Source organism: Streptomyces sp. NPDC002845 (assembly GCF_053591955.1).
This window is the reverse complement of the sequence record NZ_JBSFUU010000003.1, coordinates 1-57671: the sequence shown is the minus strand read 5'-3', so window position 1 is coordinate 57671 and position 57671 is coordinate 1. Positions and strand designations below refer to the sequence as shown.

Genomic DNA, 57671 nt, shown 5'->3' with positions numbered 1-57671 from the left:
ACTTCTTCGGCGGCCCGCACGGCACGGCCTTCAACGACGCGGACGACCTGCCGTCCACCGTGTCGCCCCGCACACTGACCCTGCGCGGAGGCTCCCGCCTCGACGCGGTGTCGCTGACGCACGACGGCGGTACGAGGCTGAGCCACGGCGGCACGGGCGGCACGGCGACGTCGCTGACCCTCGCATCGGGCGAGCACCTCACCTCGGTCAAGCTGACGCAGGGGAAGAAGGACGGCCACACAAGGATCTTCTCGGCGGCCTTCACCACGGACAAGGGCCGCACCCTCTCCTCCGGCACGGCGACGTCCGACACGAGGACCTTCACGGCCCCCTCCGGCTGGCAGATCGTCGGGTTCACGGGGCGGTCGGGCGACGAGGTCGACAAGCTGGGCGTGCTGTACGCGCCGATCGGCTGAGCCTCCCCCGTGTGCGCACGGCGGTCGTGGCCGCTCCCACGACCGCCGCCTTCCGCCGTCTCAGGGCCGGTTCTCGTAGACCACGTTGAACGGGGTCTGTGCCGCCCGCCGGAACCGGGTGAAGCCCGCCTCGTGACCACCGCGCGGACGGCCGCCTCTCCTGCCTGTGCGCCCAGCGAGTGGCCGCCGAGCTGGGAGAGGCTGTTGGGCACGCTGAGGAACGTGGAACCGCTGTAGTAGAGCCGCCCCACGGGGTTGAAGTTCTCCTCGACCTTGTCAGAGGCGTTCGGCTCGGCCAACAGCCATGTGACGTCGGCGGCCAGCGCCTCCCGTACCCACCTGGCCGCCCCGACCTGGTGGTATTTGGATAGTGTCTGGCCACCCTGGGTTTCTCTGGAGGTGGCCGCCGTGGCTCGCGCAGGAATCACCGCCGACAGGCTTACGGCGGCGGCCGCCGACCTCGCCGACGAGGTCGGCTTCGAGAACGTCACCCTGTCCGCGCTGGCGCGGCACTTCGGCGTGAAGGACGCGAGCCTCTACTCCCACGTCAGGAACCTCCAGGACCTGCGGACGCGGATCGCGCTGCTCGTGGGCGGAGAGATGATCGACCGGATCGCCGCCGCGGTCGCGGGCCGGTCCGGAAAGGACGCGCTGTCCGCGTTCGCCGACGCCTATCGAGAGTACGCACTGGAGCACCCGGGCCGCTACGCGGCCACCCAGATCCGCGTCGACCAGGCCCTCGTCGCCGAGGCTCCCGCCTTTCGGCGTACCGCTGAGATCACGTACGGGATGCTTCGCGCGTACGGGCTCGACGAGCCGGATCTCACGGATGCGGTGCGGTTGTTGCGCAGCACGTTCCACGGGTACTGCGTGCTGGAGGCGAGCGGCGGGTTCGGGGCGGCGCGTGATGTGCGGGTGTCGTGGGAGCGGGGAGTCGAAGCGCTGCATGCGGCGTTGGAGCATTGGCCGCAGGCGGGGAGCAGAGACGGGGAGTGACCCGCCCTTTCGGCTACAAGGCATCCCTGGCTTCGCTGAGCGCCTGCACTTCGCCGTAGGTGGGTGTCGGTCCCTCCGGGGGACGGCCGACCCGGATGTCCGCGACCGTCTCCAGGGCCGCGCCCAAGGCCCGCCGGTACAGCAGCGAACCGAGGCTGACGCGGCGGACGCCGAGGTCGGTGAGGTGAGTGAGGGTGGGGCCTGTGGGTGAGTAGAGGATGTTGAGGGGGACGTCGACGGCCTCGACCAGGGCGGCGATCCCGGTCGGATCGGTCACGCCGGGGACGAAGACGCCGTCCGCTCCCGCCTGTTGGTAGGCGTCGAGGCGGCACAGGGTTTCCCGGTCGTCGCCGTCGCCCAGCCAGTACGTGTCGGTGCGGGCGTTGACGAAGAGGCCGGGCGCGGCGGACTTCACGGCGGCGATCTTCGCGGCGTGCAGCGATACGTCACCGAGCCCGTCCTCCAGGTTGATCCCGACCACGCCCACGGCGGACAGCTCACGCGCCAACTCGCCCACCTCGTCCGGGCCTTCGCTGAAACCGCCCTCCGCGTCGACCGACAGCAGGAAGGGCCCCGAGCCGAGGCTCAGGGCCAGCCGCAGCGTCTCCTCGCGGGTCGCGGACGTACCGTCGGGGAGGCCGACGGACGCGGCCACGGCGAGGCTGGTCGTGCCGATCGCGCGGAAGCCCCGGGCTGCGAGGGCCGAGGCAGAGGCGTGGTCCCAGGCGTTGGGGAGGAGGAGGGGTTCGTCGGTGTGGTGGAGATCGGCGAAGGCGGTCATGGCCGAACGGTAGAGGGGTGACGCTTCGGCGCCGGCCGAACCGTTCCCGCACAACTCACGTCACTCAGGCAACCTCTTCCCCACCGGCGGCGACTTCCGGGCATGACATCCGCAAGACCCACTTCCGCCCACCGTCGTCGGCGGCTCGCCCGCAAGCCCCTCGTGGGCTCCCTCGCCGCCGCCTGCCTCCTCGCGGGTGCCTGGTACGCGACCGCCACGGCGACGACCACCACCTCCAACGCGGCGACCGGCCTCACCGTCACCAGTGCCAAGGTCAAGCTGCCCGCCAAGTTCCCGTACCTCTCGGCCGGTTACAACAACACCCGCGAGTGGACCCGGACGGCGACCGCGGCGGCCCCCGACGGCACCCTCCGCGTCGCCTGGCCCGCCTCGAACGGCATCCACGTCACCCCGCTGACGGCGGCCGGCAAGCGAGCGGGCGCCGACACGGTCGTCAAGGGCGCCAAGGAGGTCGGCGGACTCGTCGCGCACAACGACGGCTTCGCGCTCCTGACCCGCGTCGCCGACAGCAACAAGTGGAAGGAGACGGCGGCCGCGCTCGTCCGCTACAAGAACGGCAAGCAGGCCTGGCGGACGAAGCTCACCGGAACCGCCTCGCACGACACGGCCCCGCTGCTCGACGGCCAACTCGCCTGGAACGGCAAGAAGTACGGGGCGTACTTCGTCGTCCACGGCGCGGGCGGCTTCGCGGACGGCCACTTCGGCGACAAGCTGGCGTACGTCGGGAACCGGGGCAAGAAGCTCGGCGGCGGCTGGGGCTGGGGCTGCTCCCACAACGAGGGCATCGCCCTGCACGCCGAGCGCACCGGCGCCTTCGCCTCCCTCTGCTTCGACGACTGGCGCTCGGGCCTGTTCGTGTCGACGGGCATCGGCGCCCCCGACAACGCACCCGTCGTCCAGCGCGAGCAGTGCTGGGCGGGCTACTGCGGCGGCACCTTCGCCGGCCGCACGGGCGACCTCGTCAAGTCCCCGGCCGGCCGCTACGCCACCGCCTTCGCCTCCCGCGGCGCCGCCTCCGCCGCCAAGAACCCGGACGACGCGAGCGGCCGTGGCTGGACCGTGAAGCCGAGGACCGGCACGCACCAGGTCGCGATCGCCTTCCTCAAGAACCGCAAGACCCCTGCGGGCAAGCCGGTCTACCTCACCAGTGCCAAGCGCACCGAACACGTCAACGTCCGTGTCGCCCCGTACGGCAAGAACCGGCTCCTCGTCTCCTGGGAGACCCTGAAGAACGCCAAGTGCGCCGACGGCACCTGCACGGGCACGTTCACGGGCACCCACTTCCGCCTCGTCGACTGGAACGGCAAACTCCAGGGCGCCGACAAGGTCGTCAAGGCCCGGATCTCCGGTGACATCGCGGTCCTGAAGGACGGCACGCTGACGTGGGCGTACGCGCCGGTGACTCCGTCGTACTCGACGCCGCTCAACGGGGCGTCCCCGACGACGAAGACGCTGAGGATCGCCCGGCTGAAGCCCTGACTTGCTCGGACACGACGATGGGGGCCCGGCATGTGCCGGGCCCCCATGGGGTGTGGCCCAGTCGCACCTGCGCGGCCGGGTCACGAGTCAACGAAGTATTCGCAGCACCCGGCACGCTCAGTTCGACGCCGCGCCGCGCCTTCCTTTGCACCGAACGGCCCCACCGACCGCTCAAAAGGCTAGACGCAGTCAAACCATCGGTCCGCCCGGCTCCACCCGAACCGCCGTCTCGGAGCCGTCTTCCCAGGTCACACGCAGTTCCGTGCCATCCACGACGACCGACGCCAGGTCCGCGAGCGGGCGAGGATCCGGGTCGGCGGTGAGCCTGGCAAGGGCCACGAAGAGGCCGTCGCCGTCGCCGGTGACGCCCGTGAGGGACTCGCTCAGCCCGAGCACCGGGACCATCTCCGCGCGCACACCGTCCCGCGCCGCCCACCCGGTGAGCCGCACCGGCGTCCCCGGCGCGGCCCCCGACACCAGATGCGCCCGCACCTCCACGGCCCCGTGCGCCAGCACGACGTTGGTCACCCTCGTTCCCCCGCCCACCGTGTGCCGCGAGGCCACCCAGTCGTCGCCGACTCCCAGCGGCTCGATACCGGCCCGGCTCGCGTCACCGTCGACGATCACGCTGTTGTCGTATGACTCGGCGGGCTCCGCCAGAGGCACGGGCGCCGTCACCGTCGAGTACGCGAGCCGCGTGTAGAACGGGTCGTAGCGGACGTCCTCGCTGCCGTGGTTGTGGAGACGCACGATGCCATCCGAGCTCGTCGACTGCAGCAGCCAGTTGGGCGGCCCCACCGGCCGCAGCTCATCCCCCCGCTCCACCGGCCCCGCCTCCTCCGTCGCCGTCCACACCTCGTGGTCCGGTGGCAGCAGCAGCCCGAGGAAGCCCTTGCTGGCCCAGTAGGGGGATGCAGGTCCCGAATACCCCTGCAGTACAGCCGGGTCGGGGCCGTGCCAGCCCAGCGAGAGCAGGCCCCGGTCGTCGACGGCGCCCCGGACGAGGAAGTACCTGAGCGCGCCGGAGGCCAGCCGCCGGGTCTCGCCCGGGGGCAGAGGGGTATGGCCGGTCAACGCGCCCAGCCACAGCGGGACCGTCGTCGCGAAGCGGTATGTCAGGGAGCGGCCCTGGTGCAGGGGGGCGCCGTCGCCACCGAACAGGCGGGCGTAGTCGTCGAGGTGGCGCGACAGCCGACCACCGTACAGGTCCAGCAGACGCTCGTCGTTCGCGAGCCAGGCGTGCAGCACCGGGTAGAGGTGCATCGCCCAGCCGTTGTAGTAGTCGAACTTGCGGCCGTCGCCGTCGGTGTACCAGCCGTCGCCCAGGTACCACTGCTCGATGCGGTCGAGTCGGTGGTCGATGACACGGCGCGCCAGTTCCGGCTCGTGGCCGATCTCTTCGAGGAAGCCACCGACCGTCACCGGGAACAGTTCCCAGTTGCAGGGCCAGGGTTCAGCCGTGAGCGCGTCCCCGAGCCAGGCCGCCGCGCGCTGTCGTACGGAGTCGTCGAGGCGGTCCCAGAGCAGCGGTCGGGTCAGGCGGAGCGCGAAGGCGATGGACGCGGCCTCCACCAGCGGCTGGCTGCGGTCCTCGATGCGTGGCCAGACGCCCGAGACGCCGGCCGCGAGGCCGTCGCCGTACCGCTCAAGTGCCTTCTCGTCCTTGCGGAAGGCGGCGAGGAGCAGCGTACGGGCGTAGCCCTCCAGCCCGTCCGAGAGACGGCCGGACCAGCTCGTGCGGTCGCCGGGGAGGTGGTACAGCGCGCCGTCGGCTGTGGCGTACGGCTCCACGGCGGCCAGCAGCGCCTCGGCGGCGGCCTCCCAGTGGGCGCGGGTGTAGCCGGTGTACGGGCTGAGGGTGCGGTCCTCGGGGGGCTCGGGAGGCATGGCGTGGTGTTCCTGTCTTGTCGTCGCCGCGTTTGGAACCTGGGGCGCCCCGGTTCCGGTCGGGGCGCCCCAGGGGTTCAACCCTCCCTTGTCTTCCCCTCGGGGAGGAGACCTTGCGCGACGAGTTCGTCGCGGACCAGGTCGGCGTAGACGGTGGCGCCGTGGACGGAGGTGTGGGTGTTGTCCCGCTTCTCGTTGTAGAGGTAGAGGGACTTGGATGCCTCCACGCCGAGGGATTCGACGAGGGCCTTCGTCTTCGCGGTGAGGTCGATCAGGGGTACGTCGTGGGCCGCCGCCACCGAGCGGGTGACCGCCGGGTGGTCGACGCCGAGGCCGTTGACGAGGAGGGCGACGTCGTTGTTCAGGGTGCCGTCGGAGTTGAACCAGCGGCGGACGATGGGGGTGACCAGGACCGGTTCGCCGCCCTTCGCGCGGACGCCCTCGACCAGGGTCTCCAGGTTCGCGCGGTAGGTCGCCTCGTCGGTCTGCTTGTCGTTGTGGGCGAGCTGGATGAGGACGAGGTCTCCGGGGCGGATCAGGGGCTGGACGGTCGGGAAGAGCCGGGAGTCGGCGAGGTAAGAGACCGTGCTCTCGCCCGAGTCGGCGTAGTTGGCGACGGACAGGCCCTTGCGGAGGTACTGCGGGAGCCGCTGGCCCCAGCCGGTGTACGGGTCACTGGCCTGGTCGCAGACGGTGGAGTCGCCGACCAGGAAGATCTGCCGGGCGTGCCGGGCGGGGGTCACGCGGATGCCGGCCAGCGCGGGCGCCGAGCCGTCGATCACCAGGTCGAGGCCGGGTGTGCCCTCGGCGGCGGTGGGCTCGCCCTCGGGGGTGCGGACGTTCACGGTGAAGGCGCGGGCCACCCGCTCGCCCGCCGCCGTGGCCGTCTCGGGCAGGATCGCCCGCCGGGCCTCACCGCTCACGCTCGTGGCGGCCGCCGTCTCCCCGCCGAGGAGGACCTTCACGTCGTACGTGCCGGGCGGGACGTCGAAGTGGCAGGTGACCGGGGCGGTGCCGGTGCAGTTCTCGACGCCGAGGGCCGGCCGGCGGTCGTACGCCTGTGCCGGAGCGGCGGACAGAGCGGTGCCCAACGTCGCCACAGCCAGCGCGGCGATGGTGAAACGTTTCATTACGACTCCCGAAGCGGATCGACAAGTCCCGGACCCTGGCGGCTGGACCGTACAACAAGAGGGCAAGCGCTTTCTAGATCGCTGCACGTTTTCACAGGATCATCAATTTCCCCGGCGACGAAAGCCCTTTCGTGAATCTGATTCGACTGTCACCCTTCCGTTTCACCCGCATCCCCCCACACCTCCGGAAGGAGACATCCCGCATGGTCACCTCTCCCGACAGACCCCTCGGCCGCCGCGGTTTCGTCCTCGGCGCGACGGCCACCGCCGCCGGCGCGGCCCTCGCCGGACCCCTCTCGGGCACCGCGCGCGCCGCGAGCTTCGGCTGGACCGACGACGGCACGAACTATGTGATCGACACCGGGGCCGACCTGGTCTTCAAGGTCAGAAAATCCAACGGCGACCTGTCCTCGCTCGTCTACCGGGGCACGGAGTACCAGGGCTACGCGGGCAGGAACTCGCACATCGAGTCGGGCCTCGGCAGCTCCACGGTGACGATCCGGCAGTCCGGTTCGACGATCCTGGTGAGCGTCACCTACGGCACGCTGAGGCACTACTACGCGGCCCGCAGCGGCGAGAACAACATCTACGTGTGGACCAACAAGGCCGACACGTCGGTCTCGGCGACCCGCTTCATCCTGCGCACCAGGCCGGGCCTGTTCCTCAACGACGAGCCCGACTCCTACACGTACGCGCCCACCGCCATCGAGGCCTCGGACGTGTTCAGGAAGTCCGACGGACAGACGCGCTCCAAGCACTACTCGAAGCTGCGGGTCATGGACTACAACTACGTCGGCTGGTCGGCGAACGGCGTCGGCCTGTGGATCGTGCGCAGCAATCACGAGAAGGCCTCCGGCGGGCCCTTCTACCGCTCCCTGCTGCGCCACCAGAGCGCCGACGGCGGCGGCCTCTACGAGATCCTGTACTACGGCCAGAACCAGACCGAGGCCCAGCGCTTCGGCCTCCAGGGCCCGTATGTCATCGCCTTCACGGACGGCGGGGCGCCATCCTCGTCGCTGTTCCCGGGCACACTGACCACCTCGTGGGCGGACTCGCTCGGCATCTCCGGGTATGTGGGCGCGAGCGGCCGGGGCCGGGTCGCGGGCGTCGGCATCACCGGGCGGAACACGTCGTACGCGTACACGGTCGGGCTCGCCAACTCGGCGGCGCAGTACTGGGGTTCGGCACGGGCGTCCGACGGCTACTTCTCCATCTCGGGGGTGCTGCCGGGGACGTACACGCTGACCGTCTTCAAGGGCGAGCTGGCCGTCTACACGACCTCGGTGACGGTCACGGCGGGCGGTACGACCGCCCTCAACACGATCGCGATCCCGTCCTCGAACGACCCGTCCAACGCATCCGCGATCTGGCGGATCAACGACTGGAACGGCACGCCGAGCGGGTTCAAGAACGCCGACCTGATGACGTACGCGCATCCGTCGGACGTCCGGGCCGCCTCCTGGACCGGCAATGTGGTGATCGGCAGCGGCAGCGAGACCTCCGCCTTCCCCTGCTACGTCTGGAAGGACGTCAACAGCGGCATCCTCGTCTACTTCCGGCTGACCGCCGCCCAGGCCGCCGCCGCGCACACCCTGAGGATCGGTGTGACGACGGCCTACGCCAACGGCCGGCCACAGATCGAGGTGAACGGCTGGACCTCGGCCATCCCCTCCCCACCCACCCAGCCGAACACCCGCTCGCTGACGAACGGGTCCTACCGGGGCAACAACCACACGTTCACCTACAGTGTGCCCGCGTCCGCCTGGCTGACGGACACGAGCCAGTACAACATCCTGAAGATCAACGTGGTGAGCGGTTCGGGGACGACCTCCTACCTCAGCGCCGGTACGGCGATCGACGCGATCGATCTACTGGCGTGAAGCGTCGGGCCTGACGTCCGATCAAGTACCGCGTGTCCACTGCTGGTTCGGGCCGCCGTTGCACGTGTACGTGATGACGGCGGCCGAGTCGGCGGCGGACGCGCCGTTCACGTCCAGGTACTCGCCGGTCGCGCGGGAGACGACGTTGATGTAGCGGCCGTTCGTCGTGACGGACCACTGCTGGTTGGTGACCGAGGACTTGCGGTTCGCCCTCGCACGCCCACGGCGTACTCGATTGTCGTCCGCGCCGAGGCCGACGACCGCTCGGTGTCGCCGTGGGTCCGCGCTGCCGAGCACGAGCTCAAGCGGGCGGCGTGACCGAAGACCACACGCCGAACCACTGCTCGGCGCCGTATGCCTCGAACCGCTCCAGCTCGGTGAACCCCAGCTTCGCCGCTAGGCGCATCGAGCGGGCGTTGGCGGTTTGGGTGTAGAGCACCACCGGCTCACCGGGAAGCTCGCCGGCGAACCAGTCGAGTGCGGCTGTGCACGCCTCGGTGGCGTACCCGCGTCCCCACGCCTCCGGCAGGAACAAGTAGCCGAGCTCGGTCCCCCCCGGCCTCCCGACGATGGCTGCTGCCCGGAAGCTCGGGGGCGTGCGGGTCGAGCTGGATCGTGCCGATCACCGCTTCGTCGAGCTCGACCACGAAGAAGCCAGGGCGCCGCCCGGGCACCTCGGGCACCGTGCGTTCGAGCTCGGCGCGCGGTCGAGGGCCACCGAGGTAGGTGCCCACCTCTGGCGAGGCGTTCAGCTCGATGACCGCCGCGCGGTCCCGGGCCTCGGACTCGCGGAGTACGAGGCGCTCGGTCTTGATCGGGGTAGGCGGCCAGCCGAGGGGGCGGAGGTCAGTCATGCCGGCCAACCTAGCCAGCGGGCTCGGAAGCGATCAAGACGCGCGGACCGATCAACCCACCGGCCCAGGGCCTCACCGTCCGAGCAGCCGGGGAACCAGCACCGAGGCCGTGATCAGGGACACCGCCAGAGGAAGCATCGTCAGACCGGCCTGAAGCGGGTCGGCCCCCCACCGGTCCTACAGGTAGTAGGTGAACAGCAGGAACGAGGTGGACAGCGCCTATCCGCGCGACCTCTTACTCAAGACCGCCGAACCGGCCCTCAGCCACAGCGGAGACGAACGCGGAGAGCTGCCCACGGTTCACCAACAGCGCTGGCCCGTGCGGCCTCTTGCTGTCCCGTACGGCCACCGTCTCGGCATCGACGATGCCGCATTCGACGCACTGCGCTCCCGTGTCACTGTACGAGGACTTCCACCACGTCAAGGGGAGGGCGGACGCGTCGCCAACATGGTTCATGTGGTCTTCCTTATTGTCGTGATCAGTTCCGCCGACGCCTCGACCGAGAGCGCGGAAGATGTCAGTCGTTGCCAGGCGTCCCGGTGAGCGGCTACCCCGTCGCCGTCCTCGACGTACAGTGCCGAGGCCAACCCCTCGGTATGGACGACGTCGAGGTCAGCATGCGGGCCGAAACCGAGAATCGTGAAGCTGCCCAACTGGCCGACGTGAAGGGGTGCGTCCGAGGGGAGCACCTGAATGTTGACGTTCGGACGCTTCGCCATGGTGAGCAACCGGCCCAGCTGCTCACTCATCAGGCCCTCAGTTTTCGAGGACGACCGTAGGGCGCCCTCGGCGATGATCGCCCACAGCGTGAGCGGGTCCTCGCGGGTGAGTACTGCCTGACGGGCGAGGCGCACCTCGACCAAGGCATCGGCCCGCGCCTCAACCGCCTCGGACATCGCCGTCGCCCGGATGATCTCGCGGGCGTACTCGGCCGTGTGCAACAGGCCGGGAATCGCCCCCAGTTGCCACGACGAGACTGATTCAGCCTCGGCCTCAAGACTGATCAGATCCTCGTACACAGGTGTGAGGACGCCCCGGTACGAGTGCCACCAACCGCGCTGCGCACCTTCTTTGGTGAGGGTGAGCAGCGCGGCCCGTAGTTCATCGCTTACCTCCCGGCCCAATCCGACGTACAGATCGAGCAGAGCGTCGATGTCCTTCTCTTTGGCCGGGCTCTTGGCCGTCTCGATCCTCGACAGCTTCGAGGACACGAACCGTCCATCGGACTTCTCCGCGACCTCTTCGAGAGTGAGTTCGCCCCGAAGTGCCTTCAACTTGGCACCGAGGCGTCGACGGCGCACAGTAGGCGCACTCACGTTCGCTCCCTCCCCTTCAGCGGTCCGCCCGACAGTCTGCCGTGACCCCATATCCGCTGTCACCTGCACACTTAACACACTGCACGCCCATCCCACCATCGTGTGCAATTTTCTATGGATTAGCGAAACGGCTTGCAGTGCAGAGAGTTGGAGGAGCAATCTGTGTATGCCGAAATGCGAGTGCACCCGCAAGCGTGCCGCGAAGGACAGGGCGCGCTGTGGCGCTTGCCCATGAGGGGACATGCATGATCGAACCACGGGCCACCGCGCCCGCCCGCCGCACACCAGCCGTCGGCCCGCCTTCCATCCTGTTACTGGACGGCGTGCCTCAATCCGCCAGACATGCCCGCGAGTTCGTACGTGAGTTCATCGCGTACCACGTTCCGGGCGCATCCGAGGACCACGTCGAGAACGCCATCCTGGCCGCATCCGAAATGGTCACCAACGCCATCCGGTACGGCACCGAACCCGGCGATTCCCTTCGGGTGGAAATTCACGCCGACGACGTCCGGACACGCATCGAGGTGCACGACCCCGTTCGCCGCCGTCCCCGCTCCCGCCCCAAGTCGGACGAACGGGATCGCGGCCGGGGCTTGATCATCCTCGACGCCCTGTGCGGCCCTCACGGCACAGGGTGGGGAGTCAAAGACATCCCACTCGGCAAAGCCGTGTGGGCGGAGGTGAAGGCGTCATGACCATGTCCATCACCACGGCGCCCCCCGGCGTCGGATTCGTCGCCGGTATCCGTCTCGCAACCGGCATCCACCAAACCGACGCGTTCACCATGGCCAACCTGCTCGCGTTCCATTCTCCGCCCCGCCTGGCACACGAGACCGACGAGAGCATCCGCGAGGGCATGCGGTCCTTCGCCTCCGCGATGCGCCTCGGTCCACACGACAATGAACCGCCGTACATCGGTCACCGTGTCCGGGTGCAGCGCGGTACGCCGTGGCTCAATTACGGCGACGACGAGTACCGCCTACGCGTACCTGCGGCGCGATCGTGGCTCGACGTGGCCGCAAATGGCGGACCGATCCGCGTCCTGGTCCTGTTCGAACCCCTCACCCCCGGAGCCAACCAGCACCAGACCGCGGAACACTTGCGCAACTGCTACCAGCACGGCGCGATGCGTTGGGGGACGACGCACCACGTCTGACCGAACAGCGAACGGGTCGCCCCGGAGTGATGAAGACCCCGGGTCGACCCGCCGGGATCGAGCCTACAGGCCACCATCCGACACCACGGAACTGATCCACGCTGCGACGCCAGACGGCCCTGATCCCTCACGGTGAGGGATCAGGGCCGCTCATTGCTGCCGGTTTGCCACGGGGGTACAGGGCCACACGGGTCCACCCGGTCGCGTCCCGCGAGGTGGTGCAAGCGATCATGCGCTCCGCCCTCCGGTACCCGGCTCGCGACGATCTCCCCGTCTGCGCGTCACGCGAAAGCGCCCGGTCAGCTGCCGGGAGGGCCCCAGCCGGTCGAAGCGCCCGGCGTGACCTGCCAGTTCCGGCCCGTTGATCGGCTGCACCACCCGGCGGGACGCCATCGTCCACCCGGGGCGACAACCACAGGTTCACCCAGGCTTGCCTCGCGATGTCCGCGCCGGTCACACTGGCCGACCTGCTTTTCTGCTGGGGGGCCGCGCGGCGGTAGCCGCACATCGAATGCAGCCCCCGGGAAAACGCACTACCTACAACGTCCCGGCGTCCGCCTGGAGGACGGACACAAGTCAGTACAACGTGCTCAGGATCGACGTGGTGAGCGGGTCGGGGATCTCCGGCTTCCTCAGTGCGGGCACCGCGATCGACGCGATCGACCTGCTGACGTGAGCTGACGGAGCATCACGTCCCACGCGTCCACTGCTGGTTCGTTCCTCCGTTGCACGTGTACGTGATGATCGCGGCGGAGTTGGCGGTGGACGCGCCATTCACGTCCAGGCACTCACCGCTCGCGCGGGACCTGATGGTGACGAAGGAGCCGGCGGTGGTGACCGACCACTGCTGGCTCGTCGCCGAGGCGTCGCAGTTCTCCTGCGTGACGTCGGTGGCGTTCTCCCGCACGCACAGCGCGCTGTTCCGGGCCATCAGCTGGAAGTAGCCACTGCCGACGGACTTGAACCAGTACCTCTGGTTGCTGCCGCCGTTGCAGTCGTACTGCTTGATCTGGGCGCCCTGCCACAGCGACCGGCTGGTCACGTCGGCGCACCGGGAGGAGTGCCGGGCGGTCAGCGTGTTGTACGTGGCACTCGTGCCGCCGACCGATCCGGTGGCCGTGTCGATGGTGACCTCCGGGGACCAGGACATGGACATCGTGGTCGAGGACGGGAAGGTCAGCGGCAGCCACACATAGCGGGAGTCGTTCACCAGCCCGCCGAAGGAGTTGCCCCAGCGGTCGCCCATGTAGAGGTACGAGGTGCCCGAACTCCCCTGCACGGGAAGGACGTACGCCGTCTGCGAGCCGTACGTCGTCGAGTCGCCGATGTTCCTCATGGCGGTCCAGGGACCGGAGAGGCTGGTGGCGGTGGCGTACTGCTGCTGGTTGGGGTTCCAGCCGGTCGCTCCCGAAGTGAGCATGAAGTAGACCCCGTTGCGCTTGAACAGCGCCGGGGCCTCGCGGTGGCCGCCGTGCCAGGGGTCGGCGACCAGGGCGGCGATGCCGGTGTAGTCGTTGGTCAGCCGGTAGATGTGCAGGTCGTAGTTCTCGCGGGCCGCGGAGACCATGTAGCCGGTGCCGTCGGTGTCGACGAAGACCGTGATGTCGCGGGACATGTGCTGGCCGAGCGGGCGGAAGCTGCCCTGCCAGGTGTAGTCGCCGTCGACGGTGTCGGAGACGGCGACGGCGGCGCGGGCCTCGCTGTAGTTGACGCCGTTCTCCTTGTGCATCCACATCACGAACTTGCCGGTGGCCGCGTTGTACATGACCTTGGGCCGCTCGATGTTGGCGACGGCGAGTTCGGAGTGGGTGGACTGGGTCAGGACGTGGCGCCGGAACTCCCAGTTCTTCAGGTCGGTGGAGCGGTAGGCGGAGACGTAGCGGAAGGTGTTGTCGGCGTTGCGGTTCTCGCCGAACCAGTAGTAGTGGCTGCCGACCTTGATGACCCCGCCGCCGTGCGCGTGCACGGGGTTGCCGCTCGTGTCGGTGAACTGTGTACCGGTGACGACGGTCTGGGGCGCCGCCTGCGCCGGTCCCGCGGTCACGAGGGCCGCGGCCAGGGCCAGACAGAGGGCGAGGAGGGTGGCGTACGCACGTCTCATCTCAGTCTCTCTCCTTGAGCGTGTCGGCCACGGGGATGCCGAAGTCGGGGGTGCCGTCGGGCTTCCAGCCGAGGCGCTGGACGCGGGTGTGGCGGTTGGGGTCGTTCAGCGGGTCGCCGGTGATCTCCTTGTACTGGCGGGCGTGGTAGACGAGGACGTCGGTGCGGCCGTCCTCGGCGACGGTGAAGCTGTTGTGGCCGGGGCCGTACTGCCTGGTCGTGTCGTTGCTGGTGAAGACGGGCGTGGGCGACTTGGACCAGTTCGCGGGGTTCATCAGGTCGGCGTCGGCGTCCACGGTGAGCAGGCCGAGGCAGTAGTTGTGGTCGGTCGCGCTGGCCGAGTACGACATGAAGAGCCGGCCGTTGCGCTTGATGACCGCCGGTCCTTCGTTGACCTTGAAGCCGATGGTCTCCCAGTCGTACTCCGGTGTGGTGAGCCGGACCTGAGGTCCCGTCAGAGTGAGCGGGTCGGCCATCTTCGACAGCCACACCGCCGTGTTGTTGTCCATGCCGGGCTCGTGCTGCGCCCAGGCGAGGTAGCGGGTGCCGCAGTGGGTGAAGGTGGTGGCGTCGAGGGAGAAGGTCTCCCAGGCGGTCTTCAGCTGCCCCCGCTCGACCCACGTGCCCTTGAAGGGGTCGGGGTGGGCGTTCTCCAGGACCCACATGCGGATCGCCCAGATGTCCTCGGCGGGCGCGGAGGCGAAGTAGATGTACCACTTGCCGTCGATGTGGTGGATCTCCGGCGCCCAGATGTGCGCGCCCATGACTCCGGTGGCGTGCTTGCGCCAGATGACGGACTCTTCGGCGCTCGCGAGTCCGCGCAGGGTGCGGGAGCGACGCAGGATGATCCGGTCGTACTCGGGTGACGTGGCCGTGAAGTAGTAACGGCGGTCGGTGTGGCGGTGGATGTGGGGGTCGGCGCGGTTGAGGACCAGGGGGTTGACATAGGGGGCGGCAGCGCCCGGGCCCGCCGCCGAACTCGCGGCGTGCGCCACGGCCGGCACGGCCGACAGGGCTCCTGCGGCCAGGGCGCCCTTCAGCAGCAGTCGTCTGGGGGTGAGTTCGGACGGGTCGTCCTCGCGGCTCGTTTCGCGGCTCATGCGGACTGCCTCTCGTGTGGTGGGGGGACACAGGAAACACAAAAGAAAACAGAAACGTTCGACATTTCGCACAAGATCAGTCATTCCGAACGCCGAAAAGGTAAGGGCGTGTTACGGCGAGGTCAACGGGTCGGGCGGGATTCGGACGGGATCGGATGGGATCAAGCGGGATCAGGCGGGATCGGACGAACAAACCCGCCCGCAGATTTCTGTTATTACTCAGGAGTCCGGCACGTCTCCCCTGACGTGCGCAGCAACACGGAGAAGACAGCAGCGGGTGTCGGCGCCCTGGTGGCCCTCGTCCTCATCGGTACGGCGCCGGTCGCGACGGCCGCGCCCGCAGGGGCCCGGGACGTCACCGCCGACGTACTCGCGGACCGGGACATCACACTCACCGGGGACACGGTCGTCACCGTGCCGTCCGGGACGACGACGTACGACGGCGTGTTCCGCGGCGAGGGCACACTCACGGTGCGCGGCAGCGGAACGCTGATCCTGACGAAGGACAGCGACTTCACCCTGCCCAAGTCCCGGCAGCGGCAGAAGGTGAGCATCCCCGGCGGCAACCACCCGTACGTCACCGTCAGCAACCCGGACCCGCCGGCCATCACCGTGGAGAAGGGAGCCACCCTCCAGTACGGCGACGGCGGTACGGCCGGGCTGATCGGCCACTTCCCGTACAACACCCCGGCGTTCCGGCTCAACCAGGACAACATCCGCGTCGACGGCACCCTGCGGCTGTCCCTGAAGAGCGCCTACAACCTGGGCACCATCAGCGGCTCCGGGCTCGTCACCCAGCCGAGGTTCCTCTGGGGCACCTGGGACCTGTCGGGCACGCACCCCTTCTCCGGGGTGATCGACAACGGTACGCAGGTGAACGGAGGGCGGCCGGAGTTCGCGACCTCGCTGCCGAACGTCCGCAAGGTCCTCAACCAGGGCACGTGGACCGTGGACACGCCGCTCGGCCAGACGGTCACCGTGAGGATGGACTTCTACCAGCGCGAGTACGGCAGCGACATCAACGTCCAGTCCCGGCCCGGCAGCAAGGTCGTGCTCACCGGCCAGTACAGCTGGTCGAACCAGGGCGGCGACACCAACCCCTCACTCAGCGACCCCGCGCTGAACTGGACGCCCGCGCACAAGAACATCAACAAGCGCGGCACCAACATCAAGGGCGCCAACGTCCAGTGGGGCGACGGCACCACCAACAAGATCTTCATGCCGGGCACCGCCGAGACCGTCTACATCAACCTGCTGGCGGCCCGCGAGCGTTCGAAGCTCACGTTCGACTACAACGGCCCGGTCACCCTGGGCGCCCCCATCGGCGGCGGCGTCTTCCACGACACGCTGTCCTCGCCCGGCGCCGGGGACATCGTCATCAAGGGGAGGAAGGGCAACGACGTCACCTTCGCCGCCATCCAGTACTACAACGGCTCGACGACCATCGAGAAGGGCGCCGTCCTGCGGCTCGGCAGCGGCAGGTCGGGCGGCGACGGCGGGCTCTACACCAAGGGCGACCTCTACAAGGTCGTCAACGACGGGTCGCTGGTCGTCCGGAATACGGCAACTCCCGTCGCGCTGTCCCGAATCAGCGGAAGCGGCTCCCTCACCCAGTCGGGCGCCGCGAAGACGACGCTGACGGGCAGCGCGGTGACGTACACCGGCAGGACGACGGTCACGCGAGGCACGCTGGCCCTGGCCGACGGGGCGACTCTCTCGCGGAGCAGGGCGATCCGGCTCACGTCGAAGGGCGCCCGCCTGGACGTGGGTACGGCGGGACTGCGGGTGACGACCACCCTGTCCGGCAAGGGCACGGTGAAGGGCTCGGTGACGAACGAGGGCAAGGTCTCCGGCCCGCTCACCGTGACCGGCGACTACCGGCAGAGCGCCAAGGGCAAACTGGTGCTGCGCGGCAAGCCGTTGAAGGTGGCCGGGGCGGTCCGTCTCGCCGGGGACGTCGACCTCTCGGCCGTAGCAGGCAGCCCGGCCCGTGCGATCACCCTCCTCGATCACACGGGCCGGGCCAGGACCAGCGGCACGTTCAGCGGTCTGCGCGAGGGCGCCAAGGTGAAGCTCGCCGGCAAGACGTACCGGATCAGCTATCGCGGGGGCGACGGCAACGACGTCGTACTGAAGAAGGCCGCCGCCAAGGCGAGCCCGTCCCCGAAGGCCAAGGCGGCCACGGAGCCGGGCACTCCGGGCGCCAATGGCTCCGCTGCCGACGAGACCGGCACGCAGAACACGAGCGCCTCGGGCAGCGACGGGCTCGGCTGGTGGCCGTACGCCCTGCTGCTGGCCCTCCTGCCCGGACTCCTGTTCCCGCTGGCGAGGCGAGGCCGGGGGCGAGGCCGGCGCCGGGCACGGCGGTGAGCGCCTGCGCTTCCTCCTGGTCCGTACGGGAATCCGCACGAGGGCTGCGCGGCGGCCTCTGACGCCTCCTCCGTGGTCTCCCGGCGTCCACGCAGCCACACGTACACGGGGCTACCCGCGAACAAGAACGGCACGCCCTGGCAGACGGCTGCGTAACCGGCGCCCGCGATCAGCCAGAAGGAGAAGGCGAAGGACAGGGCGGAGACCGTCAGGTCGCGGACCAGGCCGAGGGGGCGGACCTGCTCGCGGGTGCCGCGGGCCGGCCAGTACAGCTGGGCGGCGGCCGAGAGCAGGTAGGGGACGCAGCCGGTGAACGTGGTGATGAGGACGAGGACGCGGAAGGTGGTGTCCGGGCCCGCCGTGTGGTTGAGGCCGATGAGCAGCGTGTCGGCTTCCCGAACAGCAGCGCCGGCAGCACCGCCTCGACGGACAGCACGACTGACGCGGCGTCCCACATGGTGGGCGATCTGTTCATGTGGTGGACATGTGCAGGGTTCGGCCGCCGCTTCGATTAGCGTCGTGACATGACCAGCGACACCTCTCCCGGGCTCGCCGAGGCCCTCGCCGCCGGGGCGCTCGTCCTCGACGGCGGTATGTCCAACCAGCTCGAATCGGCCGGGCACGACCTGAGCGACGAGCTGTGGTCGGCGCGGCTGCTCGCCGAGCGGCCCGAGGCGATCACGGCGGCCCACCTCGCCTACTTCGAGGCGGGCGCGAACGTGGCGATCACCTCCAGCTACCAGGCCACCTTCGACGGGTTCGCCAAGCGCGGGATCAGCCGTGAGCGGGCCGCCGAGCTGCTCGGCCTGAGCGTGGAGCTGGCCCGGGAGGCCGCGCGCCGCGCCCGGACCCAGAAGCCTCTGTGGGTGGCCGCGTCCGTCGGGCCGTACGGGGCGATGCTCGCGGACGGCTCCGAGTACCGGGGGCGGTACGGGCGACGCGTCGCCGAGCTGGAGCGCTTCCACCGGCCCCGCCTGGAGGTCCTCGCCGCGGCCGAGCCGGACGTCCTCGCCCTGGAGACCGTCCCCGACGCGGACGAGGCCGAGGCCCTGCTCCGCGCGGTCCGCGGCCTCGGGGTCCCGGCCTGGCTGTCGTACACGGTCTCCGGCGACCGCACCCGCGCGGGCCAGCCCCTGGAGGATGCCTTCGCCCTGGCCGCCGACGCCGACGAGATCATCGCGGTCGGCGTGAACTGCTGCGCCCCCGAGGACGTCGACGGCGCCATTGCGACCGCGGTCCGCGTGGCGGGCAAGCCGGTCGTGGTGTACCCGAACAGCGGGGAGGCGTGGGACGCCGAAGCCCGGGCGTGGACCGGCAGTTCCACGTTCACCACCGAGCAGGTCACCGGCTGGGAGCGGGCCGGGGCCCGGCTGATCGGGGGGTGCTGCCGGGTGGGGCCGGGCGCGATCTCGGCGATCGAGAAGGCCCTGAGTTCCGCGTAGCTCCTGCGAAGCACGGGCTCAAGGGGCATCAAGGGGCACTTCACCGGCGGCCGGTGATGGACTCCCTGATGCCCCGGACACCGGGGCGCCGACGCGGGCTCAAGTCCTCGTCATCTCAAGGGCTTTCGTGGCATCGACGCCCGGGGCGACATCCGGGTGGGCGCCGACTGGTGTACGCGGCGGCCGGCGGACCCGGACCCGGACCCGGACCTCGGCGACAGCCCGGTTCGGAGTGGCCGAGCGGCCGAGGTTCGCGGCGGAGGAGGCGGCCCGAGCCCCGGTCCGAGAGCCGGGGCAACAGTCAGGGCCGCCGAAGGCCACCGACGCGGCGGAAACGCCGTACGACTGACAACGGGACCTTACCCCGTGCGAACTCTGTGCGTGCGGAGCCCCCGGAGACGGCCTTCACGTCGGAGGGCGGCTGCCCCACGTCCGCCTCCCAGAGCGCGAACTCGCGGTCGCGCGGTCCGAGGACAGTGTGCGGCTCCCCCGAGCCGAAGATCCGGACCGGGTGCGTGGCGTCCCAGGCCGGCCAGCCCGGGTCGCCGTCGACCGCGAACCGCACCCACGCCGCGTGCATCGCGTCGGCGAGCTCCTGCGGGGCGCCCTCGCCCGCGAGTTTCGCCGACTCGGGTACGTCGGCGGTGTCGAAGACGAAGCCGAGCTCCAGGGCGTGACAGGCGCCGAGGCCGGGCACGTGGGACGGCCAGGCGAACTCGTAGACGTACGAACGGGCTTGTCCGCTACGGGAGATACGGGAGTTGGCCAGGCGGTGGAGCGGGAGACGCAGGAGGTGGTCGGTGACCATCTGGCCGACGATCTCGGCGGTGCCGGCGTCCGGGTGGAGTTCGCGGTAGCCGCGGGGGACGGCGGGCCCGCAGTGGCAGCGGGCGCGGGCCCCGGCGAGGGCGACCGCGCCGAGGCGGTCGACGCGTTCGAGGAGGCCGCCCGGGACGAGCCAGAGCCGGTACTCCTCACTGGTCCAGCCCATGATCAGGTCGACGTCATGGGCGGCGCCACCCTCGACCAGGGCCTCCAGCGGGTCGCGCGGTACGAGGTCGCCGTCGGTGACGATGCCGAAGGCGGGCCCGCCGAGCACGGGGCTGCTGAGCCTTCCCGTCTCGGCCTGAGCCTCGGCGAGGGCCGTGCGGTCGACGGCGGCGAAGGCCTCGGCGGTCGCCGGGACCTTCAGCCGGGCGGCCATCCGGCGCACCATACGCCGTACCTTGTCGCGGTCGGACGCCTCGGGCAGCCCGCTCTGCAGGACCGCCCGCCGGAACAGGCCCTGGGCCCGTGGACTGGCCAGCAGCGCGCCGATACTGATGGCGCCGGCGGACTCGCCGAAGACGGTCACCCGGTCCGGGTCGCCGCCGAACCCGGCGATCGCGTCCCGCACCCACTCCAGCGCGGCCAGCTGGTCGCGCAGGCCGGGGTTGGGCGGGGCGTCCGGGAAGAGGCCGTAGCCCTCGACGCCCAGCCGGTAGTTGATCGAGACGAGGACGACGCCGTCGCGGGCGAAGGCCCGGCCGTCGTAGACCGGCACGGCCGAGGAACCGCGGGTCAGCGCCCCGCCGTGGATCCACACCAGCACCGGGAGCCGGGCCCCGCGGCCCGGCTCCGGCGTCCACACATTCAGGTTCAGGCAGTCGTCGCCGGGGACCACGGGGTCGGAGAGGAGCCGGGCGAACGCCTCCGAGTACGGCGGCTTCGGCGGTGTCGGCCCGAACGCGCCCGCGTCCCGCACCCCGTCCCAGGGCTCGGGCGGCACGGGCGGCCGGAACCGGCGGGGGCCGAAGGGGGGCGCCGCGTAGGGGACGCCCCGGAACACGGCGACGCCGTGGTCGTACCGGCCCCGTACAGCACCGTACGGCGTGCTCACCACGGGGTCTGCCCGGACTGCTGTCATCCGTCCACCAGCCTCCTCACCGCGCTCGTGCACCGCGAAGATCAGAGCAACTCATTGTGGCCCGATATTCCGGTGCACGAGCGGGTGTGGCGGCTATTTGGCGTACATCAGTGTGCCGAAGCCCAGCTGGTCGTAGCCGCCGCTGTTGGGGCCGTAGTCGCCGCCACCTCCCTCCGCGTAGTTCGCCCGGGCGATGCGCTGCAGGTACGGGACGGAATGGTTGCGACGCCGCCGGTAGTGGGAGTCGAGCATGGCCCACACCGGGCGGGGCTGGCTGCGCGCGATGTCGGAGATCGCCGTGTGTTCCCTGTAGTCGCAGTTGACGCCGGTGCCCCAGGTGTACCGCGTGAACGGCACGGTCTCATTGAGGTTGTACTTGGCGACGTACTGAGCGGCCTTCATGAACCGGTTGCCGTCCCAGCCGTACAGGTCGTCGCCCTGGTTCCAGGCCATCTCGCAGATCGCGCCCATCTGGCCCATGCCCATGACGGTGTGGCCCTGGTCGCGGCCGGACTCCTGCCACTGGCCGAGGTCGTGACCCTCGACGTTCGGGTGCAGGAACGGCACGGCGTTGCGGATGGCGCCGTTGCCCGCGCCGTTCTTGAAGTAGTTGACGGCCTGGTCGTACTTGGCGCCGTCGTCGCACAGAATGCCGATGGCCAGGACGGACGCGATGTTGCACAGGTCCCAGTTCGCCCAGTAGTTGGTGATGCAGGCGCCGTTGTGCTGGGTGAGGAACTGGTTGTTGAGCGCGTAGAAGACGTTGCGCATCATGTTCTGGAACCGGCCGAGGTCGAAGCCCGCGTATCCGCGCATGAGTTCGGCCGCGTTGGCGAACTGCCAGCCGTAGATCCCCGCGGCGAGGAACCGGTCGGCGTTTCCGGTGACGGTGGTGAGCCTCGCCGACCAGGCGTTGAGGATCCGCACGGCGCAGTCGGCGTTGTCGCGGGTGCCGCCCACGTGCCAGCGCAACGCGTTCTGGTAGGCGGCGGCGATGTCGTTGTAGAGGATGCCGTAGTTCTGGCCGTCACCTCCCCGGACGATGGTTTCCTGCGGGTTCGGGGTCCAGGTGGACCGCGAGTGGGAGTTGTCGGTCAGGCGTTGCCAGCCGGCACGCCACGGGTCGTCGCCCGCGGCGACCCTGACCCTGGCCCGGTTGATGTCACCGGCGTTGTGCAGCATGCCGGGGTGGGTGAAGGCGGCCGGCGCCGCGCTCGCCGTGGCGCCGGCTGTGGCGCCGATGGCGAGCGCGGCGGTGAGTCCGCCGGCGGTCCTGAGCAGACCGCGGCGGCTCGACTCGGGCGTGCGTTCGGGCGTGTGGAGGTGCTGGTGGGGGGAAGTGCGGCTCATCGCTGTGCATCTCCAATCCGTGGGGGGATCTAGGGGGTGTTTCGACAGTCCTGTGCGGTGCCCGCGGTGTCCGGTGCGTGCTCTCGGCGCGCCGGACGAAAGCCCTCGTACTGGACGTACTTGGGCTTTCGGCTGGTGCGGCGAGAGTGCGTGCCGGGCGCCGTGGGTGCTGTGCGGGACTGTCGAAACACCCCCTAGAGGGGCGTGATGCTCACCTCGTCGAACTCGGTGGTGCAGCGGGTCAGCGGGCTGCGGGAGCAGACCACGAGGCCCACGTAGTAGGGGGCGTCACCGAATCCGGGGACCTCGCCGGAGGCGAGGGTGGTCCAGGTGGCGCCGTCATCGGTGGACAGGGCCGCGGTGAAGGTGGTGCCGGTGCGCCTCAGCCGCAGCAGACCGGGCAGGGTGGCCGGTCCGTTGCCGGTGAAGGTCGACCGTCCGGCCACGGTGGTGCGCAGCATGAGCTGTGCGGTGGTCCCGCCGGTGACGATCGTTCCGGCGGCCTGGTCGAACGGCGACAGGGACTTGGCCATCAGCAGGCCCACCCGGTCGCCGGTGGTTCCGGTACGGGAGACCAGCCGGGCGGTGACCTCGCAGTCGCCGGTGACGGGGCGCCGTACGAACTGGCCCGTCATTCCCTGGTTGTTGATGGTCAGGTCGGTCCCGGCGCCGCGCACGACGAAGGTCCCGTCCTGGTATGCGGTGCTGCCGGGGGTGGCGACGTAGGCCACGCCGTAGGTGCCGAGTTCGCGCTCGTCGACGACCACGTCGCCGAGGTCGCCGTACGTCCAGGGGGCGGGCGGCGGGGTGTCGACGGTGAGGGTGAGGGTGGAGGTCGCCGTGCCCGCCGCGTTGGCCGCGGTGGTCGTGACGGTGAACTCTCCCTTCCCGGTGGGCGTTCCGGAGACCAGACCGGTGCGCGGGTCGAGGCGCAGGCCGTCGGGCAGTCCGCGCGCGGTGAACCGTACGGGGTCGTGCGAGGCCAGCAGCAGATGGCCGAACTCGACGCCCCGGTTCGCGAACGCGGTGTCCCGGGAGGTGAACTCCGGCTTCGACGGGGTCGGCATCTCGGCGTGGGCCGGCGCCGAACGCGGGCCGCGGCCGTCGCAGTTGGTCTTGACGACGGAGTAGTGGTACGTCGTGCCGGGTGTGCCGGTGGCGTCCGTGTACCGGATGCGGGTGCCGAAGCCGACCGGGGCGATGCCGTTCGCGAGCGCCGTGTACGGGCCCGCCGCGTCCGTGGCCCGCAGCACCGTGTACGTCGCCGAGAGGTCCGGGTCGGTCCAGCTGAGCTCGACGGCGTCGGCGCCGGTGGCCGCCCGCAGGTCGGTGGCCGTGTGCGCGGGGCGCGGCGTGCTCCAGACCTCGCCGGTGGCCGACGAGGTCACGCAGACGTTGTCGAAGGCGCCGGTGCCGGTCTCGGCGTACTCCTCGTCGACGCCCAGGCAGGAGGTGAGGACCAGGCCCGCGTGGGTGGCGCGCCCCAGCTCGACCTCGGTGGAGCCGACTTCGGTCCAGTGGATGCCGTCCGGGGAGATGGAGCCGGTGCAGCGCCGGCCCTTGCGCTCCACGCGCACCCAGTACGGCGCCCGCAGCCGGTAGCCGTCGCCCGCGCCCTCGACGTAGGGCGCCAGAAGCGGGGTCGCCGACTCCGGCAGCGCGCCCAGGTCGGAGATCGGGAACGCGGCCGAGCTGGTGATCGCCTGCTGCTGGGAGGGCGGCACGGGCGTGCTGCCGGTGCCGGAGACGGGTGCCCCGTCCGAGGGGCGGACGCTCCACACGCCGCTCCACGTGTGCAGCGGCAGCCCCTGGATCAGCATCGAGGCGTGCGCGGCGTCCGGGTCGAGGGAGTCGCGGACGGTGACCCCGATCTTTGAGTACTGGGAGCTGAGCGGGAACACGATCCGCGCGGTGACCGTGCCGTTTCCGTACAGCGGCAGGTGCGCCAGCCGGTAGGTGTCCGCGGTACCGCTCGCCTCCAGCACGAAGCGTTCGCCGTCGAAGGCGGCGGAGCCGGGGATCTTCACCTTCCCCAGGTCCCGGGTCGACCAGGGCCCGGGGAGACCGGCGGTGGCCGCGGTCCAGGGGGAAGCCGCGCTGGTGCCACGGGAGTTGGTGGCGGTGACCGTGTAGTAGTACGTGCGGCCGGGGCGGACGTCGTGGTCGGTGAACCGCACCGCCTCGATCCCGGACGCCAGCTTCTCGTACGGCCCCTCGGGGCCGGTGGCGCGCCGGACCGTGTAGCCGGTCGCCCACGCGGAGGGCAGCCAGGACACGGTGACCGCGTGCTTGTCGCCGACCGAGGTGATCCCGGCGGGAGCCGTCGGCGCGGCGGGTGAGGCGGTCGCCGTCCCCGCGTAGGTGAGTGTGCCGTAGCCGGGGTGGTCCTCCTGGTAGCCCTCCACCACGCGTGCTCCGTCCGTGCCCCGGAACACGGCCTTCTCGGTGTAGGGGGCGGGCTTGCCGAGGCGGCCCGCGTAGTGCGCGTACGCCATCTCCCACAACGGCCGGAACCGTCCGCGCTGCCGGTCGTTGACGGACGTCTTGATGTACTTGCCCGTGCGGTCGAGATCGGGCGTGAACGGTACGGAGTCGTCGCCGAGGTTGTAGCGGGCGAAGTACTCGAAGTTGGCGAGGATGCGGTCGTCCGCGAAGCCGTACAGGTCGACGCCCTGCTGCCAGGCGACCTCCGCCGCGTCCGAGAGGAGGCCGAGGGCGAGCTGCTCGTGGGCCTGGTCGCGGCCGGACTCCTGGCCCTGCCCGGCGGCGGTGACGACGCGGTGCAGGACCGAGCCGTTGCCGGCGCCGGCCACCGCGAAGCGCAGCGCGTCCTCGAACATCACCCGGTTGTCGCAGAACACGGCGATGGCGAGGATCGTGCGCAGTGCGCCGAGGTCCCAGTTGCCGTTGGCGTAGAGGCAGTAGCCGGACAGGGACGGGTACCAGACGTCGGTGAAGGAGCGCTCGCAGCGCCGTATCGACTCCTCGGACCAGCCGTCGTAGCCGCTGTGCCGGAGGATCTCGGCGGCGTTGACGAGCTTGAAGCCCTGGATTCCGGCCCCGAGTTGCCCGTCGGCGCCGGTGATGCCGGTGAGGGAGGCGGCCCAGACGTCCAGGATGTCGCGGGCCTTGTCGGCGTGGCGTACGTCGCCGGTGACCGCCCACATGAGGGCGTTGTGGTACGCGGCGGCCGCGTCGTCGGCGGCCTGGCGGGTCCAGTCGGTGGGGCCACGGCCCCAGGTGTCGATCTGTCCGGTGTTGCGGATGCCGTAGGTGTGCTGGGAGCGGAAGTCTGCGGCCAGCGCGGCGAAGCCGGAGGCGATCGGCTCGCGGGCGTCCGCCACGGCGGACTTCATCCGGTCCAGGTCCTCGCGGGAGTGGAGGAGGCCGGGGTGGGCGAAGGCGAACGCCTTGTCGGTGGCCTGGGCCCACGCGGGCGTGGCGAAGGCGGACAGCAGTCCGGCTCCGGCCGCGGTCGCGAGACCGGCCGCGCCGAGGAACGTCCGTCTGTTGAGGGAATGCACGGGCTACTCCTGGCTTACGGGTGCTGCACGGTGATCTTGAGGGACTTGGTCGCCGTACCCACGGTGTTCGTGGCCGAGACGGTGACCGTGTAGGTGCCGGGGACCCGCGGGGTTCCGGAGATCTGGCCCGTGCTCTTGTCGACCTTGAGGCCCGGGGGCAGCCCGTCGGCGTCGAACGACGTCGGCAGCGCGGTCGCGGTGACGAGGTGGTTGAAGACCTGGCGCGCGGTGGCCGTGGCCGCGCCCGCGCTGGTGATCTCGGGGGCGGTGGTCGACGCGGCCGTGGCGGCGTCCAGGAAGCGGAGGTCCTTCACGTGCTCGTTGACGAACATCGGCACCTGGTCCTGGGTCAGGAACCAGCGGGGCTTCTCCTTCATGTTGTCGGAGATGACCAGGCCGTTGATCGCCAGGTTCTGGAAGGTGAGGTTCTTGATGGGGCGGTCGTCGTCGTAACCGACCACAATCGCCATGTTGGCGTGCGTGCCGTCGTACGTCAGGTTCCGCACGTACACGTCCTCGATGCCCCGGCCGGGCGAGGCGTTGTAGCGGTTGGCCATGACCCGCATGTTGATCAGCTGGCCCCAGGTGAAGTCCTCGACCCGGACGTCCTGGATGCGCACGTTGCGGATGAGGTTGCTGTCGCCGGGGTTCAGGGCGAAGCAGCCCTGGTAGAGGACCTGCGGCTCGCGGTGCTGGAGGACGTCGATGTTGCTGAAGACGATGTTCTCGATGGTCTCGGGCTTCTCCGGGTTGCCGTGGGTGCCCATGTTCACCGGGTGCGCGACGTCGGCCCACAGGGTGGAGTTGCGGACGGTGACGTTGCGGGTGTCGCCGTACCAGTCCCAGCGGTGGGCGTAGATGGCGATGCAGTCGTCGCTGTTGCGCATGAAGACGCCCTCGATCAACACGTCCTCACTGCAGAACACGTCGATGCCGTCGCCCCACTGGCCACTGCTGTAGGAGTGCACGTTGCGGACGGTGACCTGCTTCGACTGGCCGATGGTGCAGGTGTAGCCGGTGCGCGGGTTGAGGACGAGGATGCCGTCGATCTCGATGTTCCTGGAGAACGACACCCGGGTCGCGGCGTCGGAGTCATGGATGATGCCGCGGCCGAGCAGCCGGGCGTTCTCGACGTTGGTGAATTCCACCCGGGCCTTGAGGACCGCACCGCCGGCCAGGTACACCGTCTTGCCGCTGGGCACCTTCACCACGCCGCCCGGGGCGGTGTGGATGCCGGGGCCGAAGTAGATGACGTCGGGGTCGCTCTCCTCGGGCCGGGTCTTCTCGATCGGGTTGGCGTGCAGCTGAAGGTTGTCGTAGAGGTCGCCGTCGATCTCGATGGAGAGGTTGCGCGGCTCGGTGAGGCTGAAGCGGATGGTGTCGCCGTCGACGTCGTGCGCGATGTCGTACGACAGCGGGCGGATGCGCGCCGAGCCGATGGTGCCCTTGGAGGAGGTGACCTGGACCTCGACGGTGCCGGTGAAGTCGAGGCTGGCGACCGAGGAGCTCCGGACGATGCCGGACCCCGTCTTCTCGTTGATGGTCTTGGTGGTGGCGCGGAGAACGGGGACGTCCTGCCACTCGCCGCCGGGCTTGCGGGCCTTGACCTTGAAGCTGGAGTTGAGCGGCACTCCGGTCGGGAGGGGGTACACCACCAGCCGGTCGGCGGCCTCCGGCCTGTCCTCCGCGCTCGCGGTGCCGGCCGCCGCGCCGATCAGGGAGTACGCGGCGGCGGTGGCGCCCGCGGCCTGGATGAGAGTGCGGCGGGTCAGGCCGGTGCCCTGGGTGTCATTCATAAGGAAGGTCCTTAAGTCGGCAAGTCAGCGGGGTCCCGGGTGCGGTAAACAGGTAGGAACCGTTTGCTACAGGCGAGTGGGCAGAGCTTGTTCCGGTATGGAATGTGCGTCAAGGGTCTTGGTCGACTTTCGAAAACTTCGCGCAACACGCACGACACGTCCGGTGGGCCTGACGGCCCGGTCTGTGGCGGCTGCCAAAGGTGCGTTGACCTGGCCTCTTGTCCAAGCTGGGCGTCGCGGAGCCCGAGTGTCGGGCAGCGGGGGAGGGAGGGCATGGAGTAGGTCCGGCGAGTGGAGGGTCCGGTGCGTCGACGGGCAGGCACGCGGCCACGGTCGACCGCACAGTGATTGACCCTCGCTCCGGCCGGGACCTACGGTAGAAGGCGCTTTCAGAAAATGTTTCCCCACGCCTCCCAGGAGAGTCATGCACAGCGCCCCCCTGCCCAGGGCCGTGTTCGCCATGGATCCGGTGCACCTCCCCCTGCTCTTCCCCGAGCCCCTCATGGCGCGCCTGCGGCGGACGGCCGAGCTCGACCCCTCATTCGTCGTACAGGACTTCGCCGACCCGGCCGCCGCCCCAGCACTGGCCCACGCCGAGGTGCTGATCACCGGCTGGGGCTGCCCCCACCTCGACGCGCACACCCTGGCCGCGGCACCCGGACTGCGCACGGTGCTGCACGCGGCGGGCTCCGTCCGCTCACTGGTCGGCGAGGCTCTGTGGAAGCAGGGAGTCACCGTCTCCAGCGCGGTCACCGGCAACGCGCTGCCGGTCGCGGAGTACACGCTCGCCATGATCCTGCTGGCCGGGAAGGACACCTTCACCTACCGCGAGCGCTACCGCGCCACGCACACCTACCCGTCCTCCGCCGAGACCACGGCCATCGGCAACGTCGGCCGCCGGATCGGCGTCATCGGGGCCTCGCGCGTGGGCCGCCGGCTCCTCGAACTGCTGCGGCCGTACGACTTCGAGGTCCTGCTCCACGACCCCTACGTGGACACCGTCGAAGCCCTGACGCTGGGCGCCGGGCTGGTGTCCCTGGAGGACCTGCTGAGCCTCAGCGACATCGTGAGCCTGCACGCCCCGGACATCCCAGAGACGCAGCGCATGCTCGACCGGGGCCGGCTCGCGCTCATCAGGGACGGCGGCGTGCTGATCAACACCTCGCGGGGCGCGCTGGTCGACCCCGACGCCCTCACCGACGAGCTGGTCTCCGGCCGGCTGAGCGCGATCCTGGACGTCACCGAACCCGAGCCGCTGCCGGCCGCCTCTCCGTTGTACCGGCTGCCCAACGTCTTTCTCACGCCGCACATCGCGGGGTCACTGGGGAACGAGCTGGAGCGGCTCGGGGAGATTGTGGTCGAGGAGCTGGAGCGGGTGGTCGCGGGGGTGCCGTTGGTGCATGAGGTGCGGCATTCGGATTTGGATCGGGTTGCGTGAGGGGGCGTTTGGTGGGGCGTTTGGCTGTGGGGCAACCTGCTTTGGTGGGCCGTTTGGCCATGAGGCAACCCGCGCGCACCTTTTTTGGCTCGTTCGCCTCCGGGGCGCCACAGCCGGTGTCGAGAGCCCGACCGTGCTCAGCCCTCCTTCGTCGGGCCTGCGCGCGCTCGGGCTCTCGACACCGGCGCGCCCCTACGGCTCTCTCGCGGCCGACGCGTTGCGAGACGTGCTGTTGCACGGCCCGCATCGTTCGTTGGTCGCGGGCCGGTCTGGCCGGAGTAACCATGGGATACGGTTTCGGCACCGTTGGGGGGCGGGAACCCGGCCTCCACGGCGATCGGGCCACAACGATGAAGGAGCCGCGAGGGTGAGTCAGCGCAAGACGCCCAGTGACGCGGGACGGGCGACCATCCGCGACGTGGCGGAACGCGCCGGCGTCTCCGTGGCGAGCGTGTCACGTGTCCTGTCCGGCAACTACCCGGTCTCGGACGAGCTGCGCCGCCGGGTGATGAAGGTCGTCCAGGACCTGGACTACGTCACCAACGCCCACGCCCGCTCCCTGGCCGGCGGCGGCACGCCGACGGTGGCCATCCTCATCAACAACATCACGGGTGCCGCCTTCGCCCACGTGGCGAAGGGGGTCGAGAGCGCCGCCACGCTGCGCGGCTGGCTGTCGCTGGTCGGCACCACCGGCGACGACCCCGAGCGGGAACTCACGCTGGTGAACCTCATGCGCCAGCAGGGCGTCGCGGCGGTGATCCTGCTCGGCGGGGCGTACGACTACGACGAGTACCAGCTGCGCATGGCCCGCTTCGCCCGCTCCCTCGACGCGGCAGGCTCCCACCTGGTCCTGGTCGGCAGACCGCCCCTGCAGGGCGACGTACCGGCGACGACGGTCGACTACGACAACGAGTCCGGCGCCTACGCGATGGCCAGCCATCTGCTGTCGGCCGGTCACCGCAAGATCCTGATCCTGCCGGGCCACGCCGAACTCACGACGGCGCAGAGCCGGCTGAGGGGCGCCCGGCGGGCCTTCGAGGCGTACGGCGTGCCCTTCGATCCGGGCATGGTGCGCCACGGCCCGTACGACTACGGGCACGGGTACGAGGCCGTCGAGACGGGGCTGCGGGAGCAGGCGGACTTCACCGCGGTGCTCGCCGGGACCGACGTGGTCGCCGCGGGGGCCATGCAGGCCCTGCGCGCGGGCGGGCTGCGCGTGCCCGAGGACGTGTCGATCGTCGGCTACGACGACATTCCGCTGGCCTCCCAGCTCACCCCCCGGCTGACCACCGTGCACGTGCCGTACGAGGAGATGGGGCGCGCCGCCCTGCGCGCCGTGGCCGACCGGCACGAGGCCGGGGGGCGGCGCAAGAGCGGCGGCGACGGGGAGCATCTGGTGCTGGGCACCCATGTGGTCGTCCGGCGCTCCGTGCTGCCGCCTCCGCCGCGCGGAGGACGGCGGGAGTGACGAGTCGATGAGAGCACGGTTGGCTGCGCACATGGTCGCGCGGGCCGTCGCATGGGTGGTCGCACGGATGGCGACGCGGGTGGCGTCTCGGGTCGCGTCTCGGGTGGCGACGCGGGCGACTGTAGGCACCGCGCAGGGCTTACGCGTAGCGATCTTTTCGTAAACGTTTTCCGGAGTTTTTTCCCAGCCGTCGAGGGACGCGTCCACTCCTCGGCGCCCCGCTCCCAGAACTCGCCGTACTGCCTGTGACCTGCATAAATGCGTCATGCCGTGCGATCAAGACCAGCACGCGCAGGCCAGCCTCTTAGAACACACAGCCGTAACAAATTTCCGCACACCTCTTGCCACGAGGAAACCGGTCACCTACGTTCCCAGCAACCGCTTACTACAGCTTCCGCTGGGCCGGTTCCCCGCAACCGCGAGCCGACAGATTCCGGCCGCCGTTCCTGGCCAGCACAGAGCCGCCGTCCTCGTTCTGAGAACGCCTGATTTTCGAAGGATCACGGTCAGATGAACTCCACCAGCTCCCGGAGAAGGTTCACCCGCACCGCCATTGCGGGCCTCGCGCTCACTGGTCTGCTCTCCGCCTGTGGCGGATCCGAGTCCGGGGACGACACGTCCTCGGAGTCCTCCGGCCCGGTCACCCTCGACTTCTGGGGCTGGGCCAACGGCCATGAGGCCGTCGTCAAGGCGTTCAACGCCGCCCATGAGGACGTCAAGCTCAAGTACACCAAGGTCACCGACCAGCTGACCATGCAGAAGCAGCTGACCAACGCCGTCAAGGCGAACAACGCGCCGTGCCTGCTGCAGAACACCGGCGAGTACGTGACGAGCTGGGTCTCGCAGGGCGCCCTCGCCGACATCACCGAGTACGTCGAGTCCAGCAAGGACAAGTTCAACCCCGGCTCGTGGGCCGTCGGCCAGGTCCAGGGCAAGGTCTACGGCGTCCCCACCAGCTCGGCGCCCGCCTTCACCATCTACCGCACCGACCTCTTCAAGAAGTACGGGCTGGACGCGCCCGAGACCTGGGACGACTTCATCGCCGCGGGCAAGGAGCTGAAGAAGCACGACATCAAGATCACCAACTACGCCGGTGAGGACCCGAGCACGCTGGAGGTGCTCGCCATGCAGGCCGGGGCGCACTGGTACAGCATCGACGGCGACTCCTGGGTGGTGAACTTCGAGGACGAGGGCAGCCTCAAGGCGGCGGAGGTGATCCAGGAGATCATCGACAACGACCTGAACTCCAAGCTCTCCTTCGCGGACTACGCGGCCGTGCAGCGCAACTACGACGAGGGCGGCACCGCGACCCGGCACATCTCCACCTGGCAGATGTCCGGCATGGTGCAGAACTTCACCGAGTCCTTCGGCCAGTGGGCGCTGGCCCCGTGGCCCACGTACAAGGGCGAGGAGCCCAAGACGCCGGCCGGGACCAACCAGAGCGGTGGGCTGACCCTGGTGACCGAGCAGTGCGGGAACAAGGAGCAGGCCGCCGAGGCGGCGCTGTGGATGTCCACCGACGCCGGTGCGGTCAAGACCATGGCGAGCCCGGAGACCGGCAGCGGTCTGATGCCCGCGGTGGCCGACACCAGCGCGTACGTCGCCGAGGCGATCCCCGAGAAGCTGCTCGGCAAGAACTACGAGCCGGCCCAGACGGTCGTCACGGACAGCATGAACACCATCACCGACGACTGGACCTTCGGCCCGAACTGGACCGCGATGTTCACGGAGATGCAGGACGAGTGGGCCAAGGTCGTCAGCAAGGAGCAGAAGGTGACCGACCTGCTCGCCCACATGCAGGAGTGGACGGTCCGGGACCTGCAGCAGCGCGGCATCAGCGTCAAGGGCTGAGGCACACTCGATGATTCGCTCCCAGCGCTGGAAGGGTGCCGCGTTCACGGTGCCCTTCCAGCTCGGCTTCGTCTTCCTCTATCTGCTTCCGATCGGCTACGCGGTCCACCAGTCGCTGTTCCTGCAGAAGCACTCCGGGCTCGGGCTCGGCGGCGCGACCACGGAGTTCGTCGGGCTGGAGAACTACCAGCAGGGCCTGACCGACTCGGCGTTCATGGGCTCCATCCTGCGGGTGGTGCTGTTCGCCTGTGTCCAGATCCCGTTCATGCTGATCGTCAGCCTGGTGCTGGCGCTCTTCCTGGACTCGGTCACCTCGAAGGTGGCCGGCCGGTTCCGGATTCTGCTGCTGGTCCCGTACATGATCCCCGGGGTGGTCGCGGCCATCGTGTGGGTGAACCTGTACAGCCCCGAGGTGGGCCCGCTGACTCCGATCGGCCAGTTGTTCGGGTTCGACTGGAACTTCTTCGCGCCCTCCATGGTGTGGCCGGCCATCGGCAACCTGCTGACCTGGCACGGCATCGGCTACAACATGGTGATCATCTACGCGGCGCTCCAGGGCGTACCCCGCGAGCTGTTCGAGGCCGCGCGGCTCGACGGCGCCTCGGAGCTGCGGATCGCGCTGAGCATCAAGATCCCGTTCGTGCGCGGCGCGCTCGTCCTCACCGCTCTGCTGTCGATCATCCAGATGCTGCAGATCTTCAACGAGCCCGCGCTGTTCCGGAACGTGACCCCCGAGACGGTCAGCGACAGCTTCACCCCGATCATGGTCATCTACAACCAGGCGTTCAACGCCGCCAACTACAACTACGCCGCCGCCCTCTCGGTGCTACTCGCCCTGATCCTCGGCGTCGCGTCCTTCCTCTTCTACCGGCTGACCTCGCGGGAGGCGGACTGATGGCGCTGACGGAAAACCGTAAGGAAAACGGCACAGGAAACGGCACGGGAAACGGCACGGACAGCGGCAAGGACAGCGGCAAGGAAAGTCCTATGGAAAACGGCGGCGAGCCGCCCCGCGGGGGCTCCGTGCGGCGGATCACCCGCCCGGACCCGGCCGCGCGCTCCCGGGGCGGCCAGCGCTTCCTCCTCGTCGGCCTGGCCCTGGCCAGCGCGTACAGCCTGTTTCCGGTGTACTGGCTGATCATCGCCGCGACCAAGGACCGCGTCGGGCTGTACCAGAGCAACGGGCTGTGGTTCTCCGACTTCCACCTCTGGGACAACCTGACCCAGGTGTTCACGTACGACGACGGCATCTTCCTGCGCTGGACCGCCAACTCGTTCCTGTACGCCGGTGTCGGCTCCCTCGGCGGCACGCTCATCGCCCTCGCCACGGGTTACGGGCTTGCCCGGTTCGACTTCCCCGGGCGGGGGCTGGTGTTCGCGTCCGTGGTCGGTTCCTTCCTCATCCCGATCGCGCTGCTCACCCTGCCGCTGTACCTGCTGTTCTCGGCGATCGGCCTGGTCGACACCCCCTGGGCGATGCTGATCCCCTGTCTGATCAACCCGTTCAGCGTGTACCTGGCCAAGGTGTACACGGAGGCGACGATCCCGTTCGAGCTGCTTGAGGCGGCCCGTATCGACGGCGCCGGTGAGCTGCGGATCTTCTTCAGCATCGTGCTGCGGATGATGACCACGGGCGGCGCCACCGTCTTCCTGCTCGCCTTCGTCAACACCTGGAACGCGTTCTTCCTCCCCCTGACCGTGCTGCGCGGCGAGGAGAACTGGACGCTCAACCTGGGTCTGTACAACTGGTCCGGCAAACGGCTGGAGTCGGGTATCGACGTGACCAGCCTCGTCCTGACCGGCGCGCTGCTGTCCATCATCCCGATGGCGATCATGATGGTCGCGATGCGCCGCTACTGGCGCTCGGGCGTGACCCTGGGAGCCCTCAAGTGACCGTCGTTCCGGGAGCCTTGACGTGACCGTGCTGCACAACCCCGTCATCCGCGGCTTCGCCCCGGACCCGTCGCTGGTCCGGGCCGGCGACTGGTACTACGTGGCGACCAGTTCGTTCGAGTGGTTCCCGACCATTCCGGTCCACCGGTCCCGGGACCTGTCCCACTGGGAGTACGCGGGCCATGTGCGCGGCGCGGTCCCCGGGGACTCACTGGCGGGGGTCCCCGACTCGGGCGGCATCTGGGCACCGTCACTGAGCTGGGACGGCGAACGGTTCTGGATGATCTACACCGTCGTACGCTCGGTCGGCACCCCGTACTTCGACCTGGACACGTACGTCTCCACGGCCACGGAGGTGAGCGGCCCGTGGTCGCCGCCGCGCCGCGTCTCCAGCCACGGCTTCGACCCCGCGCTGTTCCATGAGGAAGGCCGGCTGTGGCTACTCAACATGCAGAGCGACCACCGGCCCGGCGGGCAGCGTTTCGCCGGGATCGTCCTGACGGAGCTGGACCGCGACACCCTCCGTCCCGTCGGTGACACGCACCTTCTGCTCCAGCATGAACGGCTCATCGAGGGGCCGAAGCTGGTCAAGCGCGACGGCTGGTACTACCTCGTGCTCGCGGAGGGCGGTACGGGGTTCGAGCACGGGGTGCTGGTGGCCCGCGGCCGCGCCGTCACCGGGCCGTACGAGCTCGACAGCCGGCCCTTGCTGACGACGCGGGACGATCCGTCGGTGCCGTTGCAGAAGGCCGGGCACGCGGAGCTGGTCGAGACGCCGGGCGGCGAGTGGGTCTTGAGCCACCTCACGGCCCGTCCGCTCCAGACGCCCGACGGACCGCGCTGCCCGCTCGGCCGGGAGACCGCGATCCAGGCGCTGACCTGGGACGAGGAGGGCTGGCCCCGCCTGCGGCAGGGCGGCTGGCATCCGGCGGTCGAGGTTGAGGTCAAGGGCGAGGGCGACGTACCGACGCGTCCGGACGGGCTCCGACGGACCGGTCCGGATGAGCCGTTGGGCTGGCCGTGGAGCACTCTGCGGGGTCCCGCCGACCCGTCCTGGGCCGACACGGCCGCGCGTCCCGGCTGGATCCGGCTGCGCGGGCGGCACGGTCCCGAGTCGTGGTGGGCGCACAGTCTGCTGGCCCAGCGCGTCACCGAGCACCGCGCGGAGGCCGAGGTCACCGTCGAGGCGCGGCCGCGCACCTTCACCGAGGCCGCCGGGCTGGTGCTCTGGTACAGCGCCGAGGCGTATCTGAGCCTCGACCTGACCTGGGCGGAGCCCGAGGGCGAGGGGCAGCACGGACAGCAGTGGCAGGGCGGTGGGCGTACGGTGCTCAGCCTCGTGGAGCGCGAGGAGGGCGGCACCCGGCAGGCGGCCGCCGTCGAGGTCGACGCGGGCGGGCCGCTGACGCTGGGCGTGACGGTCGACGGTGCCGAGGCGCGGTTCTGGCACCTCCGGGACGGGGTGCGTATGCCGGTCGGCCCGCCGCTGGACTTCAGCAAGCTCTCCGACGACTACGGGTCCAAGCTGCGCTTCACGGGTGCGATGGCCGGTATTCACGCGCGGGACCTGGTCGACGCCTCCTTCACCGCCGACTTCCGCGGCTTCCGGCTGACGTGCACGCCACGGTGAGCGTTCCGCGCTGTTCGGCGTTGCGAAAGTTCAGGTCCGGGCGATCCTGCGATCGCCGGTGTCTTCTCCTCGCCTTGTGGCACATCTAGGGTATAGGAAGCGCTTTCTATCTCCGTCGGCCCCGACTGGCGGAGCACGGCGTTGGTCCGACTTTCGATGGCCCTCGGGCGGGCCGGAGGGGTGGTCTTCGATGGTCCGTTCCGCGAGCGCGAGCGCGGTTCCCACGGCAAGTCCGGTCCGTGCGGGAGGTGCGACTCGCACGGGAGGCGCGGCTGCACGGACCGGAGGCGGCGGCGCGTCGACCGGGCCGACCCTGGCGGTGGTGGCGCGTGAGGCCGGGGTGTCCGTGCCGACCGCGTCGAAGGTGGTCAACGGGCGGGAGGACGTGGCCCCGGAGACCCGGAAGCGGGTGACCGAGGCGCTGGAGCGGCTCGGCTATGTGCGCCGACCCCGCTTCGACGCCGCGAAGACGCCGGGCCTGGTGGACCTGGTCGTGCACTCCCTCGACACCTCCTGGTCGGGCGCGGTGCTGCACGGCGTGGAGGAGGCGGCGCACGACGCGGGCCTGGAGGTGGTCGTCTCGGCCGGCCTGACCCGGACCCGGGGCGGGCGCCCGGAACGCGGCTGGCTGGACAAGCTCACCACCCGCGGCTCCTCCGGAGTGCTGTTCAACCTGGCCGAGCTGACCCCGTCCCAGTACGCCTGGCTCGACCAGCACCGCATCCCGTTCGTCCTGATCGACCCGGTCCTCGAACCGCCGCCGGGCGTGGTGTCGGTCGGCGCGGCCAACTGGCAGGGCGGCGTCACCGCCACCGAGCACCTGCTCGCCCTGGGCCACGAACGCATCGCCTGCATCGGCGGTTACCGGCGCAAGATGTGCAGCAGCGCCCGGATCGCGGGCTACCGCTCGGCCCTCACCTCCGCCGGCCTCAAGTACCAGCCCGAGTACGTCCGCTACGGCAACTTCAACGAGACCATGGCCCGCCGCCGCATGCTCGAACTCCTCGACCTGCCCCAGCCGCCGACCGCCGTCTTCGTCTGCTCGGACCCGATGGCCCTCGGGGTGTACGAGGCCCTGGCTGAACGGGAGTTGAGCGTGCCGCACGACATCAGCGTCGTCGGCTTCGACGACCTCCCCGAGGCCCGCTGGGCCACCCCGGCCCTGACCACGGTCCGCCAGCCCCTCTCCGAGATGGCCGCGACCGCGCTCCGCCTGCTGGTACGGATGATGGCGGGCGACCAACCGGAGGGCACACGTACGGAACTGTCGACCCGCCTGGTGGAACGGTCGAGCACGGCACCGCCCCACCGCTGACCGGCCTCGTCGCGCTCCCCAACGGTTCCAGGCGACCGTTGGGGCCGCCACCAACAGGCGCCCACCCCAGCCGACTCCGGACCGGGGCGGCCCTCGGCGTGTCCATCACCGACCCGCGAACTCGCATCACACGCTCTTCCCCGGGTCCTGTTGCCCCACGCCCCACTTGTCCGCCAGCTCCGACACCTGGACCGCCTTCCTGGAGCTGCCCAAGTCCTCAGCCTGAGCAGGGCGGCAGGTACTTGTGCTTGGGGAAGAGTTGGCGCCACTCGGTGTGGGTGATGGTGGGGGAGGCGGTGTCGCAGATTCGGAAGGCGACGCGGTGGGGGGGCGGGGTCCCATAGCAGTGCGGTCCAGTCTTCGCCGCCGGTGGCCAGGGTACGGCGGTCGGGGCTGAACGCCACCGAGATGACATTGCCGATACGACAGGTAACGGCACTCAGCAGGCGAGAACGGTCGGATGCTCCCAAGCTCCACAGCCGCAGCGCGCCGTCGACGCTGCCGCTGGCCAGGACGCGCCTGTCCGGCCGGAAGACGACCGAGTCTGCGTTTTCCTACATGAATCGGGCGCGTTCGCCCGGGTGCGTGTCTTTGTGCGGAGGTCGGTCGTTAGGCCGATCGGGTGCGGGGGTGTGCCCGGTCCGGGGCTGTTCGAGGTGGCGTGGCAGGGGGTGGTGGGTGTGGGCCGGTTGGTGGCGACGGCGACGTGCACCGCCTTCGGTGGTGTGGCTGAGGGCAGTGGCGAACATGTCGGTCAGCGGCTGCTGCGGGAGCGGGTGTCCTTCCTGGCCTCCTTGTGCCAGGAGCTGACCCGGGCTCTAGTGGCTTGCCGGTGGGACGAGGGTTCGCTGGATGTGCTGGCCGCCGGCCTCGACGGGCGGGGTGAGAAGCTGCCGTCCAAGGGCTGGATGGCGCTGCGCCGCCTGGGCTGGGCGGGGGATGCCGCGCTGGCCGAGGGGGTGTACGTCTCGGACCGGGTGCGCCGGGCGGCCGAGGAGTACGCGGCACGCATGCTGCGCCTGGCGGTGCACCGGCGCACTCTGGTGGCGGCGGTCCTGGCCACCTGGCCCGCCGATCCCCGTCGGCGCACCGGGGCGGAGTGGGCCGCGCTGCGGGCCGTCCTGCCCGCCGGGGTCAGCAGTGCGGAGATCCGCAACCGAACCCGGCAGGTGCGCGGGTATCTGGCCGAGCACGGGAAGCTGCCCGCCGGGTTGTGCGAGCTGGAGGACCCGCCCGAGGTCGCGGCGCAGGTGCTGCTGGCGGCGATGGACCGTCAGCAGGTCACCCTGGCGCGCATCGACGAGGCCACGGCCCGGCTGCGGGTGAAACTCCCGCTGTGCCCGGCCCCCGGCTCGGGGCGGGACTGGGCCTGGCATGTGATCGACCTGCGCCTGCCGGGCACCGTCGGCCCGGACGCGGTCCTGCACACCCCCACCCTGCGCCCCACCCCCGGTGGCCGGATCGCCGTGGACCTGCCGCACACGCGCCCCGCCCCGGCCACCCAAGCGTCCGGGCACCGGATGGCACTCGGTTTCGACTGGGGCGTCAACACCCTGCTCACCGGCACGCTCGGCCGCCTGACCGGGCGGAACGGGACGGCGCGGGTGGTCACCGACGGCCGCCCCCTGGTCTTCGACGCCACCACGGTCAGTGCGAAACTGCACCGGCTGCGCGCCCACCGCGAACACCTCGCCACCAAACGCGACCACTACCGCGCCCTCGCGGACGGGCTCGGCTCCCCCCACCTGGCCTGGGGTGAACTCCTGGACAAGGCCGCGGTGCTCCAGACCGAGCACGAGCGGGTGTGCGCCCGCATCCGCCGCCTCAACCAGGCACTGGCCTGGGCGGCGGCCCGCTGGGCCGTCGACCAGACCGCCGCGCTCGGCGCCACCGTCATCTACCTGGAAGACCTCGCCACCCTGGAGGCGCGCGGCCGCAGGCGCGGTAACGCCCGCCTGTCCGGGCAGGTCCGCGGCACCCTCGCCGAGGTGGTCCGGCACCTGGCCGCGAAGGCGGGGATCGCGGTGGTCACCGTCCCCGCGAGGGACATCTCCGCCCTATGCCCAGGCTGCCTCGGACCGCTGGGCCATCACCCCGCCCCGGACCGGCTCGACGAGCGCGGCTGGACCTGGGCCCACTGCACCGGCTGCGGGCTCTCCATGGACCGCGACCACGCCGCCGCCCGCCGCATCGTCTCCCGCGGCCTGCTCGCCCAGACCCACACCACAACCGACCGCACCACCCACACCCGCACCATCCGCACCACCGTCGAGGGCACCGTCCACAGCGTGCGCCGCCCCAAGAAGACCACCCGCCGCCTGCGCCGCGCCCGCCGCCAGGCAGCCGCACCACCCCGCCCGCCCGGGTCGAAGACCACCCCCGGTAAGACCCGCCCCACACCGGCCCGGCCCTCCCCGGCCCACCGGCCGCAGACTTCCCGCCGTACGCCCGAAGTGCGTACGGTCCCCGCCACCACCCCCACCGGGGCGGTCAAGCGTCCGGCGGGGCATGACACCCAGACACCCGGCCCACACGGGCCGGTGCCAGGTCATGGAGTACCCGCCCCCCACCGCCCGGAGCCTCCTCCGGACGGCCGGGCGCGGCTCTCCCGCGGAACCTGTCGACGGCGCACCCGCGCCGCCGAGCGGACCGGCTTCCACCACGCGCACGCCACCGAAGTCCACCCCCTCACCCCGAGGTTCGGACCCCACGACGGCAACCGCACACGGCCACGCCGCGCCCGAAAAGCCCGAAACCCTCAGGCACACACAGAGTTCCAGAGACGCTCAACGACAATGTCGGGCTCTTCCGAACGTGGTACCGCTAAGTACCGACCAGTGCCAACATCGGTGACGTCCGCCAATGCCTGGCGGGCGTCATCCTCGTCTTCATCCAACAACCCAACTTGTTGTGTCGATTTGGCCCCCATGCACCCGCTCGTCGCACAACAATGCGTGCATGACTGATGACTGGCAGCAACACATCCATGCGCTCCATGCCGAGTTGATCCGCCGCGACGACCCCGCCGAGTGGGTGCGGGAGACCGACGCGGTGGACAGGTCCCGGCGGTATCCCTATATCGCGCTGCGCGGGCCGGTGTTCGGGGTCGCCGTGCAGGATCCGGCGGTGGGGCCGGAGTGGCGGCTGCTGAAGCCGGTGACGGACGGGATGCCGCAGATGGCCCGGGACGGGCTGAACTCCCATCTGTGGTTCAAGGCGAAGGACGACACCGACGACCCGGCCGTACGGCGGGAGCTGCTCGCCGCCGTGGCGGTGCTGGAGCGGGAGATGGTGAACGAGGTGGAGGCGTGCGGGGTGCGCTACCGGGTGGTGCGCGGCGACGAGTTCGCGCACAGCGACAGCAACGGCCGTCTGGAGCCGCCCCGGCCCACCGACCCGGAACCGGTCGACCCCTCGTGGGACCGGCGCGGCCGCAACACCCCCTCCCCGGATGTGGACTTCGTCCTCGACCCGGAGCGCGAGCTCGGCCTGATGGCGGGCGCCACGAAGCTGGGAATGCGGGACTTCGCGTACATGGGCTCTCGTTTTCCCGCGTCCATGCGCGCGGAATCGGAGCGGGCGGTCGCCTCCCACCCGGACGTTGTGCTGTTGCCCATCTGCTTCGGCGTGGTCGAGCGCGACCGGGCAGGCTGGGAGCCGACCGGCGTCGTCTCGGCCACTCCGCACGACGCCCGGCGCCTGCTCTACGACGGGCTGGCCGAGATCTGGGCCCTGCTCTACCAGTTCGACGACGCCAAGAAGGCCGTGTACGCCAAGGCGGCCGAGGAGTTCCGGGCGCTCGGCCGCGCCGACGAGGCCCGCGTGGAGGACCGCCTGTTCCGGATCTGCCGCGTCGAACGCGTGCTCCGTATGGGCCCCGACGGCCCGGAGACTCCGCGCCCCTCGGACATCGACAACTACGGCCCTACGAAGATCCATCCGACGATGCACGAGGACGGCACCATCACCCACGACTGATCAGCACCCGGTGCGCTCCGCGGGCGTCGGTGCCCGCGTCGGTGAGCAACCGGAGGGCACGCGTACGGAGTTGTCGGTGAGGCTGGTAGAACGGACTGGCACGGCGGTGGCGCGCTTGTTGAGACTCGCGGGTTGCGGGTGAACAGAGAGTGTCACAGGCTCGTACAGGAAATGGCGGCCCCGCCTGCTCCGCCGTACCGTCAATGGGCCCCACTGGGAAGGACCTCCGGGTTGTCGCACATACGCCCTCCGCAGCTTGAGGCAACGGACCACGCCACCGAGCCTGATGGCGCCGCCCCTCCGGAGGAGACCGCCCCTCCGGAGGGCACTCCGGACGAGGACACTCGGGAGGAGGGCGGCGCCTCGCGCGACACCGACTCCCCGGCCACCAGTTCCCCGGAGGAACTCCGGTCGCCGGAGGATGCCCAGTCGGACGACAGCGCCCCCGAGTCCCCCGCCCGCACCTGGCGCACCAAGCACCCCACCGCGGCCCGAACGCTGACCCGGACGGTCACCGGCCTGGCCGTCCTCTTCGTACTCTTCGCGTTCCTCGTCCCGAACGACATCGACCGCTTCTCCTTCGCCAGGTTCGTCCGCATCCCGGCGGAGGGCATCCTCGCCGCGTGTCTGCTGCTGGTGCTGCCGCGGTGGCCGCGACGGGTGGCGGCGGTGGTCGTGGGGGTGGTGCTCGGTCTGCTGACGATTCTGAAGTTCCTCGACATGGGGTTCTACTGGAACCTGGGCCGCCCCTTCGACCTGGTGCTCGACTGGATCCTGCTCGACGACGCCCAGTCGTTCATGAAGGACACGGTCGGCGAGGGCGGGGCGCTCGCCGCCACGATCGGCGTGATCGCGCTCGCCGTCGCCGTGCTCGTCCTCATGACGCTGTCGGTCGTCCGGCTGACCCGCCTCATGGTCGGTCACCGCCACACCGCGAGCCGCACCCTCCTCGTTCTCGGCACGGTCTGGATCACGTGCTCGATGCTGGCCCTGGAGGTCTCCGGGATACCGCTCGCCACCCACAACTCGGCCGACCTCGTGCAGAACCGTGTGAAGGCGGTGCGGGCGGGTCTGACAGACGGGCGGGCGTTCGCCGAGCAGGCCGCCGTGGACGCGTTCGCGGACACTCCGCCCGACGAGCTGCTGACCGGGCTGCGCGGCAAGGACGTGCTGATCACGTTCATCGAGAGCTACGGCCGCTCCGCGATCGACGACCCGGCGATGGCCGAGGAGATGGACGCGACGCTCACCCAGAAGACCAAGGAGCTGACGGAGGCCGGATTCTCGTCCCGCAGCGGCTGGCTGCGCTCCCCCGTGGAAGGCGCGGGCAGCTGGCTGGCCCACTCGACGTTTCTGTCGGGCCTGTGGATCAAGAACCAGCAGCGCTACCTCACCCTCACCTCGGGCGACCGCCTGACCCTCACCGAGGCCTTCCGCCGCACCGGCGCCTGGCGGACGGTCGGCATCGTGCCGGGCACCCAGAAGGCCTGGCCGGAGGGGAAGTTCTTCGGCCTGGACCACATCTACGACTCCGACCAGCTCGGCTACCAGGGCCCGAAGTTCAGCTGGTCGACCATGCCGGACCAGTACACCCTTTCCGCGTTCGAGAAGCTGGAGCACGGCCGCGAGCGCGACGAGCCGCTGATGGCGGAGATCATCCTCACCTCCAGCCACAACCCCTGGTCGCCCCTGCCGAAGACGATCGGCTGGGACGAGGTCGGCGACGGCTCGGTCTACGACGCGATCCAGAAGGCGGGCAAGGACCCCAAGGACGTCTGGCAGAACCCCGAGGACGTCCGCACCGAGTACCGCAAGTCCGTCCAGTACTCGCTGACCAGCCTCGTCGACTACGTCGTCAAGTACGGCGGCAAGGACACGGTCCTGGTCTTCCTCGGCGACCACCAGCCCAACCGCACCGTCACCGGCGGCAACGCCGGCCTCGACGTACCGGTCTCGATCGTCGCCCAGGACCCCGACGTACTGGACCGGATCGCCGACTGGGGCTGGACCGACGGCCTCAAGCCCGCCTCCGACGCCCCTCAATGGCGCATGGACACCTTCCGCGACCGCTTCCTGACGGCGTACGGCTCGGGGAGTCCCTGAGAGGCTCGGGACCTCCTAAGCGGCTCGGGGACTTCCTATGTGCCCGTGCGCCGTGCCGCCCAGCCGATGCCGCCCCGCAGGTGGGCGAGGAAGGCCGGGTCCTCGTAGGCCTCCGACGCGTGTCCGAGAGCCGTGTAGAAGACCCGGCCCGCGCCCTGCTCCTTGCACCAGACGAGGGGATGGTCGTCACCCATCTCCCCGCCCTCGTACGTGGACTCGTCGGCGGCGGCGAGGACGCGCACCGAACCGCGGGGGCTGGCGCGGAAGTCGTACCACTCGTCCGTGAACTCCCAGACGGGCGGGAGGTGGTGGGTGGCCGGGTGGTCGTGGTCCTCGACGAGCGCCTTGCCCGGCTGGTACCGGGGGTGGCGGGCGAAGCGGGCGCCGAGGAGTTCGCCGTAGTACGGCCACTCGTACTCGGTGCAGGCCGCCGCGTGCACCCCGGCGAATCCGCCGCCGCCCTCCACGTACGCCCGGAGCCGGGCGCGGCCGGGGTCGGTGAGCACCTCGCCGCTGGTGGAGAGGAAGACGACCGCCGCGTACGGGTCGAGGGGTGCCTCGAAGGTCTGTGGGTCCTCGGTGGCGTCGACGTCGAAACCGAGGGTGCGTACGGCGGCGACGGCATCCGGGATGGAGTCGTGGCGGTAGGCGGTGGTGCGGGTGTACACGAGGATGCGGTCGGACATGAGCTGAGCCTATTTCGGGGGTGGGTCCGCCCCCAAGGACCGAAATTTTCGGGCTGCGGGTCGGAGGTCGTCCGGGCTCAGCCCCCTGCCCCTACCTCGTTGCGGGGCGCACCGTCTCCCTCGGGTGGCAGGTCGCCGCGTCCGACCGGAGGGCCGTCGCCGGAGGGCGGCGGGAGGAGGTAGGCCAGTTCGGAGTCGGTCGGGCGGTGGGCGGACGCGGCGGCGGCGCGCAGGACGTCACGGGCGACGAGGGCCGTGTCGCCGCTGATCCGGACCACGTGGTCCTCCTCCGCCACGGCGTACTCGTGCCGGCCGGCCGACGTGCGGTACCAGGTGTCGCCGTCGCGCTCACACGTGACCCGCTCGCCCGTGCCCGGCCCGACGCTCTGCCGAGGGCAGCTCTCGGCCGTCATCGTGCCCCGGTCCACATAGAGGTAGATCTGGGCGCCGCTCTCCTTGGACCAGTACGCGCTGGAGAAGCTGTCGTCTCCGAACACGCCGACCGACTGGCGGGCGAGGGCGAATCCCGGGGGCTCGGTGACGTACACGAGGTCCGGTGCGACGCCCAAGTCGGCTATCCGGGCGTCGAGTTCGGCCCGGCCGGGAGGGGACGGCAGCGGCTCGCGGCTCCCGACGACCACTTTCTCGGTGCCGCAGGCGGTGAGCAGCACAGGCAGCAGCAACAGCGGAGGCAGGACGCGGAACGCACGGATCATGCGCACATCTTGCCGCACAGGCGTTCCACAGGTGACTCCCATGTCCCGCTTCGTGGACCCCTGTGGACAGGCCCGCCGGATCTTCGTGTCCGATTCCTTCAAGACCCGTCGCACATGCCCCTTCTACGGTGGCCCCATGACTACACGAACGACTCCACGATTCGACGCGATCGGTCTGGTGGCATCCGACATGGCCGCCTCGGTCGCCTTCTACCGTCGGCTCGGGTTCGCGTTCCCCGAGGGCGCCGAGAACGAGCCCCACGCCGAGGCCCAGTTGCCGGGTGGGCTGCGGCTGATGCTGGACACCGAGGAGACCGTCCGTTCCTTCCACCCGGGCTGGCGGGCGCCGAGCGGTGGCAGCCGGGTCGGGCTGGCTCTGCTGTGCGAGAGTCCCGCCCAAGTGGACGAGGTGTACGAGGAGTTGGTGAGTGCCGGATACCACGGGGAGCTCAAGCCGTGGGACGCGGTGTGGGGGCAGCGGTACGCGTCGGTGAACGATCCGGACGGCAACGGCCTGGATCTGTTCGCGCCGCTACCGGCCGCCGAGTAGCTCCCCCAAGGGTGCCCCCGCCAACTCCCTTACATCACGCGCCAGATGGGCCTGGTCCGCGAACCCGGACCGGGCCGCCGTCTCCGCGAAGGGCACGCCGCCGCGGGCGAGGCCGAGGGCCCGCTGGAGCCGTAGCACGCGGGCCAGCGTCTTGGGGCCGTACCCGAACGCGGCCAGCGAGCGGCGGTGCAACTGGCGGGCGCCGAGGCCGAGTTCGTCGGCGGTCGCCGCGACCGGGCGGCCCGTGTCCAGGGCCGCGACGACCTGGCGCAGCAGCGGGTCGGGAGGTTCGGCGTCGGCGGCCCGGCGCAGCGCGACCTCTTCGAGTCCGAGCGCCGGGTCGGCCGCCGCGTTCACGCGGGCGGTGAGGTGCCGTACCTCCGCGGCGGGCCACAGGTCGCCGAGGTCGACGCGCCGGTCGCGCAGCTCGTGCGCGGGTACGCCCAGGAGGGCGGGGGCGGTGCCGGGGTAGAAGCGGACGCCCGCCCAGGCGCTGGGGGCGCCCTCGGTGACGTGCGCCCGGGTGTCGGGGCCCGCGACCATCAGCCTGCCCTCGTGCCAGAGCAGGTCCATACAGCCGTCGGGCAGAACCCGCCCCACGCCGGGCCCGTTCCCGGACGGGGTGTTCGTCCAGACGACCGCACCTTTCAGCCGCGACGCCCTCTCCACGTACACATGCGCCAGACTACGCCGCCGCCCGCACCCGGTCCTCCTGCGGGCCGACCCCGTACACCCGCTTCAAGGCTCCGACCAGGGCGAACGCACCGCCGCCGTGTCCGACCCAGCGGCGACGGCATCGAGAGTGCCGTCGGTGTCGCGCGGCCGGTCGGCGGTGAGGGCCGGCGGGTCCGGTGCCGGCTCGTGTCGTCGGCAGGTGCGGTGAGTCCGGCGTGGTCCCGGCGGGGCGGCCGACGGGGCAGCCGGCCCTGACGGGCACGCCCTCGAAGGGCGCTGCCCTCACTCCCCCGATTTCCCACCCTCCCCTTGCTTGTTTCCGCTCTTCGCCGGTGGAAGCAGTCTCGACGTCACATCCTCCGGGGGAAGGAAGCGGGACCAGCGTTCCGGGAACTCGGAGGGCATGTCGGGGTCGTCGGGGTCGGTGGATCGGGCGGCGGCGCGGGCGACGTACTCGGCGGCCTGGGTCTCGCGGAGGCGTTCGTTGGCGGCGCGGGCGGCGGCCGTGGCGGCGGCGGGCCAGACGCGGTCGATGGCGGCGTTGACGGCGGCGCCGACCAGGACCGCGAAGGCGGACACGCCGATCCAGAGGAGGACGGCGACGGCAGCCGCGAGTGAGCCGTAGATCGAGGCTCCCTCGACCGTGTTGGTGAGGTAGATGCGGAGCAGGAAGCTGCCGAGGACCCACATGCCGAGGGCGACCAGGGCGCCGGGGACGTCCTCGACCCACGGAGAGCGGACCGGCACCGACACGTGGTACAGCGTCGTCAGGAACACGATGGACAGGACGATCACCACGGGCCAGTACAGGACCTGGACCACGGTCGTCGACCAGGGCACGATCCCCACCACGGCGTCCGGGCCGGCGACCATCAGCGGCAGGGCGACCGAGCCGATCAGCAGGGCCACGATGCAGAGCAGGAAGGCCATCAGCCGGGTCTTGACGATCCCGCGGACACCGTCGAGGCCGTACATCACGGTGATCGTGTCGATGAAGACGTTGACCGCGCGGGAGCCCGACCAGACGGCGAACAGGAAGCCTATGGAGATGACGTCTGGCCGGCCGCCCTTCGTCACGTCGTCGAGGATCGGCTGCGCGATCTGTGTGACGCCCTTGTCGGACAGGACCGTCCGGGACGCCTCCAGAATGTTGTTCTGCAGGCTGGCGATGGTGTTCGCGCCGGTCCAGTCGTCGACGTAGCCGAGCAGCCCGATCATGCTGAGCAGCAGCGGCGGCACGGAGAGCAGCGTGAAGAAGGCCGCCTCCGCCGCCAGCCCCAGGATGCGGTACTCGATGCACGAGTTGACGGTGTCCTTGAGCAGCAGCCAGGCGGTCCTGCGCTTGGAGACATTCCGGTAGAGGGCGCGTGCCCGGTGGAGACGGCCGGAGGGGTTCTCGGGAGAAGTACTTGCTGGCTGCACGCCCTTACGGTAGCCGCCACGGCAGGGTGTCCTCACCTTCCGGTGCCGGGAGCCGGTGCGGGCCGGGCGCCGGCCACGGGATCATCACCGAGCCGGACACGGCCGGCGGCTTTCTCGGGACGCGGATCGCGTATGTGCGCGCTGTGCGCGTCTGACGAGCGGGATGTGGCTCGACCAGTACACCGATCCGGCCAACTGGCGGGCGCACTACCGCACCACGGCTCCGGCGATCGCCCGGCGGTTCCCGCGCCTGGACGTACTGTTCGTGGGGGTCGGCATCTCCGGGACGCTGATGGGCTGCGCGCGCTGGTTCTGGGAGCGGCGGCGCCGGGATCGTGGCGGTGGACAGCGAGGGCTCGGTGGCCTTCGGCGGGGTGGCGGACCGCCGCATGATCCCGGGCCTGGGCACCAGCGTCCGGCCGCCGATGCTGGACGAGCGTTACGTGGACGACGTCGTGCGGGTGGCGGAGGCGGGCACCATACGGGCCTGATACGGGCCTGACATCGGCTCGCCCGGCGCCGCTTCCTGTGCGGCGGCTCCACGGGCACGGTGGTCAGCGGCGCGACGGACTGGCTGTCGCGGCAGGGCAACGGGGACCTGACCGCGGTGGCGATCGCGCCCGACCTGACGGCGAACGGTACCTGGACACCGTGTACCGGGCGGGGTGGGTGCGCGAGCAGTACGGGGAGGAGGTGCTCCGGCCGGAGAAGAAGGAGAAGAAGCTGACGGCGATTCCGAGATCGGCCTGCCCCCCTGATCCGCAGCCGATGTGCGCCGGGACCGGCCCGAACCGGATTCCGGGGCCGATCGGCCCCGGAATCCGGACACCCACCCGCCGGATACTGGTGAGCGCCACCGTACCGAAGGGTAGGTTCCCGGCATGGCTGCCAGTACCCACGAAGTGACCAACCAGGCCCCGCCGCTCGTCGGCTATGACGTCTTCAGCGCCGACCGGGCCCTCGCCGAGGCGGTCGAGCGGCATCTCGCCCCCGGCCTCCTCGACGAGGCACGCGAGGAGCTGTCGGCGCTGGGCCGCACGGCGGGCTCCGCGCAGGTCCAGGAGTGGGGTGTGCTGGCCAACGAGAACCCGCCGAAGCTGCGCACCCACGACCGTTACGGCAACCGGATCGACGAGGTCGAGTTCCACCCGGCCTGGCACCGGCTGCTCGGCAAGGGCGTCTCGGCCGGGCTGACGGCCGCCTGGGCGCGCCCCGGCGGTCATGTCCGGCGCGCGGCCGGGTTCGTGATCTGGACGCAGGCCGAGGCGGGCAACGGCTGCCCGCTGTCGATGACCCACGCGGCGGTGCCCGCGCTGCGTACGGACCCGGAGCTGGCCGCCGAGTGGGAGCCGCGGCTGACGTCCATGATCTATGACCGGGATCTGCGCCCCGCCGACCGGAAGGCCGGCGTGATCTTCGGGATGGGGATGACGGAGAAGCAGGGCGGCAGTGACGTACGGGCCAATACGACGTCCGCGCGACCGCTCGCCGAGGAGGGGACGTACGAGCTGACGGGCCACAAGTGGTTCTGTTCGGCGCCGATGTCGGACGGTTTCCTGGTGCTGGCGCAGGCTCCGGGCGGGCTGACGTGCTTCCTCGTGCCGCGGGTCCTGGCGGACGGCACCCGGAACGTGTTCCGTATCCAGCGGCTCAAGGACAAGCTGGGCAACCGGTCCAACGCCTCCAGCGAGGTCGAGTTCGACGGGACGTGGGCGCGCCGGGTCGGCGAGGAGGGCCGGGGGGTGCGCACGATCATCGAGATGGTGGCGGCCACGCGGCTGGACTGTGCGCTGGGCTCGGCCTCGCTGATGCGGCAGGCGGTGGCGCAGGCGGTGCACCACTGCACCTACCGGGAGGCGTTCGGCGGCCGGCTGATCGACAAGCCGTTGATGCGCAACGTACTGGCCGATCTGGCGCTGGAGTCGGAGGCGGCGACGACGCTGGCGATGCGGCTGGCGGCGGCGTACGACTCCACGGCCGAGGGGTCCGAAGAGGAGCGCGCGTTTCTGCGGCTGGCGGTGCCGGCCGCGAAGTACTGGGTGACCAAACGGTGCACGCCGGTGGCGGTCGAGGCCTCGGAGTGCCTGGGCGGCAACGGGTACGTCGAGGAGTCGGGCATGCCCCGGCTGCTGCGCGAGTCGCCGCTGAACTCGATCTGGGAGGGCGCCGGGAACGTGCAGGCCCTCGACGTCCTGCGCGCGCTCCAGCGTGAACCGCGGGCGCTCGACGCGTATCTGAAGGAGGTGGGCCGGGCTCGCGGCGCCGATCACCGCCTGGACGGCGCGATCAAGAACCTGCTGACCGAACTCGCCGATCTGGAGGGCGTCGAGGCCCGGGCCCGCCGGCTGGTGGAGCGCATCGCATTGGTGCTCCAGGGGGCGCTTCTGGTCCAGTACGCGCCCCCGGCGGTCGCCGACGCGTTCTGCGCCTCCCGGCTCGGCGGCGACTGGGGCACGGCCTTCGGCACCCTGCCGCACAGCCTCGACCTGGCGTCGGTGGTGGAGCGGGCGCGGCCGGTGAGCTGACTGTTTTCAGGCCGTACTGAGGCGGGGGTTCCGCGCGGTGGTACGGCACGGGGGTGGTGCTGCGCCGACACGGCACCACCCCCGCTCACTGGCCCCTTGGCTGGAGCGTGTGACCGCCGCGCTGGGCGGCGTTGACCAAGTTTCAATCGCCGTACGGCTGTTCGCCAGGGTTGCAAGGGGTTGCAACCCAACTCCACTCTGTGGCCGGAGTGCGTCCGTCCGTGGCCGAAGAGCGGCACACTATGAGACCCGCAGTCGATACGGGTCCGGACTTCCGTGGCCGGAAGGGCTGGGGGACGCAGGCCTGCCGGGAGGAACGAGTGGCGCACTCGCCGATGGACGTCGCACGGCTGGCGGCACGGGATGCCGCGCAGGCGGCTCGGACGCTCAGCGAAGTGCGCGACGCCCGGCTCTCCGGACAGCGCCCGAGGATCGCGCCGCGCCCCGTGATCGAGGAGTCCTGGAGCCGTACGGTCCGTGGCGGGGTCGACCCCGACCACGACTTCCGGGTGGACCTGCTCAGCCACGAGGAGGTCGAACGGCGGCGCCGGATGTCGCCGCTCAGGCATGTCCTGCCGATCCTGAGAGAGGGGTTGCTGTCGCTCGCGGACACCGCGCAGCACATCATGGTGATCGCGGACGCGGACGCGCGGGTGCTGTGGCGCGAGGGCAGCCCGTCCGTGCTGCGCCGGGCCGACGGGCAGGGCATCGGGGTCGGCACGGACTGCCGGGAGGAGACGGTCGGCACCAACGGGGTCGGCACCTCGCTGGTGGCCCGCCGCCCCGTGCAGGTCTACTCCGCCGAGCACTTCGTCCGCGCGCTGCACTCCTGGACCTGCGCCGGCGCCCCCGTCACCGACCCGCGCGACGGCCGTCTGCTCGGCTCGGTCGACATCAGCGGCCCCCTGGAGACGCTGCACCCCGCCACGCTCGCCCTCGTCGACTCGGTCGCCAAACTCGCCGAGGCCCGCCTGCGCGACCTCCACCTGACCTCGCTGGAACGGCTGCGCGCGGTGGCGGCCCCCATGCTCGCCCGGCTCGGCGGCCGAGCGGTGGCCGTGGACCGGGACGGCTGGACGGCCGCGGTGACCGGAATGCCGTACACCAACCGCCTGCCCCTCCCGAGGTCTATGACCCCCGGCCGGAGCCTGCTGCCCACTCTGGGCCCGTGCTCGGTCGAACCCCTCCCCGGCGGCTGGCTGATACGCCCCGCCGAGGAACCGTCGGCCCCCCGCGACGCCACCCGCGTCGTCCTCGACCTGACGTACCCCCGCCGCTGGACCCTGAGCGCCACCTGCGACACCGGCTCCTGGACCCATGAACTCAGCCCCCGTCACGCAGAGTTGCTCTACCTCCTCGCCCTCCACCACCGCACCGGCCGCAGCGCCGCCGCCCTAGCCGACGACATGTTCGGCGACCCGGCCCGCACGGTCACTGTCCGCGCCGAGATGTCCCGCGTACGGCGGTACCTCGGAGCCCTGCTGGAACACCGCCCGTACCGCTTCGCCGAGCACGCGGAGGTCGAAGTCCTGCTGCCCGAAGACCCGTTGGAGCTGCTGCCGCACTCGATGGCGCCCGGGGTGATGCGGGCGCGGGGGGTGTCCCTGGGCGGGCTGCCCTGGCAGGAGCCGACACCCGGGCACACCGAGCCCTCGTAGGCTGTTCCCCTCGGGAGTGCCGGGAGTGTGAGGCCGCGTCAAAGACTCCCCGCCGAGTGAACAGAATCATGGCCAATCCGCACGGATCACCCCCAATTCCCAGGACTTCAACCAGGCCCCGCCCCACTGCCGTAGCATCACCCCCAGGCCACCCCACCTGCTCCTCCATCAACGTCCGGACCATGAGAGGCAGTTGGCCGACACGGGAGGTTGTATGCAGCACCGCGGCAGACACCGTCGACGCAGGCGAGGGCGTGCGCTGCGCGCCACTCTGGCAGGAACCGCGCTGGCGCTCACCGCGGCGGCCACGCTGATCAGCACCTCTCAGGCGACGAACGCCAACAACCCGGGCGCCCTGAACCCGCTCACCTCCGCCGCGGAACTCGCCGAACTCCGGCTGCACGAGACCCTGACCGACGAGGCCACCCTGGACGCCCTGGCGACGGGCATGGGCGGAACCACCGACGTGCGGGACGTGCTGCGGAGTGCCGACCGCACCATGCGGACCCAGGGCGACTGTTCCGACGCCGAGGAGGGCGCCCTGCCCGTCGAGCCGTCCGCCACGCGCGCGTACTGCTGGGACACCAAGGACGCGGCGACCGAGGCATGGCTCCCCCGGTCCGTCACCACCTCCGGCGACGCGGACAACGACGGCAAGTGGGCCGACGACCGGGTCATCCTCTCCGGCTGGACCCACACCGACAGCCGGGCCGCCGAACCGGCGCCCGACAACGGCCTCGCCCGGATCGCCTTCATCGACGCGGACGACCCGAAGCGCCTCGCCTACCGCTGGGTGCTGCTCGTCATCCCGGCCGACGACGGTACGGACTTCGCGGCCGTGCGCTCCCGCCTGAGCGGCATGGTCTGGTACCAGGACAAGCTGATCGTCACCGCACGCAGCGCCGCGGCCACCACGGACAACGACGACGCCCTGTACGTCTTCGACATGAACCGCGTCCTGCGTACGGATGTGAACAGCGACGCGATCGGCAAGGTCGGGGACGGCTGGTCGGCCTACGGGCACGAGTACGTACTCCCGGCGATCGGCTCGTACCGCCTGACCGGCGGCGCCTGTGCTCCCGGCCGTACGGACGCCGTTCCCTGCCTCGGTTCCCTCTCCCTGGACCGCACCTCGACCCCGCACAGCCTGGTGGCGGGTGAGGCGTCCGGCTCCGACGGCGGCGACCGGGCCCGCCTCTGGCGCTACGACCTCAGCACCTCCCCCGACCGCACCGGACTCCTCGCCTCCGACCCCGGCAACAACGTGGACGCCGACGAGGCCTACGAGACCGAGGCCACCGCCCTGCGGGGCGTGCTCTCGCACGGGGACGACTGGTACGTCGACCGGGCTCCCGACGACCGGGACAGGCACGGCACCCTGTGGCGGCAGGACGACAGCGGCGCCAAGGCGGCGACCTGCACCGCCGACCAGTACAGGGCCTGCTGGGGACGGCACACCCGGTCCCTGTCCTACTGGCCGGAGACCGGCGAGCTGTGGACCCTCACCGGGCCGTCGGAGCTGGACGCGGAATCGGACACGGACCCCGCGCGCGTGCTGTACGCCGTGCGGTTCGAGTCCGTCGGCAGCGCGCTCGGATAGCCGTACCAGCTCGGAGAGCCGTACCGGAGGCAGCCGTACGCGAGGCTCCGGCCCGCCCTTGGAGGCGGGCCGGACCTCGTGATTCCCTGGCCCCATGAGCAACATCACGGTCACCACCTGGTCGCTGGAGCAGACCTCCCCCGCCGACCTCCTCCCGGCCACCGCGCCCGACGGCGACGTCCGGGTCGCCCGCGCCGAGGTCCCCTCCCCCGAGTTCAGCCGTTTCCTGTACGCCTCCGTCGGCGGCGACATCCACTGGGTGGACCGGCTCTCGTGGACGTACGCCCGGTGGCAGGAGCACCTGGGGCGGCCGGGCGTGGAGACGTGGGTGGCGTACGACCGGGGGACGCCCGCGGGGTACGTCGAGCTGGAGCCGCAGGACGGCGGGGTCGTGGAGATCGTCTACTTCGGGCTGATACCGGCGTTCCGGGGGCGCCGCATCGGCGGGCACCTGCTGTCGTACGGGGCCGCCCGGGCGTGGGACCTGGCCGAGCGGTGGCCGGGGCTGGCGCCGACCAAGCGGGTGTGGCTGCACACATGCAGCAAGGACGGCGAGCACGCGATGGCGAACTACCGGCGCCGGGGGTTCACGCTCTTCGACACCAAGGTCGAGGAGGAAGCGCAGACCACGGCAACGGGCCCCTGGCCAGGGGCCTGAGGCACCCGCCCCCACCAGCCATGACGCACATCACACTGTCCCGCCATTCGAGACAACCCTGTCCAATATACGGATCACGGTGGACTCGATCGAAAGAGCCGTGACACGCTTCCGTCATGTCTGGAACTGGAATTGCCTTGGTGAGTCGGCGGCACGTCGACCTCGGCCGCATGTCCAGCGCCATCTGTCCGGCGAGCTGAGCAGCACAGCACCGCCGGTTCTTCTTCTTTCTCGCTCCCCCTGCGCGACGATGCGCACGCATGCCCCGTGCCCGGCACACGCAGGTCAGAGTCGTTTTTCCCGCCTGTCCCGAAGGACGTAGAAATCATGGCCGCCACCCCCCAGAACCCTGCCACGCCCCGCCGCAAGGTGAGCCGTCACCGTGGCGAGGGTCAGTGGGCCGTTGGTCACTTCACCCCGCTCAACGGCAACGAGCAGTTCAAGAAGGATGACGACGGTCTCAATGTGCGGACACGCATTGAGACGATTTACTCAAAACGGGGCTTCGACGCCATCGACCCCAACGACCTCCGTGGCCGTATGCGCTGGTGGGGGCTGTACACCCAGCGCAAGCCCGGGATCGACGGCGGCAAGACCGCGATCCTGGAGCCGGAGGAGCTGGACGACAAGTACTTCATGCTGCGCGTCCGCATCGACGGCGGCCGGCTCACCACCCGGCAGCTGCGGGTCATCGGTGAGATCTCGCAGGAGTTCGCGCGCGGCACCGCGGACCTCACCGACCGGCAGAACGTCCAGTACCACTGGATCCGCATCGAGGACGTGCCCGAGATCTGGGACCGGCTGGAGGCCGTGGGGCTGTCCACGACCGAGGCCTGCGGTGACACCCCGCGCGTCATCCTCGGCTCGCCCGTCGCCGGGATCGCCGAGGACGAGATCATCGACGGGACGCCCGCGATCGACGAGATCCACCGCCGGATCGTCGGCAACAAGGAATTCTCGAACCTGCCCCGCAAGTTCAAGTCCGCGATCTCCGGCTCGCCGCTCCTCGACGTGGCGCACGAGATCAACGACATCGCCTTCGTCGGCGTGAACCACCCCGAGCACGGCCCCGGCTTCGATCTGTGGGTCGGGGGCGGGCTCTCCACCAACCCGAAGATCGGCGTCCGCCTCGGCGCCTGGGTGCCGCTGGACGAGGTGCCGGACGCGTACGAGGGCGTCATCTCGATCTTCCGTGACTACGGCTACCGGCGGCTGCGCACCCGCGCCCGCCTGAAGTTCCTGGTCGCCGACTGGGGTGCCGAGAAGTTCCGCCAGGTGCTTCAGGACGAGTACCTCAAGCGGAAGCTGACCGACGGCCCGGCGCCCGCCCAGCCCGTCGAGCGCTGGCGCGACCACGTCGGTGTACACCGGCAGAAGGACGGCCGCTTCTACGTCGGGTTCGCGCCGCGCGTGGGCCGCGTGGACGGCACGACCCTCACCAAGATCGCCGAGCTGGCCGAGGCGCATGGCTCGGGCCGGGTGCGGACCACCGCCGAGCAGAAGATGATCGTGCTCGACGTCGACGAGGCACAGGTCGACTCGCTGGTCGAGGGTCTTCAGGCGCTGGACCTCACGGTGAAGCCCTCCCCGTTCCGGCGCGGCACCATGGCCTGCACCGGGATCGAGTACTGCAAGCTGGCCATCGTCGAGACCAAGGCCCGCGGTGCCTCGCTGATCGACGAGCTGGAGCGCCGTATCCCGGAGTTCGACGAGCCGATCACCATCAACATCAACGGCTGTCCGAACGCCTGCGCCCGTATCCAGGTGGCGGACATCGGTCTCAAGGGACAGCTCGTCCTCAACGAGCAGGGCGAGCAGGTCGAGGGCTTCCAGGTGCACCTGGGCGGTGCGCTCGGCCTGGAGGCCGGCTTCGGCCGCAAGGTGCGCGGCCTGAAGGTCACGTCCGAGGAGCTGCCCGACTACGTCGAGCGGGTGCTGACGCGGTTCCAGGAGGAGCGCGAGGACGGTGAGAGGTTCGCCACGTGGGCGAGTCGTGCGTCCGAGGAGTCGCTGTCATGAGCGAGCGCGCGGCCCCCTTCTACTGCCCGTACTGCGGTGACGAGGACTTGCGTCCGAGTGAGCAGGGCCACGGCGCGTGGGAGTGCGCGGCGTGCAACCGGGCCTTCCAGCTGAAGTTCCTCGGGCTGCTGGCCCGGGGTATGCAGCACAGTCGTCAGGGGGGCGACGAAGCATGACAGCGATACAGGAAGAAGCCGCCGTCGAGGATCTCAGGAGCCTCGCCGAACAGGCGGGGCGCGACCTTGAGGACGCGTCGGCCCTGGAGATCCTCCAGTGGGCGGCGAAGACGTTCGGCCGGCGTTTCTGTGTGACCTCCTCCATGGAGGACGCGGTGGTCGCGCATCTCGCCTCGCGTGCGATGCCCGGCGTCGATGTCGTGTTCCTGGACACCGGCTACCACTTCCCGGAGACGATCGGTACGCGCGACGCGGTGGAGGCGGTGATGGACGTGAACGTCCTCACGATCACCCCGCGCCAGACCGTGGCCGAGCAGGACGCCGAGTACGGCCCGAGGCTGTACGAGCGCAACCCGGACCTGTGCTGCTATCTGCGCAAGGTCAAGCCGCTGGAGGAGGGCCTGACCCGGTTCGACGCGTGGGCGACCGGCCTGCGCCGCGACGAGTCCCTGACCAGGGCGAACACCCCGGTCGTCGCCTGGGACGAGAAGCGGCAGAAGGTCAAGATCTCCCCGATCGCGCGCTGGACACAGGACGACGTGGACGCCTACGTCGCCGAGCACGGGGTACTGACCAACCCCCTGCTGATGGACGGATACACATCCGTAGGATGTGCTCCCTGCACCCGTCGGGTCCTCAAGGGCGAGGACGCGCGCGCCGGCCGCTGGGCCGGCCGCGCCAAGACCGAGTGCGGACTGCACGAATGACGACGACCGACAACCCCCAGACCGATGACACCCCTGAGAACTCCCGGGAGAAACACGTGACGACCGGAGCCACCGTCTGGCTCACGGGTCTGCCGAGCGCCGGCAAGACCACCATCGCGTACGAGCTGGCCGGCCGGCTCCGTGAAGAGGGCCACTTCGTCGAGGTGCTCGACGGCGATGAGATCCGCGAGTTCCTCACGGCCGACCTCGGCTTCAGTCGTGAGGACCGCCACACCAACGTGCAGCGCATCGGCTTCCTCGCCGACATGCTCGCCCGTAACGGCATCAAGGCGCTGGTGCCGGTGATCGCGCCGTACGCCGACAGTCGCGAAGCCGTTCGCAAGCGGCACGAGGCGAGCGGCGCCGCGTACGTGGAGGTGCACGTGGCCACTCCGGTCGAGGTGTGCTCCGTGCGCGATGTGAAGGGTCTGTACGCCAAGCAGGCCGCGGGCGAGATATCGGGACTCACCGGTGTCGACGACCCCTACGAGGCGCCCGAGTCGCCCGATCTGCGCATCGAGTCGCAGGACCAGACGGTGCAGGAGTCGGCGACCCTCGTCCACAAACTGCTCGTCGAAAGGGGTCTGGCATGACGACCGTCGCCACGGTCACACCGGGGACCGAAAGCCCGTACGCCCTGAGCCACCTGGACGCTCTGGAGTCCGAGGCGGTGCACATCTTCCGTGAGGTGGCGGGCGAGTTCGAGCGGCCGGTGATTCTCTTCTCCGGCGGCAAGGACTCCATCGTCATGCTGCACCTGGCACTGAAGGCCTTCGCCCCCGCGCAGGTCCCCTTCTCCCTGCTGCACGTCGACACCGGGCACAACTTCCCCGAGGTCATCGACTACCGCGACCGCACCGTCGCCGCCCACGGCCTGCGCCTGCACGTCGCCTCCGTACAGGAGTACATCGACGCCGGCAAACTCCGCGAACGCCCCGACGGCACCCGCAACCCCCTGCAGACCGTCCCGCTCACCGAGAAGATCCAGACCGAACGGTTCGACGCCGTCTTCGGCGGCGGCCGCCGCGACGAGGAGAAGGCCCGCGCCAAAGAACGCGTGTTCTCCCTGCGCGACGAGTTCTCCCAGTGGGACCCCCG

44 protein-coding genes and 6 pseudogenes (1 of these 50 running past the window's edge) are annotated in these 57671 nt (G+C 70.4%); 30 read left to right on the top strand and 20 right to left on the bottom strand.

Annotated features, from left to right (window positions below; genetic code table 11):
- Together ACWD3C_RS02750 and ACWD3C_RS02745 are read left to right on the top strand one after the other, a co-directional pair.
- Positions 1-416, top strand: partial view of a jacalin-like lectin gene (locus ACWD3C_RS02750; protein ID WP_451139312.1) — the 3' end only. 904 nt of this gene lie to the left of the window's left edge; the window shows 416 of its 1320 coding nt (coding positions 905-1320); its start codon lies beyond the left edge, outside the window; it ends in the stop codon at positions 414-416.
- A gap of 408 nt (positions 417-824) precedes the next feature.
- A complete protein-coding gene (locus ACWD3C_RS02745) occupies positions 825-1412 on the top strand; it encodes a WHG domain-containing protein (protein ID WP_451139310.1) in 588 nt (195 codons plus the stop codon).
- Between the two features lie 13 nt (positions 1413-1425).
- On the opposite strand, the gene ACWD3C_RS02740 is transcribed toward ACWD3C_RS02745, so the two are convergent.
- Positions 1426-2193 (bottom strand): isocitrate lyase/PEP mutase family protein, encoded by a 768-nt coding sequence (locus ACWD3C_RS02740; RefSeq protein WP_451139308.1) that lies wholly within the window; start codon positions 2191-2193, stop codon positions 1426-1428.
- Positions 2194-2295: 102 nt separating this feature from the next.
- Between ACWD3C_RS02740 and ACWD3C_RS02735 the strand changes: the two genes are divergently transcribed.
- Positions 2296-3693 carry a hypothetical protein gene (locus ACWD3C_RS02735; RefSeq protein ID WP_451139306.1) on the top strand — a complete coding sequence of 466 codons (1398 nt, stop codon included), beginning with the start codon at positions 2296-2298 and terminating at the stop codon, positions 3691-3693.
- Between the two features lie 189 nt (positions 3694-3882).
- On the opposite strand, the gene ACWD3C_RS02730 is transcribed toward ACWD3C_RS02735, so the two are convergent.
- Positions 3883-5580 (bottom strand): DUF2264 domain-containing protein, encoded by a 1698-nt coding sequence (locus ACWD3C_RS02730; RefSeq protein ID WP_451139304.1) that lies wholly within the window; start codon positions 5578-5580, stop codon positions 3883-3885.
- 77 nt (positions 5581-5657) lie between these two features.
- Positions 5658-6710, bottom strand: coding sequence for a rhamnogalacturonan acetylesterase (locus ACWD3C_RS02725; protein WP_451139302.1), 1053 nt, complete (start codon positions 6708-6710; stop codon positions 5658-5660).
- A gap of 203 nt (positions 6711-6913) precedes the next feature.
- Here ACWD3C_RS02725 and ACWD3C_RS02720 point away from each other — a divergent pair, with 203 nt between their 5' ends.
- Positions 6914-8590 (top strand): rhamnogalacturonan lyase B N-terminal domain-containing protein, encoded by a 1677-nt coding sequence (locus ACWD3C_RS02720; RefSeq protein ID WP_451139300.1) that lies wholly within the window; start codon positions 6914-6916, stop codon positions 8588-8590.
- Between the two features lie 21 nt (positions 8591-8611).
- On the opposite strand, the pseudogene ACWD3C_RS02715 reads toward ACWD3C_RS02720, so the two are convergent.
- From ACWD3C_RS02715 to ACWD3C_RS02695, 5 genes and pseudogenes are all read right to left on the bottom strand, one after another.
- Positions 8612-8788, bottom strand: a pseudogene (locus tag ACWD3C_RS02715) (RICIN domain-containing protein); the annotation flags it as partial.
- Positions 8789-8891: 103 nt separating this feature from the next.
- A pseudogene (locus tag ACWD3C_RS02710) lies at positions 8892-9444 on the bottom strand (GNAT family N-acetyltransferase).
- A gap of 75 nt (positions 9445-9519) precedes the next feature.
- A pseudogene (locus tag ACWD3C_RS02705) lies at positions 9520-9663 on the bottom strand (MFS transporter); the annotation flags it as partial.
- Between the two features lie 16 nt (positions 9664-9679).
- Positions 9680-9901, bottom strand: a complete 222-nt coding sequence (locus ACWD3C_RS02700) for a DUF397 domain-containing protein (protein ID WP_451139298.1) — start codon at positions 9899-9901, stop codon at positions 9680-9682.
- Complete coding sequence (locus ACWD3C_RS02695; protein WP_451139610.1) at positions 9898-10761, bottom strand: DUF5753 domain-containing protein; 864 nt, start codon at positions 10759-10761, stop codon at positions 9898-9900. Before ACWD3C_RS02695 ends, ACWD3C_RS02700 begins: the two co-directional genes overlap by 4 nt.
- 245 nt (positions 10762-11006) lie before the next feature.
- Here ACWD3C_RS02695 and ACWD3C_RS02690 point away from each other — a divergent pair, with 245 nt between their 5' ends.
- Together ACWD3C_RS02690 and ACWD3C_RS02685 are read left to right on the top strand one after the other, a co-directional pair.
- The gene (locus tag ACWD3C_RS02690; RefSeq protein ID WP_451139296.1) at positions 11007-11456 is read left to right on the top strand and encodes an ATP-binding protein; all 450 of its coding nucleotides are present in this window, start codon (positions 11007-11009) and stop codon (positions 11454-11456) included.
- Positions 11453-11917, top strand: coding sequence for a hypothetical protein (locus ACWD3C_RS02685; protein WP_451139294.1), 465 nt, complete (start codon positions 11453-11455; stop codon positions 11915-11917). Before ACWD3C_RS02690 ends, ACWD3C_RS02685 begins: the two co-directional genes overlap by 4 nt.
- A gap of 688 nt (positions 11918-12605) precedes the next feature.
- On the opposite strand, the gene ACWD3C_RS02680 is transcribed toward ACWD3C_RS02685, so the two are convergent.
- Together ACWD3C_RS02680 and ACWD3C_RS02675 are read right to left on the bottom strand one after the other, a co-directional pair.
- Complete coding sequence (locus ACWD3C_RS02680; protein ID WP_451139292.1) at positions 12606-14018, bottom strand: family 43 glycosylhydrolase; 1413 nt, start codon at positions 14016-14018, stop codon at positions 12606-12608.
- 1 nt (position 14019) lies between these two features.
- A complete protein-coding gene (locus tag ACWD3C_RS02675; protein WP_451139290.1) occupies positions 14020-15117 on the bottom strand; it encodes a glycoside hydrolase family 43 protein in 1098 nt (365 codons plus the stop codon).
- Between the two features lie 246 nt (positions 15118-15363).
- On the opposite strand from ACWD3C_RS02675, the gene ACWD3C_RS02670 reads away from it, so the two are divergent.
- The gene (locus ACWD3C_RS02670; protein WP_451139288.1) at positions 15364-17487 is read left to right on the top strand and encodes an autotransporter; all 2124 of its coding nucleotides are present in this window, start codon (positions 15364-15366) and stop codon (positions 17485-17487) included.
- Positions 17488-17534: 47 nt separating this feature from the next.
- Here the strand turns inward: ACWD3C_RS02670 and ACWD3C_RS02665 are convergent.
- Positions 17535-17918, bottom strand: a pseudogene (locus tag ACWD3C_RS02665) (amino acid permease); the annotation flags it as partial.
- 93 nt (positions 17919-18011) lie between these two features.
- Here ACWD3C_RS02665 and mmuM point away from each other — a divergent pair.
- Positions 18012-18929, top strand: a complete 918-nt coding sequence (mmuM, locus tag ACWD3C_RS02660; protein WP_451139286.1) for a homocysteine S-methyltransferase — start codon at positions 18012-18014, stop codon at positions 18927-18929.
- Positions 18930-19230: 301 nt separating this feature from the next.
- On the opposite strand, the gene ACWD3C_RS02655 is transcribed toward mmuM, so the two are convergent.
- The 4 genes from ACWD3C_RS02655 to ACWD3C_RS02640 all read right to left on the bottom strand — a co-directional run bounded on the left by ACWD3C_RS02655 (position 19231) and on the right by ACWD3C_RS02640 (position 27505).
- Positions 19231-20835, bottom strand: coding sequence for a carboxylesterase/lipase family protein (locus ACWD3C_RS02655; protein WP_451139284.1), 1605 nt, complete (start codon positions 20833-20835; stop codon positions 19231-19233).
- A 93-nt stretch (positions 20836-20928) separates the two neighbouring features.
- Entirely contained in the window at positions 20929-22185 is a 1257-nt protein-coding gene (locus tag ACWD3C_RS02650) for an alginate lyase family protein (RefSeq protein ID WP_451139282.1), read from the bottom strand.
- Between the two features lie 194 nt (positions 22186-22379).
- On the bottom strand, positions 22380-25709 hold the full coding sequence (locus ACWD3C_RS02645; protein WP_451139280.1) for an alginate lyase family protein: 3330 nt from the start codon (positions 25707-25709) through the stop codon (positions 22380-22382).
- A 14-nt stretch (positions 25710-25723) separates the two neighbouring features.
- Positions 25724-27505: a putative Ig domain-containing protein gene (locus ACWD3C_RS02640; protein ID WP_451139278.1), complete on the bottom strand. Its 1782-nt coding sequence runs from the start codon at positions 27503-27505 to the stop codon at positions 25724-25726.
- 424 nt (positions 27506-27929) lie between these two features.
- Here ACWD3C_RS02640 and ACWD3C_RS02635 point away from each other — a divergent pair, with 424 nt between their 5' ends.
- The 7 genes from ACWD3C_RS02635 to ACWD3C_RS02605 all read left to right on the top strand — a co-directional run bounded on the left by ACWD3C_RS02635 (position 27930) and on the right by ACWD3C_RS02605 (position 37100).
- Positions 27930-28943, top strand: coding sequence for a hydroxyacid dehydrogenase (locus ACWD3C_RS02635; protein WP_451139276.1), 1014 nt, complete (start codon positions 27930-27932; stop codon positions 28941-28943).
- 367 nt (positions 28944-29310) lie between these two features.
- On the top strand, positions 29311-30411 hold the full coding sequence (locus tag ACWD3C_RS02630; protein ID WP_451139274.1) for a LacI family DNA-binding transcriptional regulator: 1101 nt from the start codon (positions 29311-29313) through the stop codon (positions 30409-30411).
- Positions 30412-30921: 510 nt separating this feature from the next.
- The gene (locus ACWD3C_RS02625; RefSeq protein WP_451139272.1) at positions 30922-32262 is read left to right on the top strand and encodes an ABC transporter substrate-binding protein; all 1341 of its coding nucleotides are present in this window, start codon (positions 30922-30924) and stop codon (positions 32260-32262) included.
- A gap of 10 nt (positions 32263-32272) precedes the next feature.
- Positions 32273-33157 carry a carbohydrate ABC transporter permease gene (locus ACWD3C_RS02620; protein WP_451139270.1) on the top strand — a complete coding sequence of 295 codons (885 nt, stop codon included), beginning with the start codon at positions 32273-32275 and terminating at the stop codon, positions 33155-33157.
- Positions 33158-33249: 92 nt separating this feature from the next.
- Positions 33250-34155 carry a carbohydrate ABC transporter permease gene (locus ACWD3C_RS02615; protein ID WP_451139608.1) on the top strand — a complete coding sequence of 302 codons (906 nt, stop codon included), beginning with the start codon at positions 33250-33252 and terminating at the stop codon, positions 34153-34155.
- A gap of 22 nt (positions 34156-34177) precedes the next feature.
- Positions 34178-35785 (top strand): glycoside hydrolase family 43 protein, encoded by a 1608-nt coding sequence (locus ACWD3C_RS02610; RefSeq protein WP_451139268.1) that lies wholly within the window; start codon positions 34178-34180, stop codon positions 35783-35785.
- Positions 35786-36107: 322 nt separating this feature from the next.
- Positions 36108-37100: a LacI family DNA-binding transcriptional regulator gene (locus ACWD3C_RS02605; protein ID WP_451139266.1), complete on the top strand. Its 993-nt coding sequence runs from the start codon at positions 36108-36110 to the stop codon at positions 37098-37100.
- A 347-nt stretch (positions 37101-37447) separates the two neighbouring features.
- On the opposite strand, the pseudogene ACWD3C_RS02600 reads toward ACWD3C_RS02605, so the two are convergent.
- Positions 37448-37633, bottom strand: a pseudogene (locus tag ACWD3C_RS02600) (WD40 repeat domain-containing protein); the annotation flags it as partial.
- 99 nt (positions 37634-37732) lie between these two features.
- On the opposite strand from ACWD3C_RS02600, the gene ACWD3C_RS02595 reads away from it, so the two are divergent.
- From ACWD3C_RS02595 to ACWD3C_RS02585, 3 genes are all read left to right on the top strand, one after another.
- Entirely contained in the window at positions 37733-40066 is a 2334-nt protein-coding gene (locus ACWD3C_RS02595) for a zinc ribbon domain-containing protein (RefSeq protein ID WP_451139264.1), read from the top strand.
- Entirely contained in the window at positions 40059-41078 is a 1020-nt protein-coding gene (locus tag ACWD3C_RS02590; protein ID WP_451139262.1) for a DUF5954 family protein, read from the top strand. Before ACWD3C_RS02595 ends, ACWD3C_RS02590 begins: the two co-directional genes overlap by 8 nt.
- A 231-nt stretch (positions 41079-41309) precedes the next feature.
- Entirely contained in the window at positions 41310-43181 is a 1872-nt protein-coding gene (locus ACWD3C_RS02585; RefSeq protein WP_451139260.1) for a sulfatase, read from the top strand.
- Between the two features lie 35 nt (positions 43182-43216).
- Here ACWD3C_RS02585 and ACWD3C_RS02580 read toward each other — a convergent pair whose 3' ends face one another.
- Both ACWD3C_RS02580 and ACWD3C_RS02575 read right to left on the bottom strand, forming a co-directional pair.
- Positions 43217-43867 carry a ThuA domain-containing protein gene (locus ACWD3C_RS02580; RefSeq protein ID WP_451139259.1) on the bottom strand — a complete coding sequence of 217 codons (651 nt, stop codon included), beginning with the start codon at positions 43865-43867 and terminating at the stop codon, positions 43217-43219.
- A 77-nt stretch (positions 43868-43944) separates the two neighbouring features.
- Positions 43945-44583, bottom strand: coding sequence for a hypothetical protein (locus ACWD3C_RS02575; protein WP_451139257.1), 639 nt, complete (start codon positions 44581-44583; stop codon positions 43945-43947).
- 136 nt (positions 44584-44719) lie between these two features.
- Here ACWD3C_RS02575 and ACWD3C_RS02570 point away from each other — a divergent pair, with 136 nt between their 5' ends.
- A complete protein-coding gene (locus ACWD3C_RS02570; RefSeq protein WP_451139255.1) occupies positions 44720-45133 on the top strand; it encodes a VOC family protein in 414 nt (137 codons plus the stop codon).
- On the opposite strand, the gene ACWD3C_RS02565 is transcribed toward ACWD3C_RS02570, so the two are convergent.
- Both ACWD3C_RS02565 and ACWD3C_RS02560 read right to left on the bottom strand, forming a co-directional pair.
- Complete coding sequence (locus tag ACWD3C_RS02565) at positions 45116-45808, bottom strand: helix-turn-helix domain-containing protein (RefSeq protein ID WP_451139253.1); 693 nt, start codon at positions 45806-45808, stop codon at positions 45116-45118. The genes ACWD3C_RS02570 and ACWD3C_RS02565 overlap by 18 nt on opposite strands.
- Positions 45809-46090: 282 nt before the next feature.
- Positions 46091-47230 carry a YihY/virulence factor BrkB family protein gene (locus ACWD3C_RS02560; protein WP_451139251.1) on the bottom strand — a complete coding sequence of 380 codons (1140 nt, stop codon included), beginning with the start codon at positions 47228-47230 and terminating at the stop codon, positions 46091-46093.
- 80 nt (positions 47231-47310) lie between these two features.
- On the opposite strand from ACWD3C_RS02560, the pseudogene ACWD3C_RS02555 reads away from it, so the two are divergent.
- The 11 genes and pseudogenes from ACWD3C_RS02555 to cysD all read left to right on the top strand — a co-directional run.
- A pseudogene (locus ACWD3C_RS02555) lies at positions 47311-48136 on the top strand (pyridoxal-phosphate dependent enzyme); the annotation flags it as partial.
- On the top strand, positions 48112-49755 hold the full coding sequence (locus tag ACWD3C_RS02550) for an acyl-CoA dehydrogenase family protein (RefSeq protein ID WP_451139249.1): 1644 nt from the start codon (positions 48112-48114) through the stop codon (positions 49753-49755). The pseudogene ACWD3C_RS02555 and the gene ACWD3C_RS02550, both read left to right, overlap by 25 nt.
- A 335-nt stretch (positions 49756-50090) precedes the next feature.
- A complete protein-coding gene (locus tag ACWD3C_RS02545) occupies positions 50091-51413 on the top strand; it encodes a GAF domain-containing protein (protein ID WP_451139606.1) in 1323 nt (440 codons plus the stop codon).
- A gap of 214 nt (positions 51414-51627) precedes the next feature.
- Positions 51628-53013 (top strand): hypothetical protein, encoded by a 1386-nt coding sequence (locus ACWD3C_RS02540; RefSeq protein ID WP_451139247.1) that lies wholly within the window; start codon positions 51628-51630, stop codon positions 53011-53013.
- Between the two features lie 94 nt (positions 53014-53107).
- Positions 53108-53671 carry a GNAT family N-acetyltransferase gene (locus ACWD3C_RS02535; RefSeq protein ID WP_451139245.1) on the top strand — a complete coding sequence of 188 codons (564 nt, stop codon included), beginning with the start codon at positions 53108-53110 and terminating at the stop codon, positions 53669-53671.
- A gap of 116 nt (positions 53672-53787) precedes the next feature.
- Positions 53788-53871: a putative leader peptide gene (locus ACWD3C_RS02530; protein ID WP_309486338.1), complete on the top strand. Its 84-nt coding sequence runs from the start codon at positions 53788-53790 to the stop codon at positions 53869-53871.
- Between the two features lie 127 nt (positions 53872-53998).
- Positions 53999-55690, top strand: a complete 1692-nt coding sequence (locus ACWD3C_RS02525; protein WP_451139243.1) for a nitrite/sulfite reductase — start codon at positions 53999-54001, stop codon at positions 55688-55690.
- Positions 55687-55866: a hypothetical protein gene (locus tag ACWD3C_RS02520; protein WP_451139241.1), complete on the top strand. Its 180-nt coding sequence runs from the start codon at positions 55687-55689 to the stop codon at positions 55864-55866. Before ACWD3C_RS02525 ends, ACWD3C_RS02520 begins: the two co-directional genes overlap by 4 nt.
- The gene (locus ACWD3C_RS02515; RefSeq protein WP_451139239.1) at positions 55863-56573 is read left to right on the top strand and encodes a phosphoadenylyl-sulfate reductase; all 711 of its coding nucleotides are present in this window, start codon (positions 55863-55865) and stop codon (positions 56571-56573) included. Before ACWD3C_RS02520 ends, ACWD3C_RS02515 begins: the two co-directional genes overlap by 4 nt.
- Positions 56570-57166, top strand: coding sequence for an adenylyl-sulfate kinase (cysC, locus tag ACWD3C_RS02510; protein ID WP_451139237.1), 597 nt, complete (start codon positions 56570-56572; stop codon positions 57164-57166). The genes ACWD3C_RS02515 and cysC overlap by 4 nt, the downstream gene beginning before the upstream one ends.
- Positions 57163-57671, top strand: a 509-nt coding sequence (gene cysD, locus ACWD3C_RS02505) for a sulfate adenylyltransferase subunit CysD (protein ID WP_451139235.1), incomplete at its 3' end; no start/stop codon positions are given. The genes cysC and cysD, both read left to right, overlap by 4 nt.

Excerpts from the sequence above, each read along its gene's own strand:
- ACWD3C_RS02740 (WP_451139308.1), bottom strand. The coding sequence starts at position 2,193 with ATGACCGCCTTCGCCGATCTCCACCACACCGACGAACCCCTCCTCCTC.
- ACWD3C_RS02735 (WP_451139306.1), top strand. The coding sequence starts at position 2,296 with ATGACATCCGCAAGACCCACTTCCGCCCACCGTCGTCGGCGGCTCGCC.
- ACWD3C_RS02730 (WP_451139304.1), bottom strand. The coding sequence starts at position 5,580 with ATGCCTCCCGAGCCCCCCGAGGACCGCACCCTCAGCCCGTACACCGGC.
- ACWD3C_RS02725 (WP_451139302.1), bottom strand. The coding sequence starts at position 6,710 with ATGAAACGTTTCACCATCGCCGCGCTGGCTGTGGCGACGTTGGGCACC.
- ACWD3C_RS02720 (WP_451139300.1), top strand. The coding sequence starts at position 6,914 with ATGGTCACCTCTCCCGACAGACCCCTCGGCCGCCGCGGTTTCGTCCTC.
- ACWD3C_RS02700 (WP_451139298.1), bottom strand. The coding sequence starts at position 9,901 with ATGAACCATGTTGGCGACGCGTCCGCCCTCCCCTTGACGTGGTGGAAG.
- ACWD3C_RS02690 (WP_451139296.1), top strand. The coding sequence starts at position 11,007 with ATGATCGAACCACGGGCCACCGCGCCCGCCCGCCGCACACCAGCCGTC.
- ACWD3C_RS02685 (WP_451139294.1), top strand. The coding sequence starts at position 11,453 with ATGACCATGTCCATCACCACGGCGCCCCCCGGCGTCGGATTCGTCGCC.
- ACWD3C_RS02680 (WP_451139292.1), bottom strand. The coding sequence starts at position 14,018 with ATGAGACGTGCGTACGCCACCCTCCTCGCCCTCTGTCTGGCCCTGGCC.
- ACWD3C_RS02675 (WP_451139290.1), bottom strand. The coding sequence starts at position 15,117 with ATGAGCCGCGAAACGAGCCGCGAGGACGACCCGTCCGAACTCACCCCC.
- mmuM (WP_451139286.1), top strand. The coding sequence starts at position 18,012 with ATGACCAGCGACACCTCTCCCGGGCTCGCCGAGGCCCTCGCCGCCGGG.
- ACWD3C_RS02655 (WP_451139284.1), bottom strand. The coding sequence starts at position 20,835 with ATGACAGCAGTCCGGGCAGACCCCGTGGTGAGCACGCCGTACGGTGCT.
- ACWD3C_RS02650 (WP_451139282.1), bottom strand. The coding sequence starts at position 22,185 with ATGAGCCGCACTTCCCCCCACCAGCACCTCCACACGCCCGAACGCACG.
- ACWD3C_RS02640 (WP_451139278.1), bottom strand. The coding sequence starts at position 27,505 with ATGAATGACACCCAGGGCACCGGCCTGACCCGCCGCACTCTCATCCAG.
- ACWD3C_RS02635 (WP_451139276.1), top strand. The coding sequence starts at position 27,930 with ATGCACAGCGCCCCCCTGCCCAGGGCCGTGTTCGCCATGGATCCGGTG.
- ACWD3C_RS02625 (WP_451139272.1), top strand. The coding sequence starts at position 30,922 with ATGAACTCCACCAGCTCCCGGAGAAGGTTCACCCGCACCGCCATTGCG.
- ACWD3C_RS02620 (WP_451139270.1), top strand. The coding sequence starts at position 32,273 with ATGATTCGCTCCCAGCGCTGGAAGGGTGCCGCGTTCACGGTGCCCTTC.
- ACWD3C_RS02615 (WP_451139608.1), top strand. The coding sequence starts at position 33,250 with ATGGAAAACGGCGGCGAGCCGCCCCGCGGGGGCTCCGTGCGGCGGATC.
- ACWD3C_RS02590 (WP_451139262.1), top strand. The coding sequence starts at position 40,059 with ATGACTGATGACTGGCAGCAACACATCCATGCGCTCCATGCCGAGTTG.
- ACWD3C_RS02580 (WP_451139259.1), bottom strand. The coding sequence starts at position 43,867 with ATGTCCGACCGCATCCTCGTGTACACCCGCACCACCGCCTACCGCCAC.
- ACWD3C_RS02575 (WP_451139257.1), bottom strand. The coding sequence starts at position 44,583 with ATGATCCGTGCGTTCCGCGTCCTGCCTCCGCTGTTGCTGCTGCCTGTG.
- ACWD3C_RS02570 (WP_451139255.1), top strand. The coding sequence starts at position 44,720 with ATGACTACACGAACGACTCCACGATTCGACGCGATCGGTCTGGTGGCA.
- ACWD3C_RS02550 (WP_451139249.1), top strand. The coding sequence starts at position 48,112 with ATGGCTGCCAGTACCCACGAAGTGACCAACCAGGCCCCGCCGCTCGTC.
- ACWD3C_RS02545 (WP_451139606.1), top strand. The coding sequence starts at position 50,091 with ATGGACGTCGCACGGCTGGCGGCACGGGATGCCGCGCAGGCGGCTCGG.
- ACWD3C_RS02540 (WP_451139247.1), top strand. The coding sequence starts at position 51,628 with ATGCAGCACCGCGGCAGACACCGTCGACGCAGGCGAGGGCGTGCGCTG.
- ACWD3C_RS02535 (WP_451139245.1), top strand. The coding sequence starts at position 53,108 with ATGAGCAACATCACGGTCACCACCTGGTCGCTGGAGCAGACCTCCCCC.
- ACWD3C_RS02530 (WP_309486338.1), top strand. The coding sequence starts at position 53,788 with ATGTCTGGAACTGGAATTGCCTTGGTGAGTCGGCGGCACGTCGACCTC.
- ACWD3C_RS02525 (WP_451139243.1), top strand. The coding sequence starts at position 53,999 with ATGGCCGCCACCCCCCAGAACCCTGCCACGCCCCGCCGCAAGGTGAGC.
- ACWD3C_RS02520 (WP_451139241.1), top strand. The coding sequence starts at position 55,687 with ATGAGCGAGCGCGCGGCCCCCTTCTACTGCCCGTACTGCGGTGACGAG.
- ACWD3C_RS02515 (WP_451139239.1), top strand. The coding sequence starts at position 55,863 with ATGACAGCGATACAGGAAGAAGCCGCCGTCGAGGATCTCAGGAGCCTC.
- cysC (WP_451139237.1), top strand. The coding sequence starts at position 56,570 with ATGACGACGACCGACAACCCCCAGACCGATGACACCCCTGAGAACTCC.